This window comes from Neobacillus drentensis NBRC 102427 (assembly GCF_001591445.1).
Lineage (GTDB): Bacteria > Bacillota > Bacilli > Bacillales > Cytobacillaceae > Neobacillus > Neobacillus drentensis.
The window spans coordinates 1-57671 of the sequence record NZ_BCUX01000017.1; the positions used below are offsets into that span (position 1 = coordinate 1).

At 36.0% G+C, this 57671-nt stretch carries 64 protein-coding genes, 2 tRNA genes, 2 other RNA genes and 5 pseudogenes; 16 read left to right on the top strand and 57 right to left on the bottom strand.

Going from position 1 to position 57671, the window contains the following annotated elements; all coding sequences use genetic code 11:
• Positions 1-19 precede the first annotated feature (19 nt).
• The 13 genes from BDR01S_RS26235 to BDR01S_RS09905 all read right to left on the bottom strand — a co-directional run bounded on the left by BDR01S_RS26235 (position 20) and on the right by BDR01S_RS09905 (position 10718).
• Positions 20-502 (bottom strand): hypothetical protein, encoded by a 483-nt coding sequence (locus BDR01S_RS26235; RefSeq protein WP_235846535.1) that lies wholly within the window; start codon positions 500-502, stop codon positions 20-22.
• 171 nt (positions 503-673) lie between these two features.
• The gene (locus tag BDR01S_RS26045) at positions 674-913 is read right to left on the bottom strand and encodes a VOC family protein (protein WP_218007867.1); all 240 of its coding nucleotides are present in this window, start codon (positions 911-913) and stop codon (positions 674-676) included.
• A gap of 18 nt (positions 914-931) precedes the next feature.
• The gene (locus BDR01S_RS26490; RefSeq protein WP_268874671.1) at positions 932-1057 is read right to left on the bottom strand and encodes a VOC family protein; all 126 of its coding nucleotides are present in this window, start codon (positions 1055-1057) and stop codon (positions 932-934) included.
• 355 nt (positions 1058-1412) lie between these two features.
• A complete protein-coding gene (locus tag BDR01S_RS09855) occupies positions 1413-2369 on the bottom strand; it encodes a hypothetical protein (protein ID WP_082797376.1) in 957 nt (318 codons plus the stop codon).
• A 30-nt stretch (positions 2370-2399) separates the two neighbouring features.
• Complete coding sequence (locus BDR01S_RS09860) at positions 2400-2636, bottom strand: hypothetical protein (protein WP_066253961.1); 237 nt, start codon at positions 2634-2636, stop codon at positions 2400-2402.
• Positions 2637-2835: 199 nt separating this feature from the next.
• Entirely contained in the window at positions 2836-3384 is a 549-nt protein-coding gene (locus BDR01S_RS09865) for a hypothetical protein (protein ID WP_066253958.1), read from the bottom strand.
• A 431-nt stretch (positions 3385-3815) separates the two neighbouring features.
• Entirely contained in the window at positions 3816-6416 is a 2601-nt protein-coding gene (gene ppsA / locus BDR01S_RS09870) for a phosphoenolpyruvate synthase (RefSeq protein WP_066253956.1), read from the bottom strand.
• A 338-nt stretch (positions 6417-6754) separates the two neighbouring features.
• Entirely contained in the window at positions 6755-7723 is a 969-nt protein-coding gene (locus BDR01S_RS09875; protein WP_066253954.1) for a ring-cleaving dioxygenase, read from the bottom strand.
• A 95-nt stretch (positions 7724-7818) separates the two neighbouring features.
• Positions 7819-8217 carry a DoxX family protein gene (locus tag BDR01S_RS09880; protein WP_066253951.1) on the bottom strand — a complete coding sequence of 133 codons (399 nt, stop codon included), beginning with the start codon at positions 8215-8217 and terminating at the stop codon, positions 7819-7821.
• A gap of 60 nt (positions 8218-8277) precedes the next feature.
• Positions 8278-8700: a MarR family winged helix-turn-helix transcriptional regulator gene (locus tag BDR01S_RS09885; protein WP_066253948.1), complete on the bottom strand. Its 423-nt coding sequence runs from the start codon at positions 8698-8700 to the stop codon at positions 8278-8280.
• 200 nt (positions 8701-8900) lie between these two features.
• A complete protein-coding gene (locus BDR01S_RS26240) occupies positions 8901-9365 on the bottom strand; it encodes a CBO0543 family protein (protein ID WP_066253946.1) in 465 nt (154 codons plus the stop codon).
• Positions 9366-9803: 438 nt separating this feature from the next.
• On the bottom strand, positions 9804-10241 hold the full coding sequence (locus BDR01S_RS09900; RefSeq protein ID WP_066253941.1) for a VOC family protein: 438 nt from the start codon (positions 10239-10241) through the stop codon (positions 9804-9806).
• A 60-nt stretch (positions 10242-10301) separates the two neighbouring features.
• Positions 10302-10718 carry a VOC family protein gene (locus BDR01S_RS09905; protein ID WP_066253939.1) on the bottom strand — a complete coding sequence of 139 codons (417 nt, stop codon included), beginning with the start codon at positions 10716-10718 and terminating at the stop codon, positions 10302-10304.
• A 361-nt stretch (positions 10719-11079) separates the two neighbouring features.
• On the opposite strand from BDR01S_RS09905, the gene BDR01S_RS09910 reads away from it, so the two are divergent.
• Positions 11080-11682 (top strand): hypothetical protein, encoded by a 603-nt coding sequence (locus BDR01S_RS09910; protein WP_066253933.1) that lies wholly within the window; start codon positions 11080-11082, stop codon positions 11680-11682.
• A gap of 38 nt (positions 11683-11720) precedes the next feature.
• Here BDR01S_RS09910 and BDR01S_RS09915 read toward each other — a convergent pair.
• From BDR01S_RS09915 to BDR01S_RS09930, 4 genes and pseudogenes are all read right to left on the bottom strand, one after another.
• Positions 11721-12275 (bottom strand): annotated as a pseudogene (locus BDR01S_RS09915) (NAD(P)-dependent alcohol dehydrogenase); the annotation flags it as partial.
• A 178-nt stretch (positions 12276-12453) separates the two neighbouring features.
• The gene (locus BDR01S_RS09920) at positions 12454-12768 is read right to left on the bottom strand and encodes a DMT family transporter (protein WP_066253931.1); all 315 of its coding nucleotides are present in this window, start codon (positions 12766-12768) and stop codon (positions 12454-12456) included.
• Positions 12769-13110: a DMT family transporter gene (locus BDR01S_RS09925; RefSeq protein WP_066253928.1), complete on the bottom strand. Its 342-nt coding sequence runs from the start codon at positions 13108-13110 to the stop codon at positions 12769-12771.
• A gap of 21 nt (positions 13111-13131) precedes the next feature.
• A complete protein-coding gene (locus BDR01S_RS09930; protein ID WP_066253926.1) occupies positions 13132-13713 on the bottom strand; it encodes a TetR/AcrR family transcriptional regulator in 582 nt (193 codons plus the stop codon).
• Positions 13714-14149: 436 nt separating this feature from the next.
• On the opposite strand from BDR01S_RS09930, the gene BDR01S_RS09935 reads away from it, so the two are divergent.
• The gene (locus BDR01S_RS09935; protein ID WP_082797383.1) at positions 14150-15502 is read left to right on the top strand and encodes an arsenic transporter; all 1353 of its coding nucleotides are present in this window, start codon (positions 14150-14152) and stop codon (positions 15500-15502) included.
• Between the two features lie 23 nt (positions 15503-15525).
• On the top strand, positions 15526-16200 hold the full coding sequence (locus BDR01S_RS09940) for a YwrJ family protein (protein WP_174523443.1): 675 nt from the start codon (positions 15526-15528) through the stop codon (positions 16198-16200).
• A 352-nt stretch (positions 16201-16552) separates the two neighbouring features.
• Here BDR01S_RS09940 and BDR01S_RS09945 read toward each other — a convergent pair whose 3' ends face one another.
• Positions 16553-17371, bottom strand: a complete 819-nt coding sequence (locus BDR01S_RS09945) for a YxiH-YxzG fusion protein (protein WP_235846536.1) — start codon at positions 17369-17371, stop codon at positions 16553-16555.
• Positions 17372-18357: 986 nt separating this feature from the next.
• Positions 18358-18846: a hypothetical protein gene (locus BDR01S_RS09950; RefSeq protein WP_066253921.1), complete on the bottom strand. Its 489-nt coding sequence runs from the start codon at positions 18844-18846 to the stop codon at positions 18358-18360.
• Between the two features lie 412 nt (positions 18847-19258).
• On the opposite strand from BDR01S_RS09950, the gene BDR01S_RS25300 reads away from it, so the two are divergent.
• Positions 19259-19435 (top strand): hypothetical protein, encoded by a 177-nt coding sequence (locus BDR01S_RS25300; RefSeq protein ID WP_169801429.1) that lies wholly within the window; start codon positions 19259-19261, stop codon positions 19433-19435.
• 175 nt (positions 19436-19610) lie between these two features.
• Here BDR01S_RS25300 and BDR01S_RS24850 read toward each other — a convergent pair.
• A pseudogene (locus BDR01S_RS24850) lies at positions 19611-19753 on the bottom strand (YnfA family protein); the annotation flags it as partial.
• Between the two features lie 277 nt (positions 19754-20030).
• Between BDR01S_RS24850 and BDR01S_RS09955 the strand changes: the two are divergent.
• Positions 20031-20213, top strand: coding sequence for a hypothetical protein (locus BDR01S_RS09955; RefSeq protein WP_066253919.1), 183 nt, complete (start codon positions 20031-20033; stop codon positions 20211-20213).
• Positions 20214-20525: 312 nt separating this feature from the next.
• Here the strand turns inward: BDR01S_RS09955 and BDR01S_RS09960 are convergent, their stop codons facing one another.
• Together BDR01S_RS09960 and BDR01S_RS25305 are read right to left on the bottom strand one after the other, a co-directional pair.
• Positions 20526-20921, bottom strand: coding sequence for a DUF5661 family protein (locus BDR01S_RS09960; RefSeq protein WP_235846537.1), 396 nt, complete (start codon positions 20919-20921; stop codon positions 20526-20528).
• 362 nt (positions 20922-21283) lie between these two features.
• Complete coding sequence (locus tag BDR01S_RS25305) at positions 21284-21442, bottom strand: hypothetical protein (protein WP_157406136.1); 159 nt, start codon at positions 21440-21442, stop codon at positions 21284-21286.
• Positions 21443-21602: 160 nt separating this feature from the next.
• Between BDR01S_RS25305 and BDR01S_RS24855 the strand changes: the two are divergent.
• Positions 21603-21770 (top strand): annotated as a pseudogene (locus BDR01S_RS24855) (NAD(P)H-dependent oxidoreductase); the annotation flags it as partial.
• A gap of 108 nt (positions 21771-21878) precedes the next feature.
• A pseudogene (locus BDR01S_RS25720) lies at positions 21879-21992 on the top strand (SDR family NAD(P)-dependent oxidoreductase); the annotation flags it as partial.
• Between the two features lie 115 nt (positions 21993-22107).
• Here BDR01S_RS25720 and BDR01S_RS09965 read toward each other — a convergent pair.
• Positions 22108-23625, bottom strand: a complete 1518-nt coding sequence (locus tag BDR01S_RS09965) for a hypothetical protein (RefSeq protein WP_157406137.1) — start codon at positions 23623-23625, stop codon at positions 22108-22110.
• A gap of 529 nt (positions 23626-24154) precedes the next feature.
• On the opposite strand from BDR01S_RS09965, the gene BDR01S_RS09970 reads away from it, so the two are divergent.
• A complete protein-coding gene (locus tag BDR01S_RS09970) occupies positions 24155-24931 on the top strand; it encodes an NAD(P)H-dependent flavin oxidoreductase (RefSeq protein WP_235846538.1) in 777 nt (258 codons plus the stop codon).
• A gap of 167 nt (positions 24932-25098) precedes the next feature.
• Here BDR01S_RS09970 and BDR01S_RS09975 read toward each other — a convergent pair whose 3' ends face one another.
• Positions 25099-25596, bottom strand: coding sequence for a GNAT family N-acetyltransferase (locus tag BDR01S_RS09975; protein ID WP_066253913.1), 498 nt, complete (start codon positions 25594-25596; stop codon positions 25099-25101).
• Between the two features lie 167 nt (positions 25597-25763).
• On the bottom strand, positions 25764-26990 hold the full coding sequence (locus tag BDR01S_RS09980) for a phospholipase D-like domain-containing protein (RefSeq protein WP_066253910.1): 1227 nt from the start codon (positions 26988-26990) through the stop codon (positions 25764-25766).
• Positions 26991-27033: 43 nt separating this feature from the next.
• Between BDR01S_RS09980 and BDR01S_RS26650 the strand changes: the two genes are divergently transcribed.
• Together BDR01S_RS26650 and BDR01S_RS25310 are read left to right on the top strand one after the other, a co-directional pair.
• Positions 27034-27156, top strand: coding sequence for a YjcZ family sporulation protein (locus BDR01S_RS26650; protein ID WP_082797378.1), 123 nt, complete (start codon positions 27034-27036; stop codon positions 27154-27156).
• 23 nt (positions 27157-27179) lie between these two features.
• On the top strand, positions 27180-27305 hold the full coding sequence (locus tag BDR01S_RS25310; RefSeq protein ID WP_157406138.1) for a YjcZ family sporulation protein: 126 nt from the start codon (positions 27180-27182) through the stop codon (positions 27303-27305).
• 25 nt (positions 27306-27330) lie between these two features.
• Here BDR01S_RS25310 and BDR01S_RS25315 read toward each other — a convergent pair whose 3' ends face one another.
• From BDR01S_RS25315 to BDR01S_RS10000, 5 genes are all read right to left on the bottom strand, one after another.
• On the bottom strand, positions 27331-27486 hold the full coding sequence (locus BDR01S_RS25315) for a hypothetical protein (protein ID WP_157406139.1): 156 nt from the start codon (positions 27484-27486) through the stop codon (positions 27331-27333).
• Between the two features lie 232 nt (positions 27487-27718).
• The gene (locus tag BDR01S_RS09985; protein ID WP_066253907.1) at positions 27719-27946 is read right to left on the bottom strand and encodes a hypothetical protein; all 228 of its coding nucleotides are present in this window, start codon (positions 27944-27946) and stop codon (positions 27719-27721) included.
• Between the two features lie 236 nt (positions 27947-28182).
• Positions 28183-28677: a DUF6241 domain-containing protein gene (locus tag BDR01S_RS09990; RefSeq protein ID WP_157412969.1), complete on the bottom strand. Its 495-nt coding sequence runs from the start codon at positions 28675-28677 to the stop codon at positions 28183-28185.
• Positions 28678-29046: 369 nt separating this feature from the next.
• A complete protein-coding gene (locus BDR01S_RS09995) occupies positions 29047-29373 on the bottom strand; it encodes a YnfA family protein (protein WP_066253902.1) in 327 nt (108 codons plus the stop codon).
• A 436-nt stretch (positions 29374-29809) separates the two neighbouring features.
• The gene (locus BDR01S_RS10000) at positions 29810-30394 is read right to left on the bottom strand and encodes a nucleotidyltransferase family protein (RefSeq protein WP_066363137.1); all 585 of its coding nucleotides are present in this window, start codon (positions 30392-30394) and stop codon (positions 29810-29812) included.
• A gap of 378 nt (positions 30395-30772) precedes the next feature.
• Between BDR01S_RS10000 and BDR01S_RS10005 the strand changes: the two genes are divergently transcribed.
• A complete protein-coding gene (locus BDR01S_RS10005) occupies positions 30773-31327 on the top strand; it encodes a helix-turn-helix domain-containing protein (protein WP_066253899.1) in 555 nt (184 codons plus the stop codon).
• Between the two features lie 85 nt (positions 31328-31412).
• Here the strand turns inward: BDR01S_RS10005 and BDR01S_RS10010 are convergent, their stop codons facing one another.
• The 6 genes and pseudogenes from BDR01S_RS10010 to BDR01S_RS10030 form a co-directional block, all read right to left on the bottom strand.
• Complete coding sequence (locus BDR01S_RS10010; RefSeq protein ID WP_066253896.1) at positions 31413-31610, bottom strand: hypothetical protein; 198 nt, start codon at positions 31608-31610, stop codon at positions 31413-31415.
• Between the two features lie 121 nt (positions 31611-31731).
• Positions 31732-32091, bottom strand: coding sequence for a hypothetical protein (locus tag BDR01S_RS10015; RefSeq protein WP_066253894.1), 360 nt, complete (start codon positions 32089-32091; stop codon positions 31732-31734).
• A 427-nt stretch (positions 32092-32518) separates the two neighbouring features.
• A pseudogene (locus tag BDR01S_RS26245) lies at positions 32519-32891 on the bottom strand (hypothetical protein); the annotation flags it as partial.
• Positions 32892-32915: 24 nt separating this feature from the next.
• Positions 32916-33929 (bottom strand): DUF3231 family protein, encoded by a 1014-nt coding sequence (locus BDR01S_RS10025; RefSeq protein WP_066253890.1) that lies wholly within the window; start codon positions 33927-33929, stop codon positions 32916-32918.
• Positions 33930-34613: 684 nt separating this feature from the next.
• Complete coding sequence (locus BDR01S_RS25730; RefSeq protein WP_095251033.1) at positions 34614-34763, bottom strand: hypothetical protein; 150 nt, start codon at positions 34761-34763, stop codon at positions 34614-34616.
• A gap of 426 nt (positions 34764-35189) precedes the next feature.
• Complete coding sequence (locus tag BDR01S_RS10030; RefSeq protein WP_066253887.1) at positions 35190-35528, bottom strand: winged helix-turn-helix transcriptional regulator; 339 nt, start codon at positions 35526-35528, stop codon at positions 35190-35192.
• Positions 35529-35633: 105 nt separating this feature from the next.
• On the opposite strand from BDR01S_RS10030, the gene BDR01S_RS10035 reads away from it, so the two are divergent.
• Both BDR01S_RS10035 and BDR01S_RS10040 read left to right on the top strand, forming a co-directional pair.
• The gene (locus tag BDR01S_RS10035; RefSeq protein WP_066253884.1) at positions 35634-36491 is read left to right on the top strand and encodes a pirin family protein; all 858 of its coding nucleotides are present in this window, start codon (positions 35634-35636) and stop codon (positions 36489-36491) included.
• An 80-nt stretch (positions 36492-36571) separates the two neighbouring features.
• Entirely contained in the window at positions 36572-36967 is a 396-nt protein-coding gene (locus tag BDR01S_RS10040; RefSeq protein ID WP_066253880.1) for a DoxX family protein, read from the top strand.
• A gap of 275 nt (positions 36968-37242) precedes the next feature.
• Here BDR01S_RS10040 and BDR01S_RS10045 read toward each other — a convergent pair whose 3' ends face one another.
• The 4 genes from BDR01S_RS10045 to BDR01S_RS10060 form a co-directional block, all read right to left on the bottom strand.
• Entirely contained in the window at positions 37243-37761 is a 519-nt protein-coding gene (locus BDR01S_RS10045; RefSeq protein ID WP_066253877.1) for a YfiT family bacillithiol transferase, read from the bottom strand.
• 273 nt (positions 37762-38034) lie between these two features.
• Positions 38035-40218, bottom strand: coding sequence for a transglycosylase domain-containing protein (locus BDR01S_RS10050; protein WP_066253875.1), 2184 nt, complete (start codon positions 40216-40218; stop codon positions 38035-38037).
• 220 nt (positions 40219-40438) lie between these two features.
• Positions 40439-41203, bottom strand: a complete 765-nt coding sequence (locus tag BDR01S_RS10055) for a sulfite exporter TauE/SafE family protein (RefSeq protein ID WP_066253872.1) — start codon at positions 41201-41203, stop codon at positions 40439-40441.
• Between the two features lie 193 nt (positions 41204-41396).
• Complete coding sequence (locus BDR01S_RS10060; protein ID WP_066253869.1) at positions 41397-41969, bottom strand: hypothetical protein; 573 nt, start codon at positions 41967-41969, stop codon at positions 41397-41399.
• Positions 41970-42454: 485 nt separating this feature from the next.
• On the opposite strand from BDR01S_RS10060, the gene BDR01S_RS10065 reads away from it, so the two are divergent.
• Positions 42455-43051, top strand: a complete 597-nt coding sequence (locus BDR01S_RS10065) for a cell wall hydrolase (RefSeq protein ID WP_066253866.1) — start codon at positions 42455-42457, stop codon at positions 43049-43051.
• A gap of 289 nt (positions 43052-43340) precedes the next feature.
• Here the strand turns inward: BDR01S_RS10065 and ffs are convergent.
• The 4 genes from ffs to BDR01S_RS10085 form a co-directional block, all read right to left on the bottom strand.
• An RNA gene (gene ffs / locus BDR01S_RS10070) (signal recognition particle sRNA small type) lies at positions 43341-43426 on the bottom strand.
• Positions 43426-43498 (bottom strand) — tRNA-Asn (locus BDR01S_RS10075). Before BDR01S_RS10075 ends, ffs begins: the two co-directional genes overlap by 1 nt.
• 49 nt (positions 43499-43547) lie before the next feature.
• Positions 43548-43909, bottom strand: a transfer-messenger RNA (tmRNA) gene (gene ssrA, locus BDR01S_RS10080).
• 9 nt (positions 43910-43918) lie between these two features.
• Positions 43919-44009 (bottom strand) — tRNA-Ser (locus tag BDR01S_RS10085).
• Between the two features lie 214 nt (positions 44010-44223).
• Between BDR01S_RS10085 and BDR01S_RS10090 the strand changes: the two genes are divergently transcribed.
• The gene (locus tag BDR01S_RS10090; protein ID WP_066253864.1) at positions 44224-44640 is read left to right on the top strand and encodes a DUF1284 domain-containing protein; all 417 of its coding nucleotides are present in this window, start codon (positions 44224-44226) and stop codon (positions 44638-44640) included.
• Positions 44641-44669: 29 nt separating this feature from the next.
• Here BDR01S_RS10090 and BDR01S_RS10095 read toward each other — a convergent pair whose 3' ends face one another.
• From BDR01S_RS10095 to BDR01S_RS10105, 3 genes are all read right to left on the bottom strand, one after another.
• Complete coding sequence (locus BDR01S_RS10095; RefSeq protein ID WP_082797379.1) at positions 44670-45575, bottom strand: protein-ADP-ribose hydrolase; 906 nt, start codon at positions 45573-45575, stop codon at positions 44670-44672.
• A gap of 13 nt (positions 45576-45588) precedes the next feature.
• Positions 45589-46434 carry a Sir2 family NAD-dependent protein deacetylase gene (locus BDR01S_RS10100; protein WP_066253861.1) on the bottom strand — a complete coding sequence of 282 codons (846 nt, stop codon included), beginning with the start codon at positions 46432-46434 and terminating at the stop codon, positions 45589-45591.
• Positions 46435-46560: 126 nt separating this feature from the next.
• Positions 46561-47199: an NAD(P)-dependent oxidoreductase gene (locus tag BDR01S_RS10105; RefSeq protein WP_066253859.1), complete on the bottom strand. Its 639-nt coding sequence runs from the start codon at positions 47197-47199 to the stop codon at positions 46561-46563.
• Positions 47200-47442: 243 nt separating this feature from the next.
• On the opposite strand from BDR01S_RS10105, the gene BDR01S_RS10110 reads away from it, so the two are divergent.
• Positions 47443-48195 carry a YqcI/YcgG family protein gene (locus BDR01S_RS10110; protein WP_066253856.1) on the top strand — a complete coding sequence of 251 codons (753 nt, stop codon included), beginning with the start codon at positions 47443-47445 and terminating at the stop codon, positions 48193-48195.
• Between the two features lie 33 nt (positions 48196-48228).
• Here the strand turns inward: BDR01S_RS10110 and BDR01S_RS10115 are convergent, their stop codons facing one another.
• The 10 genes from BDR01S_RS10115 to BDR01S_RS10165 form a co-directional block, all read right to left on the bottom strand.
• On the bottom strand, positions 48229-48801 hold the full coding sequence (locus BDR01S_RS10115; protein WP_066259952.1) for a cysteine hydrolase family protein: 573 nt from the start codon (positions 48799-48801) through the stop codon (positions 48229-48231).
• Positions 48802-48882: 81 nt separating this feature from the next.
• Entirely contained in the window at positions 48883-49527 is a 645-nt protein-coding gene (locus tag BDR01S_RS10120) for a TerC family protein (RefSeq protein WP_235846539.1), read from the bottom strand.
• A gap of 211 nt (positions 49528-49738) precedes the next feature.
• Positions 49739-50467, bottom strand: coding sequence for a 7-carboxy-7-deazaguanine synthase QueE (queE, locus tag BDR01S_RS10125; protein WP_066253850.1), 729 nt, complete (start codon positions 50465-50467; stop codon positions 49739-49741).
• A complete protein-coding gene (queD, locus tag BDR01S_RS10130; protein ID WP_066253848.1) occupies positions 50464-50940 on the bottom strand; it encodes a 6-carboxytetrahydropterin synthase QueD in 477 nt (158 codons plus the stop codon). The genes queE and queD overlap by 4 nt, the downstream gene beginning before the upstream one ends.
• A 2-nt stretch (positions 50941-50942) precedes the next feature.
• Complete coding sequence (queC, locus tag BDR01S_RS10135; RefSeq protein WP_066253845.1) at positions 50943-51599, bottom strand: 7-cyano-7-deazaguanine synthase QueC; 657 nt, start codon at positions 51597-51599, stop codon at positions 50943-50945.
• A 225-nt stretch (positions 51600-51824) separates the two neighbouring features.
• Entirely contained in the window at positions 51825-52289 is a 465-nt protein-coding gene (locus BDR01S_RS10145; RefSeq protein WP_066253840.1) for an SRPBCC family protein, read from the bottom strand.
• Between the two features lie 184 nt (positions 52290-52473).
• Entirely contained in the window at positions 52474-53634 is a 1161-nt protein-coding gene (locus BDR01S_RS10150) for a Ger(x)C family spore germination protein (protein WP_066253837.1), read from the bottom strand.
• Positions 53631-55091, bottom strand: coding sequence for a spore germination protein (locus tag BDR01S_RS10155; protein WP_066253834.1), 1461 nt, complete (start codon positions 55089-55091; stop codon positions 53631-53633). Before BDR01S_RS10155 ends, BDR01S_RS10150 begins: the two co-directional genes overlap by 4 nt.
• Positions 55057-56184, bottom strand: a complete 1128-nt coding sequence (locus BDR01S_RS10160; RefSeq protein WP_066259949.1) for a GerAB/ArcD/ProY family transporter — start codon at positions 56182-56184, stop codon at positions 55057-55059. The genes BDR01S_RS10155 and BDR01S_RS10160 overlap by 35 nt, the downstream gene beginning before the upstream one ends.
• A 278-nt stretch (positions 56185-56462) precedes the next feature.
• The gene (locus BDR01S_RS10165) at positions 56463-57662 is read right to left on the bottom strand and encodes a phosphoglycerate dehydrogenase (protein ID WP_066253832.1); all 1200 of its coding nucleotides are present in this window, start codon (positions 57660-57662) and stop codon (positions 56463-56465) included.
• Positions 57663-57671 lie beyond the last annotated feature (9 nt).

Sequence of the window (57671 nt, forward strand, 5' to 3'; positions counted from 1 at the left end):
TAGCTTAAAAACGAATTTACTACTTCAATTTTTGTAAATTACATTTTTCTTCCCAGAACTTCATTAAGTTTTTGTGAAATTCCTTCGGCTTTTCGATTAGAAACCAATCTATTGAATGTGCAGGTGTTTGCATCTTTTTCTTACGACGGATTCTAATCTTTTCGTGATTTGTATAGTGAGGATAAATCACTGTGGATTTTCCAATCCTTCCCTTAACCATTTTAATCTCTTCAATTTCATTCCAATAAATCTTATTCCCTTCTAAGTCAATTACAACCCCTTCATCATCCCAATAAAATCCTTTACCTTCATTTCTTTTTCTCAAAAGATAAATAGCATAACCTATAAAAACAAATGAGAAAAATAGCCCAAAAATAAATGAAAATATATGTGAAATGATTCCTCTTATATCAGTAAAACATAAAAATAAAAAAATAAGTCCCGTACCCATTAGAGTTGATATAAAAAAACGAGAAAGTTTATACAATCTTACTTGTTCCAAGGATAACAGCACCTTTTTACTAAGATTAATACTATTTTAGCCGTTTTTCTTGTTAAACTAAACTGCCCGTTAGTGGAACAAGCAAAAAAGCCACCGTAGCAGCTGGTGATCTTAAACTATCGCACCCGTTACTTTAAGAATAATATTTCACAATCGCGACAATGTAGTTGCCTACTCTTCGTATGGACAACCAATCTCCCAATGGAAACCGAATGGGTCAGCCAAGCGTCCCACCCGCCAACCGTGTGCATCTTGCACAGGATAAACTTCTGATGCACCAGCAGTTAGAGCCTGCTGGAACACCAAATCTGGGCTTTGCACTGTCAAGATCATCCGAACTGAGTTGCAGTTTTCCGCTCCAATATCGTCGCTTACCCAGAATTCTGCCCCGCCTACTACAATCCTTGACACTATAGCACCGCTTGGATCTTACATATGATAGACTTCCTTTGCCTGAAAAGCACTTTTGTAAAATTCGACTGCCCTTTTCCCATTACGTACCGACAACCAAGGAGTTATCGTACTTACGAACGTAGAACCATCTGTTTCCGTCACACTAATCGACCTCCTTTTTTCACTATTATGAATAGATAAACGCCTCGTCTGTTAATTTTCATTGAGGCGTTTTTTTAACTTAATTAAAATTACTTTCTGTGCTAAAGTACCCCCCCTCAATAAAAAACAGAACCGCCGGCAAGCGATCCCGTATTCACTCTTGCCCACGTCAGTTCAGCAAAGCGGAGGCTTACCACTAATAAAGGGATAATATTATTTCTTAATAATTGCTTTCATCGGATAAAATTCGGTTGGCATTATTCCTGCAATAACTGCGGGGTCTTCTGCGATGAGTTTTGGAACTTGTTCCACATTCTCGACTATGAAAGCCCTTGCTGTGCCTTAGAGTAAGGGTTCAAGTTTCTTTAATATCACGCTTGTCTTTTAGACATTTGATAGGATCAATTCTGATGGATTCCCAGTTTCCTTCAGAATCCTTTTTATATTGAGAAATTAATACATCTGTATCATTTGTTAATTGATAAAAGATAAACCGATAATCGGCTCCATCCGTACCAATATAATCAATCGTTTTGACGTAACCATCTTGTTTAGTAGGCAGCTGTTTTTTTATTAATTTGCACCATTCTCCATACATAATACCAACGACTGCTTCCGCATCATGCTGCCAGAGATGATAGGGTGCACATAGGAAGTCCTCTCCGTACAATTTCATCTGGTCAATTTTATACAGGTTTTGAACTTTTTTTAATTGGACATAGCCGTAATAATATGCAAAATAGGTGACACCTTTTGATGAACCCTCGATGCTCTCTAGCTCAATGAAATAAGGAACAATGCCTTTTTCATCAGGAAGTCTGTTCATCTTAATTAAATTTAGATGTCCAATTCCAGCAAACGATTGAAGATATTCATTATAGGAAACCCTTTTGTGATAGTCTTTTGTAAAAAAGTTATAAGCAATTGGATACGGCAGCTTTGCCATCCCCACAGTTCCGCACCCACCCAACTGATTTTGAGTGAGGTTTGCTGCCTCTCTTAAAATACTAAAGTAGTTTAAAACAGTTTCATCAGGAGTCCGAGTTAATGTTGTAGGGAGTTTAATTTCTTTGTAGTTTTTTTCATAATAGGGATCAAAAAATTGGATGTTCTTGACAAGGGTATTTTTAATAGGGAGGCTGGAAGGACGAAAGTATTTTTCGGCATCTTTGTCACTTATTAACGAAGCTTGGTTTCGTTCAACTGGTTGCCCAAATATTTGCGGTTCGTACTGAGATCCCATAACGAGAGTCAATTTTTTTCTAGGATAATGATTGAACGTCTGATTTATCCATTTTGTAAAGTGGTTCAATTATATTCCCCCTTCAAGAATTGGTATAAATCAACCAAATTTTTGTCGGTACTTGTATAAATAAATCTTTTCGACAATAAAACTTATCACCAAACCGATTATTAAGGGGACTAACGACCCTGCTGAAACAAAGAAAACACTTGCATTATTTGTGTACTCGTATTGAAACATTAACCAAGGAATAGTAAACACATAACCGAGCAAGTAAAGTAAGGCTGTTGTCAGTGCGAACGACACAAAAGTAACAATGAACCCCTTTAATTTCATTAAAAAGCACCTCCTAATTAAATGTTAACAAATTTTTCCTGTTATTAGTATCATTTATTTTTTTTGAGAATTTATTAGTAACAATCTTTTAGATTAGAGCCGAACAAAAAAGACACAGCAATATGAATTACTGTGCCTTTAGGTGTTTAAGTAATATTATTCCCAAACTTCATACCTTATTGGTCCTATAATAGGTTGGTTATAAAAATGAATGAATTAAAAATAGAATGGCAAAAGCAACACCAGACCGCAAATGCCACTTCCGGTCAAGCCTCTTATATCGAAATAGACCTGATATGGGAACTGGAAGCAGGACTATCAAGGAAAGTAATCCACTTATATTATTAAAATCAAATTTGAATCCGTGCATAAAGACAGCTACCGTATGCACGATAATAAAACCGATGGCGATAATCGCTGCTGGTGTATGCCATCTTCGTGCAAAGCGAAGCAAAGTTGACAACCATTTTTTCAACTTGTCTTGACCTTTCAATGTACGAAGCTTAATAATGCGAAGCAGCACATAATAAGCAAGTACAAAGAATATGGCAATTCTTGCATTGGAGCCAAAATCTTTAAATGTATGTTCGAACTGCTTGCTGTGTAGAGTGGTTATAGAAAGTTGTAATAGTCCCCTAAGTTCCCAAAGCATAAACGAAGCAGCGATAATAATCGCCACAATTACCCATATACGTTCCTTTTTAGGAATCCAGCCTTGTTTTTGAGCCTTGATTTCCCGTGTATTCATTGATCTGTCCTCCTATAAATAACAGTGTATATTGTTCGAAAAAACTTATTAAAGATGACAAATAAATGCCTTCCTTTTTTACAAAAACAAACTACTTAAAGTTAAAATAACCTTTAATTTCTTTTAAATACACTCTATCACAATAAATGAATGCATTTTCCATATTAATGAATTCTTAATGATAAATTAATAGAAACCGACAGTCGTCTCGTCTAAACTATTAACATTTATTAAAAATGATTGATCCACGCTTCACTTTTACTGTATTAACTGCAATTATAGTAGAATTTAGATCGAGAATAGTAGCAAGAAATGCAAAAAAACTCGCTACCAAAACGGCAGCAAGTTTTTTAGTCGAGAGATAACTACCTATCCTTCAACTAACATTACTTTTCTTAACCTGTGAACGAATAAAAAAACTTAAACATCAATTACAATATTTCGATATACCCTTCTGTTCCATGCACGCGAATTCGTTGCCCGTCTTTTATCAGTTTGGTAGCATTTTCTACCCCAACAACTGCTGGTAAGCCATATTCACGTGCGATAACTGCTCCATGGGTCATCAATCCACCAACTTCGGTGACGAGACCTTTTATCGATACAAACAATGGCGTCCAACTAGGATCAGTAAAAGCGGAGACTAAGATATCTCCATCTTCTAAATCAGCATCTGCCATATTTATGATGACACGAGCGCGTCCCTCGATCACTCCTGAAGAAACAGGTAGACCTACAATTGCTTTAGCTGGGAGATTTTCTCGTTTGTACTTACCTGCAACGATTTCACCATCAGACGTGATAACACGCGGCGGAGTTAGTTTTTCATAAAATCTGTACTCGCCTTTTCGTTTGCTGATGATCTGGTAATCAAGTTTTTTTGTGCGTACCACTTCGCGAAGTTCATCAAATGTGAGATAGTAAATATCTTCTTTTTCACGAATAACGCCCGCTTGTACGAGTTGTTCGGCTTCTTTTAGTAATGCCTTCTTATAAACAAAATAGCGATTAATCATGCCGTATTTTGGATATTCACGATACCCGATAAAATTCCGGATTTGGTCAATCATTCGTTTTGTTTCTTTGGCTTTTTGTTCACCATCCGGTATTTGCTTCAATCGGTCTATTAACTCTTGTTCCTTTTCCAAAGCTTCTTTGAGCCCTTGTTCGAATTTGCGCTTGCCGGCATTGGGTTCAAGGTTTTTGATGTTACCAAGAATAATGGGAACAAGTATAAATGGTTTTTCACTCCAACGAGTTCTCGTCATATCGATTTCTCCGGCACATCGCATTCCGTATTTGTTGAGAAAAGCATTGAAAGCCTCTCTGGTTTCTTGTCCACCCTCAAAATTAACCATTTCATCCAAAAAGTTATCATCTTTTACATGTTGTAAATAATCAATTACTTCTGGATATGGACGAATCACATCTGCGACATCCAATAGTGCTAATCCCATTTCCGAAGTTATATTGTTTGGTACAGATTGAGTAAGTGTGTCTGCTGCGTTTTTTTCACCTAACCACTCGTTCATTTTTTCATTGACCCATGACGTAGCATCCATAGCAGCCATAAATACGGCTGTACTTTTTGGGTCAAATAAAATCTTCTTTAACTCTTGGATATCTTCTTGGATAAAATCAAATAATTCTATTCCTGACTTCGTTTGGATGTTTTGTTTTAACTCTTCTATGGATGATTGACTACGCTTAATTAATTCAGAAACGATTGAAGAATTGTTTTCGATTTGTGCCAGCATATCTATATTGCCTCTGTTGGGACTCGGCACTTTAGAATCATTTGGTAAAGATTTTATAAAATCTCCACGCTCAATGATGTTCATAATTGCGTCTTTCATCAGCGGGTCGTGTTGTCCCATAACATTTAATAAAATGTTTCTACTGACAGGGGAAGCCAGTTGAAGTGTGACATCAACAAACAATCTCCCACCAGCTTTACGCATGGGTGCACGAGTCGTTAACAGGAAAAAAGACAATCCCAATGGTTTTATGGGGTCGGTCATCATTTGTTGATGACCAACAGATATATAGACGTGATTTTCTTGATCATTCGCTTCAGGGATGGGGAAAAGAGTAGTGATTGGCCGACTCTGGACAATATAAAATATTTCATCAACCAAACACCATTCAATATCTTGGGGACAGCCGAAATGTGCTTCAATCTTTCTGCCGATACGCTCAAGCTGTACAATCTGCTCATCCGTAAGAGCTTGTCTATTCTGCTTCTCAGACTCAATCTCCTGTTCTTTCGTACCGCCATCTCCCAAGGCATAAATAGCTAGTTTCTTGGTGGATATCTTCTTATCAATCACTTTGCCGTTGCACACTTTATAGTTATCAGCATTTACCAAACCAGAGACCATGGCCTCACCAAGTCCAAAGCTGGCATCAATGGATAACACTTTCCGATTAGAAGTGACGGGATCGGCGGTAAACAAAATTCCCGCCGCCTCCGGAAAGACCATCTTCTGAACAACAACAGACAGGTAGACTTTACGGTGGTCGAAGTTGTTTTTAATGCGGTAGGTTACTGCCCTCTCGGTAAATAGCGATGCCCAACATTTGCTGATATGCTGTAAGATTGCTTCTTTTCCGATGATATTTAAATAGGTATCTTGTTGGCCAGCAAACGAGGCTTGGGGTAAATCTTCAGCAGTCGCACTAGAACGCACAGCGTAAGCATGTTCATCGCCAAACTGGGAGAGATAGTGAGCAACTGCGCACGCAACATCTGCAGGAATTTCAACTTCTATAATGAGCTGTCGTATCTTCCTACTGATATCACCAATTTGATCTCGATTCTCTACTTTTAGCTTTGTTAGTTGATCTAACAACGCTTGAAACGTTTCGTTTTGTTCGATGGCTTTTTGATATCCCACTGTTGTAACACAAAATCCTTCTGGTACTTGTATTCCTTGAATTTTTGATAATTCCCCTAAATTTAACCCTTTTCCGCCAACGAGCAAAAGCTCTGTTTTTTCCATTTCCTGAAAACCGAGAACCAATGAACTCACTCTACATCTCTCCTAACACTAAATTAATAGAGGATAACGACCAAATATATCTTAATGTTCTATTGCATTTTAGCAGTAGTATATGTGAATAAACAGTCTATATTAACCGTTTTTTACATGCTATAATTAAATTAGGAAGAGTTCAGTAAAGTAAAAAGCTAAACCTTGTCATAAATGCGATTGAATATAAATTATCACCTGCTTGAACTACATAACCAAGATCAATAATAAAAGGAGATGCCGCAGCACCCCCTTGGTTAATTTTAGCCCAGTTTGTTTAAGAATGGCTCTGAGAAAACTTTTATTACCCATTCCGCAACTGCTATCTCGCATGAAACTTAATTTAAAATCAATGGCCGTAATTTTTCTTCAATCTCGTTTCGTTTTGGTTCCAAAAATGGTGGAAGTGCTAGTTTTTCCCCCATTGTTTCCTTTGGTTCATCTGTCGCAAATCCTGGTGTATCCGTTGATAATTCAAATAAGATACCATTGGGTTCCCTGAAATATAATGCCTTGAAGTAATAGCGTTCCACTTTCCCTGAATTCGGTAATCTGTGTTCCTTCAAACGCTTTGCCCATTGATCATATTCTTCCTCATTCGGAACACGGAAGGCAACATGGTGAACACCTCCACGACCTAAGCGGACTTTTGGCAAATCAGGTCTTGTTTCAATATGAACTTCCGCACCGCTGCCGCCTTCTCCAGTTGCATAGATCAATAGATCTGGATGATCCCCTTCAAGGGAAGGATAAGAACCGACAAATCGAAAACCCATGACTTCTGTTAAAACACCGATCGTTGGTTCCGCAATTGCGACTGTGAGGGTTACAGGTCCTAACCCAATAATGGCATGTTCCAGAGGAATATCAACCTTTTTCCATGGGGTTCCGGCTCTCACCCCTTTTTCACCGTTATCGGCTACCAGTTTTAAGCGAGTCCCCTCGAAATCTATAAATGCCAATGTATCACGATTTGCTCTTTTTTGAATTTCATCATGTTGAACCCCAAATTGGTTAAATCGATCTTTCCAAAATAACAATGAATCCGAATTTTTAACTCTTAATGATACAGTAGAAATATCTGAAGTTCCCCTGTGCGTTTGCCCAAGATGAGGAATGTCAAAGAACGTAACTTCAGTTCCAGGGGTTCCTTCCGCATCAGCATAGAAAAGATGATATGATTCTGTATTATCTTGGTTAACAGTTTTCTTAACCAATCTCATTCCTAAAATCTTTGTATAAAATTCATAATTTTTTTCGGCTTTTCCTGTTAATATTGATACATGATGTAGTCCTAAGAGTTCCATCTCAATTCACTCCCGTCACAATATTAGCTTAATTCTTTTGTTTGAAATTAAAGTTCCCTTTTAAGAGGAAAAGGTCTCTTAAAAGATCTTATTTATTAGAATAAAAATGAATCTAAAGCATATTGACCGGGACCGATCAAAGCTATACCAATAGCAACTGCAATTATAGTTAAATTGTATTCATAACCATTTGCTGTTGACCATAATCCATTTGGAGCATGCACTTTTACAATAGCCATTAACATAGTTCCTGCAATCATAATTCCTGCAAGCGGGGTTAATAGTCCTAAAGCAAACAAAAGTCCCCCAATTAGTTCTGCTAACCCAGCGAATAGAGCCATGGTCACTCCAGGTTTCATACCAATCGATTCAAACCAACCACCAGTTCCTTTTAATCCGTAGCCACCGAACCAACCAAACAATTTTTGAGCACCGTGACCCACAAATAGTAAACCAATTACCAAACGTATGATTAATAACCCAATATTTATCATCTTAAAATCCCCCTATTTTTTATCTCGAATTCGAGATATCATTTAAAAAAAAATGTACACTTAAACTTTGTCCCTAACTTTTTTCATGAGACTCACCAATGTCCCTGCCTCATCAGAAGTTAATGTATCAAACATATTATCAACAAACTCATGATATTTCGGCATGATTTCGTTCATCAATTTATTTCCATCATCAGTTAATATAACGTGTATCATACGGCGGTCATCTGGACAGGCATTTCGGCTTAATAAACCTCTTTGTTCTAGTTTATCTATTACATAGGTCATTGAACCACTTGAGACCAATATGCAAGTTCCAATTTGTTGAATGGTTTGTTTCCCTTTTTGATAAAGTACTTCTAAAACAGAAAATTCCGTAATGCCAAGCTTATTTTTTGCTATTTCAACCTTTATTTGATCATGAATAGCTTTCGATGTTTGCATTAATATTAGAAAGGGCAAGTTCGAGCATTTCCTCTCCATTTTTCACACCCCCTTTTAAAATCTTGAATTTAAATATCTTGAATATGAGATAATCATAATACATATAAATTCTTTTGTCAATTCCCATTTATTTTATTATTATTCAACAATCCTACCCGGTAACCATCCATGAATCGCAAAAATCGACTCTTCACCACAAAGAATTAAAATGGTCCTTCACCTTTTGCAATGGAGATTCCTTAAATATATCTATCCTTCCTGTTTATCAATTGCATAAGGAAACGGATAAACATCATTAGAAGAAAGGTGCTTATAAATGTGTATATCCATGTCCATGTATGGTATTTAATTAATTCAGTATATCTTTCAAAAAAAAACTCAATTATCGTTAAAACTGTGGTGTACAAAATACATTGTAGAACAATGTTGAGGTATCTTGAACGATAAGTGGTTTGATAAAAGTAAATACAAACAACTGGAAATAGAAGATATTCATAAAGAACGCTGGAGCTAAAATAGTTACTTAAAAATCTCGCTGGATATTCGAGCATTTTCTTTTCTACAACAAGAACACCAAAAAACGTTGAAAACCCAGAGGACAATGAAAAAATTAAAATCCAATTTTTGATGGGTGGTTTTCTTAAACTAGAAAACAATAGGGTGATCCCGATTATGAGCAGTGACCACAATATTATTCTATCCATAGATAAAATAGCCCCCTATCTTTTATTATCTTTTTTATTGACATTATTTCATTCTATTTATGTTCTAACCAGCGAATTAATTTTAAATTTCCTACTAACAATGCGTATAAAAAAGGATAAGAAATAGCAGATAACCACATAGAATACATCCCAATCTTAAACACAAAATTAAGTTCTTTTCTAGGATATACATCTAGGAATTTTTTTATAAAAAGTTGCAATGGAACATTGGTGCTTGTTTCACTAACCTGCCCCTTTAGTTGAAGAACAAAAAGATGAGATCGCCGCAGCATTCCCATCTTTAACAAAAGCCTCCGTTAGCGTAACAAGGCAATGCAAATTAATTTGCATTCTCTGTTAATTTAACTTTCTGCCGACTCTTTGTATCTCCTCTGTTCTTCCCTCAAATTCTAAATCATTTAAAGTCCCATTCAATATTTATCTGATTTTCTCCGCCAACTCTAAAATAATTCCCTCCGGACCACGAACGTAGCATAACTTATAACTTTCTTCATATTGCTGTATCTCACTAAAGATTTCCGTTCCCTTCTTTTTCAATTTTGCAACAATAGCTTCAATATCTTCAACAGCAAAGCAAATATGTCGGATCCCCAGCGTATTTGCAAAAGTTTGCTGAATATCTTTTTCATCTGACGGCGTATAAAATTTGACCAACTCTATCCATGCCTGACCATCTGGCATCCCCAATCCTACGCATGCCGTTTTAACATCATTAAGCCCAACTATTCTGTCCAACTGTTCTCCTTCCATTTCCCATTCCGCTTGCACTTCAAGTCCTAAATCAAGAAAAAACTCTTTAGCCTCTGAAAGATCATTTACGTTTATACTCACATGATCTATTCTATTGATCTTCATATCTCATACCCCCTATGTTCCTGTTATTTTCAATACCTGTATTCGTGTAAGGCTTAAAGTTTATTCTTGGTTCATTGCACTTTCATCCATAAATGCAACTTCCCATAAATGACCGTCTAAATCCTGAAACCCCCATATATACATAAATCCATGATCTTGAATCTCACTAAAAGATTTACCACCAGATGACAATGCCTTATTTACTATCTCATCCACTTGATCCCGACTTTCAGCTGAAAAGCAGAGAATTGCTTCGGCAGAAGTAGTAGTATCCACAATTTCCTTCTTACTAAATCCTTTGAAACGTTCTTCAATCATTATCATAGCAAAGATATTGTCACTGATGATCATACAAGATGCGGTCTCATCGGAGAATTGTGGGTTGAACTCAAAACCAAGCTCCTTGAAAAAATTGGTGGACTTTTTCACGTCTTTTACAGATAAATTGATAAAGATATTTTTGGATGTGAATGCCATTTTTATTACCTCCTATGAAAATTACTGGCAAGAAAGCCATGTCATTTAAGTTTTTCTTTGAATGTCTCTAAATATTCCACTCTTATAATGAGTCAACCTTCTTAACTTATGTGGCCCGATTGTTGGACACAAGTTAAACAACACTCTTTAACTATACGCACCCGTTACTTTAAGTACAACATTTCAAAATCTTTCTTGTGCAAAAAGAAAAAAGGCGACCTCCTTCTTGAAGTTCCGCACCCGGTGGTTGAACAAGAAATTGAGAGTTTTAATATAAAATTCATATTTATTCCTAAGAAAGAACGAGTGTGGTTTATAATTGATATTGTCTCAATAATATAAAATTATGGGAGCGGTGGAAATGAGTAAAAAAATTATTATAGCTTTGCTCTGCTTAGGTTTAATTGTGGTACTTTATTTTTCAGCTTTCCGTTCTGGTTCAAGACCTGATTCTAATACTATTCCTACTACATCCTTGGAAGAATCAATCTGTGCAAAAGTAGAAGCACAGAATGAGGATTGCAAAAAAGTGATTTTAATTGATACCGTTTCAAATGTGGCTTTTGTCGAGACTGAATTCGGAATCCTTCCTGTTCTTATCAGCAAAGACCATACCAAAATGGTAAAAATGATTCCAGGATTGGATTTCCAAGAATTCAGAGAGGAAAAGGAGGAGAATGGACCAATAACCTGGAGAGTTGAAAATAATGTCCAAAAGGATTTCTCCATTATATACGGATTTGCCAGAGACAAGGCTAAGACCATCATTATAAATAGTGAAGGCAATATTCAGCCAAATAAATTTTATGTTCGGGACGACTTGGCTGGTATGAGCGGAGGTTCAGGTACGGCTGCGTTGTGGGTTTGGTATATTACTTCTAAAGATGAAATGATTAAACCAGCGGATATAACAGTTTATGGATCAGATGGTCATCTTATTTACGGAGGAAGCAAAGAGGAATAGCTGCTTTTGACCAGCTACTCCTTATGTGATTTTTGGATTTACATTGTGCTAATGTCAATTACGAATCGATATTTGACATCTGAAGCCAATACGCGTTCGTAAGCTTCGTCAATTTTGTCGGCTGAAATGACTTCAATTTTAGGAGCAATGCTGTGTTCTGCACAGAAGTTCAACATCTCCTGTGTCTCACGGATGCCTCCAATCATTGAACCTGCAAATGAACGGCGATGACCGATAAGTGAGAATACGTTAAGTGACAATGGCTCCGCTGGTGCACCGACGTTGACCAGTGTACCATCTAACTTCAGCAACGAAAGATAGGCACTAATATCGATCTTTGCACTTACCGTGTTAATAATTAAGTCAAAGGATCGGCCCAGTTTCTCAAATGTTTCCGGGTCACTTGTAGCATAGTAGTTGTCTGCGCCAAATTGCAAACCATCATCCTTTTTCTTCAAAGTTTGTGACAGAACAGTTACCTCTGCACCCATGGCGTGTGCAATTTTGACAGCCATATGACCAAGACCGCCCATGCCAACAACCGCTACTTTCTTACCTGGACCGGCTCCCCAATGATTTAGTGGCGAATAGCTCCTACTTCTGTTACAATTCCCGCAATCTCGTGTCCAGGTACAAGTGGATAGTTTACGGGACCCCAGTCTCTTATGAACTTAGGCTACACACCGTATTAATTCGAAGTCAAAATTGAACTAAAACACCGTTAGTTAAGAAGAAATAAGCCTCCTGTTTTGGCAGCCTCTATAAACTAATTTATGATGTCAATTTTAAGCCAATTACTGCTGTTAAGATTATTCCTATAAATGAAATTCGTTTCCAATCTTTAGATTCTCCATAAAACAACATTCCAATGATTGTTCCCCCTATTGTCCCAATCCCTGTCCATACTGCATAGGAAAGCCCCATAGGGAGGTTTTCCATAGCTAAAGATAAAGAACCCAAACTTAATATAAAGCCAATAAATAATAGAATATAGGATTGTAAATTTCTATATTTATTTATGAGGTTCATAGCAATTACACCAACCACCTCAAAAGCTCCTGCTAAGAGAAGAAATATCCACCCCATTTATACTACACCTTCTTTCTCACCTGAATCTGTGGTGACAAGTTTTAGACCTAATACTCCGATTAGGAGCAAAAGGATGAAAACTATTTTTGTCCAACTGAAAGGTTCTCCAAACACGACCATATCAACCAAAACAGTTCCTGCTGTTCCTATCCCAGTAAAGACAGCATAGGCGGTAGCAACGGGTACTTTTTTTGTAGCTTTAAGTAATAAAACAAAGGATAAAGAGATAATCAAAATAGTGCCAGCCCAAGAAATCAAGTTAGTTGAATGTTTCAAACCCATCGCCCACACTATTTCAATAAGACCTGCAATAATAACAAATGCCCAATTTCGATTCATTAAAATTCCCTCCAAATACAGTTAATCATTCGAGAGTCCACGCCAAAACAGATACCAAGAGGCATCTAACCTTTTCTGCAAGCGTTCAGAACCTCCGTATAACATTTCTACGAATACCCCATCTAATACGCCCAAGAATGCAGCAGTAGCTCGCTCGGCTCCAATTATAGAGCTAATTTCCCCTTCTGACATAGATTTTCCTATAACTGGAACAAAAAGCTCTTCCAACTTATCTAAGTATTCATATACGTATTTCATCGCCTGTTCATATAGGTGAGTTGGTGGAAAAAAAGAGATACGAAGCCAAAACTTAGTAGAATTATTCTTCGCGTATCTCTCTTTGTACTGCAATAAAAAATCAAATAAAAAATCTTCAATAGGTCTCGTTTTATTACTGTCTATAAAGTTCATAACGAAACTTAACTCATCAGCAAATACGTCCTTACATACCTCAAGAAAAAGCTTATCTTTATCTTTGAAATGAGTATAGATGGATTGTTTTTTTATCCCTACATCATCGGCAATCTGTGACATCGATGTCCCATCGTAGCCATTTTCTGAGAAATGATTACGTGCACTTTCCTTAATTTGATTTGAAGTCATACTATCACCCTTCCGAACGTTCGTCAGTATATATTATCACTGGATTAAATCCTAGTCAATTATTACCTTTCCGTAATGAAATTCAATAATTCTTATTAAAAATTGCCTGCCCCATTAGCTTAAGTACATTTTTTCACAAATTATATTTCAACTTAAATTTAATTATAAGGGTTAATTCTTGTAATTAGCTAAGTTCTTCTATCTTGACATATGTAATTACTTGAATCGTTGTTTTTTAGACTCTAGTTGATTTTTTGGAAAAACGGGTACATACCCAAAGCCTGTCCTATTCGGGATACATATAAATACAGTACAACAATACAAGAGGGATAGATGGAAGGGAGGGACAAGAGTGGACTAACTATTGAGGGGGTTAGGTCGTCTCATGGAAACATCATGAAAAACTAACTAGAAAGAAGGAGAAAAAATGCAACCAATGGTTTGGATAACCATTTTATCTTTTTTGGTTACCCTCGGATTAATTCTTTGGAGACCTAGAGGCATTAATGAAGCTATACCTGCCACGATAGGTGCGATTATTGTCATACTCAGTGGAAGTGTTTCTCTAACAGACCTGGGTATAATTGCAGAAACGATAAGCGGTGCTGCGATAACTATTATGGCAACGATTGTAATGGCGATTGTCTTAGAGAGTTTTGGATTCTTTAACTGGGTGGCAGAGAAGCTGGCGGAAAAAGCAAATGGTTCTGGCATCAGATTATTCTGGTATGTCAATCTTTTATGTTTTCTCATGACACTCTTTTTCAATAACGATGGAAGTATCTTAATTACAACCCCAATTCTAGTCATGTTATTAAACAACATGGGCTTAAAAAACCATCAAAAAATTCCGTATTTGCTCTCTGGAGCTTTAATTGCAACTGCTTCGAGTGCTCCAATTGGTGTAAGTAACATTGTCAATCTGATCGCTCTAAAAATCGTCCATATGAGTTTGTATCTGCATACGGCGATGATGTTTGTTCCTGCCACGCTTGGTTTACTTTTGCTGACTTGGCTTTTGTTCCTTCGCTTCAGAAAAGTCTTACCGAAAACAGTTCCTACTAAGATTACTGGACGGTCACTACCTTCTTACCATCCACTTAAGCCAAGTCCTTTGAAACATGGTACAGAGAAGGAACGTTCAAGGTTTATGCGAAATGTCCTGCTGTTTGTATTTTCAGTCCGTGTTAGTCTATTTGTCGCTTCGTTTCTTTCCATTCCCGTCTCTCTTATGGCTGTCATTGGCTCGCTGGTCCTTTTAGGATGGAGATGGGCTTATTTAAAAATATCTCCAACAGATATGCTGAAAAAAACGCCGTGGTATATTATCGTGTTCGCTTTTAGTATGTATGTGATTATCTACGGTCTGAATAATATCGGTCTAACAGACTGGTTGATCCAATTCATGCGTCCGATGGTTTCCGGAAGCCTGCTCAATGCGAGTGTGATGATGGGGGCATTGCTATCCGTCCTGTCCAATATATTTAACAATCACCCTGCTCTTATGGTTGGAACCCTAACGTTAATGAATATGAAGCTCAGTTTACTAGAATTGAAAATAGCCTATTTAGCTAACGTCATTGGCAGCGACATGGGATCGTTACTGCTTCCAATGGGAACGCTTGCTACCTTGATGTGGATGCATATCGTAAGGAAAGGAAAAGTAATGATCAGTTGGTGGCAGTATATAAAAATCACAATTGTGGTTATACCACCTGCTACACTGTTTACTCTAGTTGTCTTGTATTATTGGGTTTATTGGCTCTTTGGTGGAGTACTCCAAAGATAATTTGAGAAAAAAGGAGAATTAAGATGCTTATAGATTTTATAGATTCAAGAGGAATTCCAATTGAGGTTGAAATTTCAGGAGGCGTTATTCACAAGGGAATCCTAACAGATGCCGGGTTGGACATCATTGTTTTATACGATGGGAGGACCGATTCATACCTGTATATTCCATTTGTTCATGTTCAAAGAATAAAAGAAACCATTTTAGATGAAGAATATACCTCTTATACCACTCCTTCAGAACAACCAATTGAAACGGATGTAATATCGTTTCGTAAATCATTGACGATTGCTAAAGGATTGTTTGTCAAGGTTAACGTCACAGGGAATAAATACATTCATGGGTATATAACCAACATTATGAACGACTATTTTGTCTTTCACTCCCCTGTGTACAAAACAATGTTTATTTCGATGAATCATGTTAAATGGCTAATTCCGTATCCCCCTAATACAATACCGTATTCTTTGAACAAGGAAAATCTACCCCTTGGGCCTATATCCGCTCCTTTAGCTAGATCCTTTGATGAACAGTTGAAAAGATTAGAAAATCAACTAGTTATTATAGATGGCGGAGAAAATACGGAAAAAATAGGCTTACTTCAAAAGATTCGTAATAACAAAATGATTCTTATAACAGCTGAAGGGGAAACGGTTTGTCGCAATTTAGAGCATATCAAAACAATACAATTACCGTAAATACCTTTAGTAAAGATAAGGAACTTAATAAACTCATCTTTAACAAAAAATAAGTAAGTAGGTGATGTCCGCATGAAAATACAAAACAAACAAAAAGAGTAATCCAACCAGAGTTTGCCGACGAGGCTGGATTACTCAATCACTTCTTAAGTTGTTTGTTAGACCGTGTCGTTCAATGCACGGTCTTCTTTAAGGTGTATCATATATTATATTATATGTTGTATGGTTTAATTTTGTTTTAAGGAAGAAAAAATATTGTAATTCTATCCTGCTCCGTTAGGACAACAAGAAAAAAGACCGCCACAGCGATCATTTCTTTAACTCTTGCACCCTTTACTTTAAGTACAATACTTCACAATTTCCTTTTATATATTCCATCTTTACCATATACATAAAGAAACGTCCCACGCATAAACACAGGTCCATTGATGCGTTTGCCGTGTTCATCTGTTAATTGCAGTTTTTCCTTTGGAGTAATCGTTCGATTTTTTATTCGAAAACGCATCATTGTATACATATCTACTTGACCAATTAATCCTGCTTGGTCAAACATAAATTGCTGTATCGTATCATCACCTTCAACACGATAACGAAAAGACTCATTCATCTCCGTCAGTTGAACAAGATAAAAATCATCATAGTAGAAGAAATATACTTCCTTTGAGCTCAGGACATTTAATGCATAACAATCAATAATTCCATAATTGCTTGCACCCCATAACTTATTACCATTCATTGTATAGGCAATAACACCAGAACTCCCCATAGGCTGTTCCCATCCAAAATTCCCAAATATACCTTCGTCAAAATAACTTACCCAAATTGTATCTGTTTCGTCAATTTGCATATCACTAATACCATCACCAAGTGTAAATGCTTCGATTAATTGTCCGTTAGGATTATATCTTCTAGCGTTTCGTTCAATGTATTTACCATCTTTTAAACAGCGACCTTGAACAACAAGTAAAGTGCCATCTGAAAATAAGTCTACTTCGGTAGGCATAAGAGGAATATTTTTTAATTCAACTGTATCAATACTTTCACTTTTTATAATCCGAATTGTCCAGTTATGTTTTGGTACAGGACGTTGAAAAAAATCCAGTTCCTGTATATTACTTTCAATTAATAGTAATGTTCCATCTCTTGTTATTTGACCATCTACGAAATTCAAGTTTGAGGAATAGTTAATGCACTTTTGTAATATTAATTTTTCTATTTCTATCACCCTAATCTAAAGTGTAAAAACTTTTATAATTACTTTATGATTTTACAATAGTAATACAAAATCCTTATTAAAGTATTTCGAAACGGTTGTATCACTAATTGCATCAGGAAGATGAATTTTAACTATACCAATATCTATAGTCAAATTTTCAATATCAACCATATAAAACCTCCCAACACACTTAGTATATTGGATTCATTAACAAAGATACGAAAACAACGGGGTAATGTTGCTCTATTATCCTGACATTAGTGATCAACAAAAAAAGAACTGCTACGGCAACTCCATCTTCAACTCAAGCATCTGTTTGTCGAAGATAATCCTACATTTCTCAGATAGGACTTATATTGAATATTCACGGCCTCAGTATCTTTCTCATTGGAGACCATTCCAAATATCCTGCAATTACCGCACTTTTTGCATTCAAATATATATCTTACTTCCTTATTATATCTAAAGGCGTTTTCTTCGCATTGAATTTCTGTATTTAGAGTGCTTTTATACCATTGATTATCGGAACATACATCACAAATTTACTTTCAAAATAAAAAAGAGTTACTCTTGTAGCCTTACGAGTCCGGTTTTGACACGCAAAATAAGAAATAAAGCTAAAAAACAATCGAATGAACACCCTATTAACACCCTTTTTAGCATTGTGTTCATTATATTCGAAAGGGCTTTGTGGAATAATGACCATTGAGTGTTTACTTAACAATGAAAAACAATTTTATATTGATGGAGGAGATTCTAAATGTCGCATAACATCTCAAGCAATAATACAGAAAAAATTCACTTTATGTTAAAATCCACTCCGCCGAGAAGAACGTTTCACCAGGATATGACAGAAGAAGAGCGGAGCATTATGCAACAACATATCTCATATTGGATGGACAATCAGAATAAAGGAATTGCCTTGGTATTCGGACCTGTTCTTAATCCTTCGGCCCCACACATATTAACTCACCGTAAATTTCAAATATTACTAAAAATTCCTGTATTTCTTTTATCACATTTGGCATATCTCCATATCCATCCACAGCCATTTCATAATCAGCCTCTAATCCATTTATTTTTGAAAATACATGATCTTCAATATTAAGCTGCCAAGCTAATCTATACATCAAAGTAACCACTTCATTAATTTCGATTTCTTTTTTCTCAAATGATTTGTAGATCAAGCCTAAAATAACCTTCGATGCAGTTACTTTATAATTTCCTTTTGTTAATTCACTCAAAAGGCTGATAACGTCTATGATTTTTTTATTACTCGATAATGATACTTCGTACAATATATAAGGAATCTTAGAAGAGTTCAATTCTAAGATTGTTGAATCAACCCAATCTATTACATTACGTATTTTAAAATACCCTATTCCCAATCCAACTTCATATACAGCTACCTTCTCTAACAAGCTCAGCATTTTTTACTCCACCGTTTACGCAAGATTTGTTTTTATATTAGCATTTATTTCACTTCAACTTCTATTGATGTAAAGCACCGGTTAATTGAACAATATATTACCAATGTATGAGTTTATTTATCAGACCTTCTTTTTAAGAATAAGATACTTACCGAGAAAACAACCACGTATAATCCCCAACCAATTATACTATCCGCCTGAATGTGAATACCTTGGGACCTTATTATAGATAAAATACAAACAGAAAGAATTACAGCTATAAATAAAGAAAACACCATATTTTTTAAGGTCTTACATCAGTTTTAGTTCTATATCAAATCCAAAAATATATAGAAAAAAGAAAAGATAAGTAAACCTTATTTAACAAATAGGTGCAATATTTAAAAAAGCATTTTTAAAAACTGAAAAGGCGATGTGGTTTGAAATGGGGATTAAAGGTGCGGTGCTTCTTTCTGTTATATTAGTATCAGTGATGTTTATTATTATTGATACAACTGTACCAGAAGGTAATCTTCGTTCTATTTTAAGTGGATTATCCGTAGGTATTACTGTATTAGTTGTAAATTTTATTGCTAAAAAGAGACGGTAAAATTAGATTTTGTTGTGCAACTAACAGGTGCTTTATTTCATGATGGACTTCTGATGCGAACCCATCTTTTCATTTTTGAAAAAACAACTACAAATATAAGCCCGTTCTTCAACTAACGAGTGCAAGTTATGGCAGCTACCTTTCAACTCTTGCACCTGTTAATTTAATAAGAAATTTATTGACGTGGTGCAAACAAGATGACCGAAGCACCAATTAAACATATACCTGCACCCACCCAATCATATAAATCAGTAGTTTTTTTATCTATGCCCCATCCTATAAAACAGATAGCACTATAAACACTCCACCATACGCGGCCCCGTTACTTTAGGTACAACATTTCACCATGTTTTCATTGGAAAAGAAAAAGGCGACCTTCTTCTTGAAGTATCACACCCGTTCGCTGAATAAGGAAAATTTCCGTTGTCCGCACTCCTTACTATACACAACTATCCATGCTCTGTCCCTACCGCCTTGATTCTTACTCTCACGACTTTCCTTGTATATCCAGAATTTTTGGACTGTATATGTGTCTAATGGCTTAAGGTCGATATCTTGGGCAAAATACAGTTTATATACATTAGAGGGGGATTGTATGAGGCTAAGAAATGGAGATTTTTATACAAATGTTTTTACCAGTAAGTTATATAGGTTAAATGAAGATGACGATAGTAGCTGGTACTTGAGTTTGCGTGATAAAGAAGGTTATCATGAAACAGAAAAGACATCAGGGCGTGATATGATTAGACTGGTAGAAGGTAGTTATATAAAAAGCTAATAAAAAAAGCTACCCCATTCCTGTCATTGTACCCGTAATCAGATTCTTTTAGTGGAAATGCGGCATTGCCATTGCCCCCTATAGAAAATATTATGGGAATCCTTCCTGGGGAACACAGGGGGCTCATATCCTTCTTTTTAATAAAGTTTTAGGGAGCTATTTGATTCATTTAGATCAGATAGCTTTTAACTTTTACTTTTCTAACTTCTTACATATTGCACAAAGTGCCTAATTAGATTAAAGTTGCTGGGCAGCCATTATCGGATTAGCCGATCAGATTCGGAATGCACCTCTGGCAAATGACATCAGGAATTATTTGTTCCAATATGCTTTTGCTTCCTCCTCAAGAACTTTTAACCTTTTATAATAATCAGGAAACTCGTTAAGATGAGCCAATGCAATTTTCCCAGTAATTAGAGGGTCATCCCCAGTAACATTAGTTTGGCTGGATTGTTTTCCGTGTTCAAGTTCAGTATTTACACCCATCCAAAACTCATCTAAATTAAATTTACTTTTAGTAAAGTCAATACCTAAAAGTAAAGCTATTGCTGCAGCTTCCTCTTTAGAAAAGCTAGTTCTGACCCTATATAAACTATTCGATGCAATATTATTAGTTCTAAACATAGTTGGATATTTGTTAAGTGAATTTCTATTTGATAAATGAGTAAAATCCCTACCATAGTTAGAACAGTTAATGAAGTGATTCATATACGGAAAATTATTATAGTAGTACACATAATTCACTCCTAAAACAGTAGTTACCAATAACATATGTTAATTACTGGTTTATGAGCATGTAATCCTAAAAACTAAACAAACAATGAATTCACAAAAAATACGACTTGGCTTTTTAAACTAACCTTTAGTTGAAGAAGATTAATTAAGTAATCGGTTCAAAATTTTTGATTTGTATTTGTAAATGATAGGAAAAATACTCCATTAACATACTTAAGAAGTGATTTTTTGAATACGCTTTTCACTTATTATTATTTTAAAAGTAACTAATTAAAAAGAAATTCATATTATAAAATAAAGTTCTTTGAAAGAGGTGTGACAATTGACTCAACATATTACAACAGGACCGCATCCTGGACAACCTGGTGCTTGTATTGCCCAATATAACCATACGCCTTTAAGCCATACTCCCCTTCCCCACTCTTCACATAATCCATCTTCTCATCATCCATTTTCTTATCACAATCATATAATGCCCTATATTCAACAGCCATTTACTCCTTATAATCATCATTATGGAAATCCTTCCTGGGGAACACAAGGGGCTTCATTTCCTACTTTTTATTAAAGTTTAGCGAGCTATTTGATTTATTAACATCAGATAGCTCTTAACTTTTACTTATCTAACTTCTTACATATTCCACCGAGTGCCTAATTCGATACAAGGGAGCCATTCCTCTATTCAACAGCCACGGTAGTCGAACAAGAAATTACCCAACGTTCGAGATTAATGTAGAAAATGAACAGCAGCTCCTATTGGAGCACGATCGTATCGTTTTTCAATTTCCATTCTACTGGTACAGTTCACCCGCTTTGTTAAAATAATGATAGGATTTGGTTTTTACTTACATCTGAATCTGTTTTAAGTGCCATCCATGGAAAAACGTTTGAAAAGATAGAAAAAAATAATATGGAATTGCTTGGAGAAATACACCCGGCTTTACCACTACCGACCTGAATGGCAATGTTCCAGGAGGCAAAACACCTGTGGAAGGTGCACAAATCATTGTTAACTACGCCTTAAACGAAACAAACGTGAGTTAAAAAAATGATAGTAAAAAGACCAAAGTACACGTTTGGTCTTATTGCACCTATAATTTAAACATATTGTGCTGTGTCCCAGTCCATAAATATATCTCTAACAAATTGGCGTTTCTTTTTATTCTGTGAGCCAATTATAGATTTCTAATGTTGTTTTTTCTAGATTACTTTGTCCATTTAAATAATATAGTGGCGTCTTTGTTTGACTCAATTCTTTCATTATTTTTTTATAAAATGAATGAGCAAAAAAGGATGTATTAATAAAGATTGCATCTACTCGCTTAATCTTTGAAATATCTCGATTTTTCTCATCAACTTCAATAAATTCAACTTTAGGTAAATGCTCCCTTAATTTTAATTGCCAACTTGGGGACCCTCCAAAAATGATGATTCTTTTAGACTTAATCAATTCGAACATAGTTTCCAAAGGTGGCGTTTTTTCTAAATCTTTCTTTTCTTCACGATAAACAAAGTCTCTAAGTACATGAACTTCATTGGTGTAATCATCCATTCTTTTCATTTGCTGCTCTAGTTGACGTATTTTTGCTTGTGCTAAACAAAGTTCAGTTGTTAATCCATTGATTTCTCTCTGCTGATTTTTAAAAGTAGATTCCCATTCCCATTTCTTTCGTGATAACTTAGCTTCTTGTTCTTTTATTTGCTTTTCCATCGATTTCATTTCAAAGTAATAATCATAGTTTGAATGATCTAAATATAGTTTCTTTGTATCTCGATAAAGGGAGCTAACACATTTAAGATACAGGCAGGTAATAAAAAATAGATCTTGTTCCTCTTTAGAAATGTAATTATATTTTTGGGCATATAGAATTTCCAAAAAAACCATATCTAGATCTTTTTTCGTCAAAGGTATTTGTTCAGCTGCATCTAACTCATGAATTTTAAGTGTTTTCAGCCATCCACCTAAAGCTCCGATATATTTTGCAGGAGAAACTTGAAATACCCTTTGCTCTGCTTGTTCCGAGGGGCAATTGGGATCAAGGGCATAGATTCTTTTTAGGTTATCGCTAATTAGATACTCCAGCAATGTCCCTAACGAATTAAACCGCGGATTTTTTGGTATGTTGTATTTCTTATATAGCAAAGTAATCTCTTCCTTGTGTTTTTCAATCATATCCCTGGAAAAAATAACTTTTTGTAATTTAATCTCATTGATCGTTGTACATAATACATCTTGAAACGATTTCCACGCAACATTTCTCGTATTGAATGGTCTATCTTCTCTAACACACAGATACCACAAGACAACATTTTGATAAACCAGTTCGACCTCTTTTACCATTTCACTCTTTTTCTTTCTTGAAAAAGTTCGCATAAAATGTTCGAAATCAATAGATGAATGCTGCTGTAGATATTGATATACAAATTTGTAGCCTTTTTTGATTAGTTGATTGATATGAGAATGATTATTATTTTGTTCGGACCAAGCAACAATCCCTGCCACTTGCCTAATTCTTTCCTCACTTTGAGTGGAGTACAAAGAAAATAATGGATTCCCTATTAATCCACTTCTTTTATACGCCTCATAATATTCCCATTCATTTTTACGGTAAAAAGTTTCAATGTACGGATGTAAATAGGAATTTCCACCTAATGCAATGATTAAAAATTGGTTCAACATGATTGATTCTTGCGGAAGAGTCTCTATTTGATACGCCATTGTCATTTCACCTCAATTAAGGAGATTATCCTTTATTAAATATTAGTAGTGTAGTTAAGCTAATTTCATCATGTTGAATGTGTTTAGTAAATAATACCACAACATTGTTCACAAAAACTTAACAAAACTTAACGAAACTAAACAAAACTTAACGACTTGTGATATAACTCATATGTATTGGCAAGAAGAGATGGGTTTTCATAATCTACTTTCCAAAACCGAGTGAATTAATATTTAAATTTCTTCTTGATATATTCCTAATTTTAACGGCTTTAATTTCAGCGATATTTGAAACTCCTGAAGTTTTTCAATATCTTTAAAGTAGTCATTTATGTCACCATCTTAGTGTTTGAATATTCAATCTACAAAAAAAGAGATATGGTAGAGTTAAATTGAATTACGAGGTGTGAAATTATGTTAAATAATAAAATGAAGCGAGAATCAAATAAAATTATCAAATCAGATCTTAGACCCTATTCGTCAGCAATTGCATTTACACCAAAAAGATGGCTTTGAAATACCTAATTTTAGAGAGGTTTTTGAAATATTTACTGAACAAATTAAGGTTGTAATGGAAGAGAATGTCCCTATTTGTTCCTTTACTTTTGGCATTCCTTCTAAAGAAGTGATTGCTGAATTAAAACAAGCTAACATTATTCAGATGGGAACCGCTACAACCGTTAGAGAAGCAGTTGAAAATGAACTAGCAGGAATGGATATTGTTGTTGTTCAAGGTAGTGAAGCTGGCGGACATCGGGGGAACTTTATCGATGGGAATCAAGAGAGTTTAGTTGGTTTAATGTCACTAATCCCGCAAGTTGTTGACAATGTTAGCATTCCTGTTATTTCTGCAGGAGGAATTATGGATGGACGAGGTCTGATGGCTTCTATTTGCTTAGGTGCAAAAGGTGTACAAATGGGGACTGCTTTTTTGACTTGTCTTGAAAGTGGAGCACATAAAGTACATAAAGAAGCAATTCTTAATGCTAACGAAGATCACACTGTTTTAACTCGTTCATTTTCTGGTAAATGGGCACGGGGGATTAAAAATAAATTTATTTTAGAAATGCAGAAGAACGAAAAGTTACTACCAGATTTCCCTGTTCAAAATACATTAACCCAAGACATTAGAAAGTCTTCTGCAACACAAAATAATCAGGAGTTTATGTCACTTTGGTCAGGTCAAAGTCCAAGATTAGCCAAAAATCAAACCGTTGAATCATTAATAAAAAGTATTATTGGAGAAGCTCAAAAATTAAATTAAGGAATATAACGATTTTAATAACTTAAAGACTTTTTAGGATCCTCCATTTATTACAGGAATGCTACCCGTTTATATGAGAGAAAGAGATGACTCTTCCACAAATTATGTCTATTCTCTTGCTCCTGGTTACTAGTAGGTTTCACAATTATCCGTTTAGGGTAAAAGAATTAATTCATACCGTTTCTTAATTTGACCATGTTATACCAGCTGACTCCGCCATGTTTTGATTCAGATAGGCCATGGTTAACAAAACCAAGCATTTCATAAAATGAAACTAATTCCTGTTTACATGTTAAAGTGATTCCATCTCTTTCATTTTCTAAAACAAGCTCTTCCATTTTCCGAATTAAAATCTTTGCAATTCCTTGATTTCTAGCCTGTTGGGACACTGCTAATCCTAAAACACTCTGATATCCTCCCCTTTTAGGATTCTTTTTGATTTCCTTAAAGAGATCATCAGTTATGTAAAGTTGATTAATTATTGGTCCATTAATATAACCAAGTATTTCCCCTTCCTTTTCTGCCACAATAAAGGTATCAGCTATCAACTGAATCCTCTCCACAAATGCTTCTTTTGTTGCAGCTTCTTCTATTGAAAAGCCTTCATTCTCAATAATTAACAGCTGTTCTATATCTGTCGTTTGAACATTTCTTAAAGAAATCATCTTGTCTATCACTCCTTTTCTAACTGGAATTGACCTAAAAACAATAATAGTAATAATTTTAGTACAATAAGAAAGCCACCATTATGGCAGCTTATCTTTACATAGCCTAAATAAAAAAAGAGAATAAACTGCAGTCTCCTACTACTTAAAATAAAAATACTTAGTTTTTACAAATAATACTCAATCATTTTTGCAAACTTTTCTTTCAGTTTTTCTTTTATAGATAAGTGATTGACGTCAGTGGATGTTACTCGCTTTGAATTTCGGATGTCTTCATTGATGACTGGCATTATTTTAGAAATAAAGACAGGGTCATGGATATAGCAGTTCATTTCTTCATTTAAATGAAACGAGCGCGAATCAAAATTTACGGTCCCTACCATCAATACGTTTTTATCAATTAAGAATACTTTACCGTGTATCACTCCCTTTTTATAACCGTATACTTCTATTCCCTGTTTTAATGCTTTTCGAATATATGGATACGATGCCTCTTTAACTAACAGTGCATCCGAATGAGGTGAGAACAGAATTTCAACACGAACTCCTCTTTTTCTTGCATCCACTAATGAGTTCCAAATAGTTCTGTCATTTAGTATAAAATAAGGTGTTACTATAATTATGGACTCTTTTGCTTGATGAAACAGCATTGCATAATCTTGCCCAAGTTTTTCTCCGCTATAATATGCAGTAAATCGATGCGAGGTTGCTCCCTTTTCCTTTGTCGCGCTGTGTAGAGGAATCTGTTGCTCTGTGTTTTTCTTCCAGTCTAACACAAATTGATGTTCTAGATCTTGAACTCCTTCTCCTCGTATTTGAAGGTGATAATCTCTCCAGTGACCGAGTTTTACTTTTTCTCCTAAATACTTCTTGCCAATGTTAAATCCGCCAATGTATCCAATCCTTCCATCAATAATTGAAATACGGCGATGATTCCGACGATCCAAAGAAGCAAAAAGATAAGGAAAAGCAGGCTTATTATAATACGTAAAATGCACTCCTGCTTTAACCAATAATTCTCTTTCCCTTTTCTTTAGTAAAATTCCACCCAGCCTGTCCACTGCATAATATACTTCTATACCTTCCTGGCTTTTTTGTCTCAATAAATCTAGAAATTGATGACTTACTTTATCATCTGCAATAGAGAAAAAGTTGATATGCACGTAATGTTTTGCTTTCCTTATATCTGAGAATAATTGATTGTTTAACTGCTTCCCGTCCGTATACATAGTAATATGACTTTGACGAATCGGGTAGTGAATGGGCTGCTGGTCAAATACCATCCTTTTTTCGGCTGCTGTTCTGTCAATTTTACCCCAAACAAGCAAAACATAACATGCGCCGATAAATACAATTAGGAGTACTTGAAGGATTTTCAGTATCTTTTTCAGCATATGCTATCTCCTTTATATATTATCGTTTTCATCCTGATAGTTTTTGCTATCGGGACAAAACTATCCCCTTAGCCCTCCATGGAGCGGATGTTTCGTAAAAATTGTTGTACTGTTTATTCCACTTATTATCGTATGTTCTGCCTTTGTTGGTCGAAGATATTATTAATTTATAAAAAAGGGGGATTTTACATGCTTGGTTACTGCGGATATGGTTACGGCGACCGTTCAACATTCGTTCTAATTGTCGTATTGTTCATGTTCCTAGGTCCGTTAGAGCTAGAGGAATTCCATTTGCGGCTTTTCTTGATTCACTAAAAGTTGTATTCGACTCATCTTAAGGTCAAAAATTATTGAGTCCGAAAGGATTTTCTGGTGGATATTCCTCTAACTTATCAGCTGTTCTTTCATCTGGTGAAGTCGCCCCAGATTTTTTGTCAAAATAAATGGCTATTCCAACCAATATAATGATAGGTGTAAATATATAAATCCAAATCATCATAACCCCTCCAAACTAACCAACGAATTACTAATATGATATTACTAATTTATCTTTTTTTTACAATATTTTTTAACAAAACTGCCCCGTTACCTATAGAAGAAAAGAGCATTACCCGATGTTCCAGTAATGCACCAGATAGTTTAAGTACAATTCTTCACAATCTTTCTTTCAAAATATAATCCATTTGTTCGTATGCCTTTTGCCTACCACTCTGAAACACTTTAGATGTCTAAAGTGTTTTTTCAAAACCGTTATCGAGATTTTGCTTCGATATTCCATTTTCAACTTTTTTTATTTCTAAATCTAACTTTTTTTGTTCTAATTCCATTTCTTTGATTTTTAGTTCATGTTCCAATTCCATTGTTTTTCTTTTTAATTCATATTTCTTTTTGTTTTCATGACCATAATAAAGGAGACTAAGCCCTATAATAATTGTAATGTAGAACCACCAATCCAAGAAATTTCACCTCGTTTTTAATTTAGTCTCTGTTATTTCAAATAGCTACAAAGTTTGGCTAACATAGCCAATCCTATAATGGTTAATAACAATACCTGTATCTTAAACTTTAACATTAAATGAAGTGAATTTGGACTATATTTCCAATAATCTTATTAAACTAAACTATCCGTTAGTTGAAGAACACTTGCTCCAATAACCGTATAAACAGGAGTGATAAAATAAAAGTTGGTATCTTATCGAAAGTTTTGTTCAATAAATTCTTGTTCTTCTTCGGGTGTCAATAACTGTGTCGCAACTCCGATTGTCCCGGTTTGAAGTGAAAGAATTTCGTTGTGTGCTTCGACCGCATTTTCGAAATTCCCTTCGTTCCATTCATCCAAGAATCGTAAATAAACGTCTTCGTGAACATAATCCGTTTCGTCTATTGTTTTAAGCAATTCGTCAATTCTTCCGCGCGTCATTTCGGTCGACCCTACCTTCATATCTGCAGCAACTTTTTGGTGAGTCATACGGTGAACAATCCATTGGAATTCGGCTTCGGTAGGAACGTAAATTCCTTCAGTGATTTTTGTTTCAAGTTCGGCTTCGTTTTCAATATCCGTGTCAAGCGAAGCTTCGGTTCCCACTTTTTCTTTCCAGTCACTAGTCATAGCTTGATATATTAGCACACCGACGACAATGACCCCCAATACACCAACAATCGAAATACCAATCAAAAGTCTGTTCAAAAATTTTCCCATTTACCCAACTGCCCCTTTTATACTTATCACTATTTTATTTCTTATGGATACGAACACAACAACCCGAACGTTAAAGACTGTCACTTAAAATACCAGTTCCTGTCCCTTCTTCTTTATGTATTATTTGTTTTGTCTTAATTCCTAAAGTAAAGACAAGAACACAACATAGTACAACGGCTGTCCCACATAACTTATTCAACGCTGCAATAAGCGGTTTTATCAGCAATTTTTTGGAGTAAATCAGCGGAAATCAAGGTTCTATAGAGAGAGATGTATTTTTTCAATCATATCCAACATATCTTCACTGTAGCGTTTAGGTCCTACAAAGGAAACGGGTGAAGCAATGGTATAAGAAATTTATTGACGTGGGGCAAACAAGATGACCGAAGCACCAATTAAACATATTCCTGCACCCACCCAATCATATAAATCAGGTGTTTTTTTATCTATGGCCCATCCCCATAAAACAGAGAGCACGATAAACACTCCACCATAGGCCGCATAAACTCTACCGAATGATGGAAAGGTTTGAAATGTAGCTATTATACCGTATAAAGCTAATGCTATCCCTCCACTTATTCCCCAATAAACTGGCTTACTTTCTCTTAACCATAACCAAATTAAATAACCTCCGCCAATTTCAGCTAATCCTGCAAGAATAAACAAAATAATTGCATTAAAAATTCAGACCACTTCCTAACATTAATCAATATTCAAAGTATAACGTACTCTTATTCAATTTTCCTGCTTCGTTGGAACAAGAAAAAGGAGCCGCATCTACAACTCCTTGTTTCGCGAAAGTACCTCGTTAAATTAAGAATAAACTTAGAATCGGAGGTAACAACATTAATATTATTGAAATGGAAATAAGGACATTTGATACTTTTACTGAAAGTTTTTCACGTCTTATATTTTACCACACATTTCCAAAATTTTATTCAACTGAACTTTAATCGATGTATTGCAAGGAAAAGGTAATCAGGTTGACCTAAATAAACGGACCTCGGCCTCCAGTTTTAAAGCACAAATCCTCCCTACTGGAATTGTGCTTTTTCTTTGCTATTTGTACGGTTCACCGAATTAGAGAGAATACTTAAAACTATAAAATTTAGAATATATATCATCCTTTATAATAATCAATGGCTTTTTGGTAATCCTCAAGTGTATCAACATCCATTAAGACTCCCGGATCATCTACATTCATGTATTTTTTTTCGAAACCTCCTAGGACCGCACGCAAATTACTTTCTGGATTGGTTTCGAGGATTTTCTGTTTCACTTCGCTCGATAATTTGATTGGGTGACCGCCTTTATAGTTGAAGCTGGGAATTACAACGTTCCCCTCTTGTTTTTCTAATAGATGAATCGTCTCTTTTTTAACAAGCGGACAATCTCCGGGTGTAATAAAAAAGGTTGGTTCAGTTAATTCGCTGCACCCCTTTTGTATGGAACTAAACATTCCTTGATTAAAGTTTTCATTATAAACAAATTGGATCTGAAAGGAATGGGCATTTTTACTGCCGAGTTTTGCTATTTCCGCTTGGATGATTTCTGATTGAAACCCGGCTACGACGATGACTCTCCTGCATATTCCTTCAAATTTAGATACCGTATGCTCTATCATTGTCATTTTCCCCAGGGGCAAAGTCATTTTATATGTATTCGCTCGGCTGGAATAGCCAGCAGCTAGGATGATTGCTTCCATTTTTATCACCTTCTACCTATCGTTGAGTTTTAATCCTAGTCCCAAAAGATCATTCGTTTAATGTTAGGTAATCAAGTTTTTTGGGGATAACAGACTCTAGGTACTTAGAATATATGAGATGAATGGTATGAATATTTGTACTTTATATCCTATCCCTATCTTTCTAATAATATGGATACGGCACTTTATAAAAGGAACAAAGCCATATTACCATATTAAATTTACTTCTATCTCTTGTTAACAACATTTGAAACATGGAGCCAAAATATCTACCCCTTTGATTGTGTGTTATAATGTCCAAAAAAGACAATATAACGATTTATGTTTTATTGTAAATTTCAGACGTTATATTGTAAACAAAAATTTAGGAGTGCTCTTATGGAAGAAATAAATCTAATCATTGCAAAAAATTTAAAAGCTTTTAGGGAAAGGAAAAAGTTAAGCCTCGAAAAAGTCGCAGAGATTACCGGGGTAAGTAAAACAATGATTGGTCAAATCGAAAGAGGTGAATCAAGTCCAACAATTACAACCATATGGAAAATTGCAAATGGATTAAAGATTTCTTTTACCTCTTTAATCAATAATCCGCAACCAGATACTAAAGTGATCTTAAAAAATGATGTTCAAACACTTTTTGAGGATAATGGAAAATACAGACTTTATCCGTTTTTCCCCTTCGAAGAGGATAGACGATTTGAAGTTTATTCTGTTGAAATAGAAGTAGGTGGATTTCTTAGTTCGGAGTCGCACCGTGAAGGAACTGAGGAGTTCTTAACTGTTTTCGAAGGTGAATTAACTGTACAGGTAAATAACATTGAGTATACAGTAAAAAATGGCGATTCTATCAGATTTATGGCGGACAGACCTCATACCTATTATAATTCTGGTGGCACATTATCTCGATTAAGTATGGTTATCTACTATCCAAATTAAAACCCCGCTCAATAAACGGGGTTTTTACCTTTGCATTCTTACTCTTGGAACAAGGTCTAAACTTAAAACATTAAACAGACACCAATCAAGATATCAATACATAAACAAAAATGAGTAGTAAGCCTGTCATATCTAATGCAAAATCCGCTACTACCCCAACAATTAAAAGAATTTTAATCCAAATATTTTCATTCTTAATATCTTTGTATGCTTTTATCATTAACCAACCCAAAATGCTGATTCCTGTTAAGACCATTAAAAAGCCAATAATCTTCAATATCATATATTTTTCCTTCACTTAAAAATGCTGACCAGTTCTATTGGTCCTGATGTGATTGACTAATAGTGGAACTATGCAATCCAGAGAGTTAGCTGAGGAAATAAGTTACTCATTGATATAATTGTTAATCCCAGCCAAACCCCAGTTTGCCTTCATTTATTTTACTTTTGTTCCATTCTAAAATACCTTCTCCTTCTTCAATACCTTGTTCTTCCATTTCCTTTTTATAAAACTCGATAATTTTATTACGTATTTCATTTTCTTGGGGTAAATCTACGATTAAAGAAGTAGCATATGATCCACCTTCATCTTCTATTCTTTCTGGTTCATCTAGAATACCGATAACATTTACCTTTGTTGCACCAAGTTCATAGAGTTTGTCAACAAATTTAATTGCATTTTCAGTTTCTCCAAACCTATTAGTAGCTAAAGCTGATGGATTGTTGCTGTTTTTAAGCCATTCTAATGCTTCAAATGATTTCATTAAAGACACTCCTTAAGCAATTGTTTTTACGGTTGTATTGTATAAATCCTATTATAATTTAAATCAAGTCTTACTAAATTACTCTGCTTACGTTAGTGCAATAAGCAAAAAAATCCACCAAAATGGCAGCTGAATCTTAAGCTCTTGCACCCGTTTGTTTAAGTACAATCCTTCACAATCCGAATGCAAACGATAGCCCTTATTTACAGTAGTGAAAATAATTCAAAATTTCCTTTTATCTTTTGTTTTAAAAAGATATTGAAGCCATTTTAGAATTTTTAAGGAAGTGTTTAACATCACTTACTAATTCTTAATTAGAACCGAGTAGTTTTAACTAATTCAATAAAATTATCCATTAATATAAAAAACCGCTTATCAGCGATTTTGACTAAATGTGAAAAGTTCTAAAAAGCTCTTTTCCCATTCAAACAGGTCCGATTAGTACTCCAAGTAGTCGAAAATTAGAGGAATAAATACATCCTACCGTAACAAAGTACGCTGATAGTACAAAGGGTAGAAAAGAATATCTTTCTTTTCCTCCACCTGCATCTTTAAACGCATCCCATATCGCAAAGAAATACAAACAAGGGTAAAACATTAACCACTGATAATCAGCTTGTATAATCGCTTTTTCAATCTCTCCGTGAAAACTTAAAATAATAAATTCGTTAAAATTAGTTGGACATTCACCAAAAATTTTAAAAAAATGAGTATAGTACTTATATATATTTCTCATTCAGAAATTGTCCGAAACCCCGAAGGGCAATGGTCCAAAATAACACTTCCTTTTCATTCGCCACATCATTCTAACCCTTTGCCAATTCTTATCGATCTTCTACCAATGGTGGTTGCTCAAGCCAGCGATTCTTTATCATGATATGAATCCAATCGTTACTAATCTTTAAATCAGCCATTATTGCCATCATGTACTTTGATGATAAATCACGTCTTGATGCGAATGCTAGCCCTGTTCCATAATAAATCATTGCCGTCGACGTTAAAAATCCAATTTGGAACATCAATAGCTTTTCAGAAAACGGTGATACCGTAGAATCCGTAATTTCAGCATCATAAATAGGTGGACTTGGAACATTTTCTGAAAGTAAAACCTCATTAAACATTTTAATATTCTCCTCTGCCATTTTTATTGCTTTCAGTAAGAAATTTTTAACTTTATCAGACTTTGCAACTTGATGGGCGGCGACTACAAAGGCTTTAGCAAATGTACTTTTTTTCGAATTAAAGTAAATATTAGTAAGTTCAACACAACTTAAAGCTCTTTTTTCTCCAAACCAACCTGTTAAATAATTGTTATCATCTACATATTCTGAGCTATCGGGTGGATTCACCACAGGAGGACGATGATACACACCTTTTTCTAGCATAATATCCTTTGTTCTGTTACATAATTCAACCGCACTAGCATTACATTCAGTAAAATAATTACGAACATCCAGTCGTGTACATGTAGTTATTGCTCCACTATACCCATGACAACCATGTAAAGACATGATGTTTAGATATTTTAAACACAAAATATCAGAAAAAAGTCGGGGGGCATTTGGTGTATAGTCATTATCCTTAAATCCAATAGGAATTGGATAACCTTCACTCCTAAAAAATTCTTTTATCTTTTCTATATGCTTCGTACTTAGGGACATTGCATATTCAAACGCACTTCTTATATCATTATCCTTCAGATGTTCCATCATATGTTTGTGAATACACATACTTGCTGTTTCGTTTATATACTGCGTCCAAAGTGCGGCAATCTCAGCGGAAGTTAATTTAGCATTAGATGAGTTATCCAATTTAAACACCTCAATGTTTTTATTCATAAGGTGTCCTTTTCACTACTTAGAAATTCAGATTATAGAGGAATATTTCATTATTAGCTTAATTAAAGTGGGAATTCAAATTACACAATCGTTAGACAATATACTCATAAGATTAAAAAATTTATTAAGAGTTCCTTCTGTACAAAAGTTGTATTTCTATAAGTATCTCTAATTTCACATTGTTTTCGGTGGGCATAAAATGCTCACCTTTTTTATTTAATTAAACTTGCCGTAATGTTTTTCAATTTCTTTGTTATAAACTAAACTGTGTAATTTTATTGAACTATTCTGCTTCAATAGTTGAAAAAGGGACAGTTCTGTACTGTTATCGCATGCGATAGTTGCATAAGTATTTGAAAAAATAGCCTGTATATATTTGAACGATGAATAACTTACCTATTATTTTGTGTTTGTTTGCACCATATACAGAAAATTGGGAAAAACGTAATCAAAATCGTAACTAAGTTTATAAATTCATCAAAAAATACGTTAGAAACATTGATATATCAACAATTTAATAGATTGCAGTTTTTTAAAATTTAGGTATTTTTTTTCAATTATTTTAAATTATTCTAGATTAGTTCTTACGATGAATACAATGTTTCTTAACTATCGCAATTGAAAAAAGAACTTCGAATAAGAAAAACATAGGGAGATTTTAGTCTTCCTATGTTTTTCTTCATATTATTTATCTGTTTGTTTTTGCTTCTTTTTCAAATACTCCGCACGCATTTTTTCAAGTTGCTGCTTTTTATCAAATTTGGCAGGCGTCTGTTTTTCATGAAACTTCGTCACAGCTACCTGACCTTTGTAATCCAATTGATATTTTCCCACTTTGTACACCTACTTTTCTTGTCTTTAAAGAGAATCTATTCAACAAATATAATATACCTTATTTTACTGAAGTAAACCTTATTACTTTATTAGTGTACTGGTAACTTTGCATATATCAGTAAAAACATTAAAAACTTAGTAAAATAAGTCATCGCCAAATGGTATTCATTTCATTGCTATAATCAAAATAAAATGCCTTGACAAATCTACATCCCCGGTATTTTTCTCCAAAAAATCACCCCTTGTTATTAACTTTTCTACTTATATCTATCCAAATATTACCTTATTAAACTAACCTGCTCCGTTAGTTCAACAAGAAAAAAAAGATCGCCCCAGCGACCCTCATTTTTAACTCTTGCACTCGTTAGTTAAAGGATAAAGTTCAGAAAATGTATTTATGTTTTCATAATCATAAGGAAGGAAATGTTAATCCATTGTATTTTTCAATTTTCTCTTTTTATGTTCCATACTCCACTCGTGCATTGAATCTAAAATCGGCTTCAATGTCATTCCATACTCAGTTATAGAATATTCCACTTTAGGTGGGACTTCACGATATACCTCTCGACTTATGAGCCCCTCCTCCTCTAGTTCTCGTAATTGATTGGTTAGCATTTTGGGGGTAATGCCTACAAGTGCTTTTTTTAATTCTCCATATCTCATTGTGCCTTCCGACATTAGATACAATAAGATGATAGGCTTCCATTTCCCAACCAAGATGGAAAGAGCATCGTGTACTTTACAAAATTCAGGTTTTATTTTCATCTTTACCTCCAATAGTATCCTTTTAGATACTATATATCTTCAAAGTGCATACTTATATAATTGATTTTAATGGTTTATTATGATTATGAAAAGGAGGCAATTAAAATGAATACCGAAAATATTAAACGTCGTGAAATAAAAAAAGTATGGACAGTAACCGAACAAAAAATAAGCAATATTCATACCGCCAGTCCTATCCTTGCACCTGGCAACTGGGTAGATTATGATCCGTTCTTATTATTAATGGAAGATAAATTTCAAAAAGGAGCATTTAGTGAGCATCCTCATCGTGGTATAGAGACCTTAACATATATCATTGACGGAAGGCTTAATCATTATGACAATGCTACGGGGGCAGGTGGAATCCTAGAAAAAGGTGACCTTCAATTGATGACTGCTGGTAGAGGAGTGATCCATAATGAATCACCACTTAACGGTGAAACAGTTCATCTTCTTCAGCTTTGGGTTAATCTACCTCGTAAATATAAAATGGTAAAACCCCGTTATCAAAATATGCACGCAAAAGATATGCCTGTTCATCAAGAGAACGGTGCCTTAATTCGAGTATATTCAGGTACGTCTGGAGATATTGTATCGAACACCCTGAATTACGCACCTGTCACGTTTGTAGAAATGGTGTTGCAAGAAGGAGCATCCATTAGTCAAGACCTTCCTGGTACCTATAATGGCTATATTTATGTATTAGAAGGAAGTGGATCATTTGGTGAAAATAAACTTGAGGCGAGAAAAGGGCAAGCAATGTGGCTAGGTTCCGCAAATGATGGGGAAATGAGCAGTATTCACATTTCTGCAAACGAAAAATTACGTCTTGTTCTTTTTGCAGGTGAACCTCTCAGAGAACCTGTTGTAGCATATGGACCTTTCGTAATGAATTCAGAAGAAGAAATTCGACAGGCTTATCGGGATTATCAGGAGGGTAAATTCGAATCTCCAGTAGATTAAGGATTTATAGAAATAGTCGAATGAATTTGATTAACTCATCAACGAACAAACTAAATAAAGATAATTAAAGGAGTAATAAGATGATAGGGTTTGGTTTATTGTTAATTCGCTTAGTAATTGGATTGTCATTTGTAGCTCACGGAGCCCAAAAGTTATTTGGTTTTGGTGGCGGCGGTTTAAAAGTAACTGGTGCGCATTTTGAAAAATTAGGAATAAGACCAGGGGTAACAATGGCGTTACTCGCTGGGCTATCGGAATTAATAGGTGGAGCTATGTTTGCGTTAGGGTTACTTACCCCACTTGCAGGCATTGTGATTGCAGGAACAATGGTAGTAGGGATTTTAAAAGTTCACGGACCAAATGGTTACTGGATTACAAAGGGTGGATATGAATATTGTCTTGCTGTATTAGTGGTCGCAATAGGTTTAGCGCTTACGGGGGCAGGACAATATTCACTCGATGCTATTTTATTTTAAATTAAATCCATTTTTAACGGCATATGTTTTGGTTTCAAGGAATCAGACGCTCAGAAGCTAATTCTGAGCTTTTGTTGTGATACCATCATAAAGCATTTCTATACTGGTTAAAGGGTCTTTGTATGGGACAGGCAGCGACATTCTTTATTCAGCTAACCTGGCCCGATAGTCGAATAAGAAAAAGAAGACCAGCTATTCAGAAATAATGTTTCTTCTTTTTAAAAAACTTATAGAAATGCAACCGTTACTTTAAGTGTAATCGTTCAAAAAATCCTTTACCAACCCTTACCATTACACAAGGAAGTAATATGTGCAAGATGATGTCTACCATGCCAAGCATAAATTCCTATATTTTTACCTACTGAAACTTCACCTGAATCTGGATGGATGAATGTCTTTTCCATATCAGGAGGAGTTAGATTACGTAAAAGATTGGTCCAGCGTTTGTGTAATGTTTCGAGAAGTATAAGTGAAGTATCAATTGGCAAGTTATAATCAGATAGTTCCGCCCATTTCGTTTCGTCATATGGCTTAATTACAGGATTTTCTTCCGTAAGAGCCAATTTAAAACGAACGTAGGCATTCATATGACTATCTGCAAGATGATGTATTACTTGTCGAACAGTCCACCCACCAGAACGATAAGCTGTATCAAGCTGTTCATTATCTAAGTCTTTTACAACATCTCGTAATGATCTTGGTAATTCTTCAATCTCATTTATCCAAACACTTGTAACACTGCTAGTAATTTCATCATTAAATTGAAAAGTGCCAATTGGGTATTTCCTATCCATCTACTATTCCCCCTAAAAATTCCTTGGTTTTTGTAGCTAACTAAATCAATCGTTTAAAAAATGTAATTCTACATCAATTTCTCTAATTCCTTTACACCTTAAATATTATTCACCCATCCTGCCCTTTAGCTCAACAAGAAAGCAATGCCCCTGTTCTAGGGCATCAGACCTCACTTGAATGAAAAAGAGAGGCATTCTTATTAAAAGAATGACCTCTCCCGGGAATTTATTTATCGTATTTTCTACTTTTTTCAATGAGGTACTTCCAGTTTCTCAATGATCCTTCTTTTTCCCTTTTCCTTTTCCTTTTCCTTTTCCTTTTGCCTTTCCTTTGTTCTTTCCCTTCTCTTTCTGAAAATGCTTTTTCTCCTTACCTTTGTTTTTCTCTATTTTTGGAGATTTTTTTTCGTTGTTATATTTAGGAATAATCGGCACTTCCGCAGATCCAACGCCTTTTATATAAAGTTCATTTCTCACTCTGTAGACACTATTAGGCTGCTTGAAACTTGAGGAGTCAGTTCCAAAGGTTTGCATCATCGATTTAAACATGTATTGAGCAATTTTCGTTGTATCACCAACCATGTAATTCCCTTGACCGTTTTGCTCATAACCAGTCCAGACCGCCATCGAGTATTGTGGTGTATAGCCAGCGAACCAGCTATCATTTGTTGCATTGGATGGGTATCCAAATTGAGCGATGGTTTTTTGATCAAAATTGGTTGTGCCTGTTTTCCCGGCCACATCTAGTCCTGGTACGTTTGCATTTTTTCCAGTCCCGGCATCGACGACGGTGCGTAACATATCGGTTACCATATAGGCCGTGTAATCCTTCATCACACGTTTCGGTTTCTCCGCAAAACCTACAACTTTACCATTAGCTAACACCACTTTCTGGACGAAATGTGGTTTGTTGAAGACCCCGCCATTTCCAAAAGCGCTGTAAGCTCCAGCCATTTGTAAAGGATTAACGGTATTGCTTCCGATCGCGTATGATTCATACACCTGATGGTTATGGAAAGTAATCCCGATATTTTCGGCAAAGGTTTTTGCCTTCTCCATTCCCACCGCTCTCATTGTGAGAAGAGCAGGAACATTGTAAGAGTATTGCAAGGCATTTCGTATCGTCATCATGCCATGATTTTGACGGTCCCAGTTGGAAATCGATTGACCAGTTGAATATGTGGTCTTCTGATCATTAATTAAATGGGCTGTCGACCATTTTAACTGTTCAATTGCAGGACCATAATCAAAAATCGGCTTAAAGGAGCTGCCCGGTTGACGTTTCATATCGATGGCAAAGTTGTTCCCCATGAAATCGGCTTTAAAATCGTTCCGCCCACTTCCTATCGCCCTTACTTCTCCTGTTTTTGTATCCAAGAAAACGAAAGCCCCCTGAAACCCAGAATCAGGATAGGCAATGATTTCATTGGTTCCCAGCATTTTGTCCGCATAATCCTGTGCTTTCGGGTCCAAGGTTGTATAGATAGATAATCCATCTTTGCTGATGTCTACACCCTTGAGTTTTCCCTTAACCTCTTTCACAGCTGCATCCAAAAATGCTTCATATGGCATACTTTGTTGATTCTTTTTCGGCACAATTCCCTCTGTAACTGGAACCTTTGCTGCTTCCTTCATTTGTTTTTCTGAAATATACCCGTGTCTATTCATCAAAGTTAAGACAATATTTCTGCGTTTGGTCGCCTCTTCTTTGTTTTCTGGTTTGGAGGGGTCATAATTATTCGGACTCTGGGGCAGTCCCGCTAACATGGCTGCCTGGGCAAGTGTCATCTTTTTCAACTCATTTTCTTCAAGTCCATAGTAATTCTTCGCTGCGGCCGCCACCCCGTAAGAGCGGTTGCCGAGGTAGATTTTGTTCAAATACATCATTAATATCTCATGTTTGGAATACTCTTGTTCCAGCTGATACGCTAATTTCCATTCTTGCACTTTTCGTTTAATTGTTTTCTCAGGAGTTAAAAATGAGTTTTTGATCACTTGCTGTGTAATGGTACTGCCGCCCTGTGATCCAAAATCTTCGGTTACGTTTACGAATATCGCTTTTGCCGTCCTTTTTATGTCAATGCCCTCATGTTCATAAAAACGGGAATCTTCCGTTGCAATAAACGCATTTTCCAATACTCTTGGAACTTGTTTATAGGAAATTTTTGTCCGCTTTTCCTTCCCGTATTCATAGAGGAAGCTTCCGTTTTTATCATAAAACTTCGTTGAAAGCGGATCTGCCAGTTTAGAAGAATCTAAATTGGGGACATCCTTAATCATGGAGGCGAACGTGATTGCTCCTGCTCCTGTTGTAACAAGGCCAAGGACCAAACAGACGATGATCACTTTTTTTATGAAAGACCCTTTTTTAGGCGAGCTTTTACTTTTTTGTTGATTCTGTCTTGTTTTTTCCGCTTGTTTTCGTTCCTCGCGAGATTTATATGTTTCTTCTGTCATTCCTCTTCTCTCCCATGCTTGTTTACTCAAAGTTGATTCAAATCAAAAAAAAGGAAGTATGACTCTCCCTGCTTAACTTTATATACATTCGTAAAGTATCTTCCGTTTGTGAGGGAAATGAATAAATTCTCCGTCCCAATGGTACGCAGAAAAAGCCAACATCACTAATGATGCTGACTTTCTCTCTTAAAATAACATTTTAGGTTTATCACCAAAAATCCTAAATTAGCTTGAGTCCACTTACAAAGATCAATACAGCAACAATCGTTCGCAGCGGTCTAGTCGGGACCTTAGCAGAAATGCTGCTGCCGACCAATACGCCTGGAATGGAACCCAAAAGTAAATTACCAACTAGCATATAGTTCACATTCCCATAAGAAATGTGGAGCAATCCTGCCACGGTTACCAAAAGAAACGCATGAGTAATATCCGTTCCAACCATCTCTGATGTCTTCATTTGGTACAGATAAATCATTGCCACAGCGAACAATGAACCTGACCCTAAGGATGTGAGCCCGACGATAAATCCAAAAAGGCAGCCAATAAAAATCGTAAGCAGCTTCTTTTCTTTCAAAGGCTTTAATTGCCAACGATTCGGTCTTAATTTCTTTTCCACAAACGTTCTGATAATAATCGCGAGGGAAACAAATATCAAGATGTATCCAAGGGAATGCCTAATAATTTGTTCTTGATTATGGTAAGAAGCTTCAAAATAATGGAGGGAACCAATCGCAACCACCGCACTCGGAATACTTCCTAACGCTAATAACTTCACCATCTGATAATTGACTGTTTTTTGTCTCCAATGTTGAAAAAGTCCGAAGAATTTCGTAATGGAGTTATAGACAAGGTCTGTACCAACAGCAATGGAAGGATTCACCCCGATGAGAATTAATACAGGGGTTAGCAGTGCTGCACCTCCCACTCCAGTCAAGCCTACCAAAAAACCTACAAATAAGCCCATCAATGTAATCCCTATACTCATATCTGCACGTCCTATCAATTCCAAGTATTTATATAGGATTATATACATTTATTTAAATCTTGTAAATAACTAAATATTTATTAGATTCTGAGAGTTTATTACAGATTATTTTCATCATTGAAAAAAAGAAGGAGTCCACGTTTCCGTGGTCTCCTTCCAATATGCTTTAATATTCATTAAATCGGCTATGTCTTTAGCGAATTTCCCTTTTCAAAGAGCCTTTGATCAGCTTGATCTCTCCATTTTTAGGAATTAATTCGCTGATGTTTTCATATTTTTGTTCCCTTTTTGAATGATTTAATTCCTCGACTACATATTCCTTATAGGAGCAGCAAAAGAGTTTACGGGCAACTTTTCCTTTTTCACCAATAAAATTAAACCAACCTTGCCCAACATAAAAAGGATTCGTTAGTATTCTATCAATTACATACGATATACGCTCATTTTCTTCCCCTGGATTAAATTTTGTTTTAGCAGAAAGAGCCACGATAAAATAGTTTTTAAACCGATCAAATTCTAGTAATTGAAGATGATACTTCTCACGCTGCTTTTGATTGAAATCCCTAAAGACTGTTTTGATACTTTTTTCAACATCGATTTCAAATTTACTTGCATCTTTCCAGGTCGTTAAACGGGAGTCAAAGATGGACAAAGTGAGGATATAATAGGCAGCATAATTTTTTGGATCATATACTTCATCCACATGCTTATCATCTTCCGGTACAACAATGTAGTTTTTATAGTCAGCAAAGAAATTTTCAATCATAACGTATACCTTCTTTCATAATTGATAGAATGGATGATTAAAATAGCTTGACCAATTTCTAACTGCAGCTATTTGCAAGATGAAAAAACAGCCTGAGGTGTTCTACTCATTACTTTATAATAGAGCAGTTTTCTCGTAATCCGACAAATAACTTCTATGATCCACTGAATTTGTATATAATATATTCCATTTTATATTTCAAAAATCCTGCTTATTCTTCCAAAAATCCGCATCTTTCACCGTAATTAATCAAAAAGTCCCATTTATGGATACCATTTGTCGTAACAGGTCTTTTGGCCGAGTAGGTGATCATTACGATGAGAGAAAAAGCTTACAGTTTTTTCCGTTTCTACTTTTTGAAAAAACGTCTCTATACTCTATGTAACCAAACTGTAAAACTAATCAACTTAACTGTAATACTAATCTATTTTTTCCATTCATAGTAATAGATTTAAACAAGGTAACGAACTAGGAGGACTAGAATCATGAAAAAACTAATTTCCGTTTTTCTATTACTGGCTTCATTTTTATTCGCTTCCCCCGCTTTTGCCTATCCGATTAAACAAGGGTACCCACTTTCGGAGAGTTTAAAGGAATATAAACAAGATTTAGAAGCTATCCATTCGCATCATGATGGACTTAATCGGGTTTCTGTCCGTGAGAACGATGCTACTACAAAACCTTCTAATACTACTAGTAAATCCAAAAATGTAAAAATAAGGATCACAGACACTGAAATTGATCTGCTTTCTCGGTTAGTTCGAGCTGAGGCTGAGACGGAACCTTTTGAAGGAAAGATTGCGGTGGCATGTGTGGTGCTTAATAGAATTGAAAGTAAAAAATTCCCTAAAACGTTAAGAGAGGTGATTTATGCCCGAGGGCAATTTCAACCTGTTCAAAACGGGGAAATCAATAAGCCAGCCGATAAGGAATCTATTAAGGCTGTGAGAGCCGCATTAACTGAACAACGCAACCTGGCACCGGGAGCTTTATTTTTCTATAATCCTGACATTGCTACCAGTCGTTGGCTCGATACAAGAACAACAACAATGGTCATTGGGCAGCATGTCTTTAAAAAATAAGACGAGTTTAAGAAATTCACTAATAGACAAATCTTACTAAAGGAGTAAGAAAATTGTCCATTAGAAGCTCCCTATTGAACAATAATCGCTAAAGGATCATGAGTTTTGTCCATTAGAAGCTCCCTATTGAACAATAATCACTAATGGAGCATGAGTTTTGTCCATTAGAAACAGCAAAAACAGCAAAGTTACGAAAACAGCCTAATAAAAACAAGGTGACTAACAAGAATAAAGTCACATCCGATTATTGGATGTGACTTTATGGTATGTTTGGCGTATTGTTTCGTCCTATGTAATAGCCCACACAATTTCACTTGTTAGGGCTGCTGCGTTCCCGCCCTGACCCGTTTCCTAGTGTCCTTGTTGGACTATAACTCCGCAGGTAGGACTCGAACCTACGACCGATCCGGTTAACAGCCGATCGCTCTACCACTTAGCTACTGCGGAAAAAATTCTCACTTGATGATGAATCTATTTCAAGATGTTTTTTTGGTTTTAGTGGAAATGACGGGAGTTGAACCCGTGTGCAAAGATATTGGCACTTATACTTCTACGAGTGTAGTCAGTAGAATTGATTTCACTTACTTCTTTAGCCTACTGACAGGCGTTGAAGCAGCTAGTCTGGTTTGTCTCTTCCTTCATCCTCAGACGGTGGAATTCGGCGTAGTCCACTTCATTTGAGTCCCTTACCCTACCACATGGACGATGGAGGGAGGAACCGCTATCGTCTGTTATTAAGCAGCGAAAGCGAAGTTGTTGTTTTGTTTGCCAGTTATAGGCTTTATCGTTTTTACGAGGACGAATCCCTCGACTCGCCATATAAGCTCAAACTATCCCTGTCGATACCAAGACATCCCCATAATATAATGGCAGAGAAGAAGGGATTTGAACCCTCGCGCCGGTTACCCGACCTACACCCTTAGCAGGGGCGCCTCTTCAGCCTCTTGAGTACTTCTCTGTAATAAAAGCTTACGCGTAAGTTTCCGTTAAGAACTTACAAGAGAAATATATCATGTCTGCTAAATGGAAGATAGCTGTAAAATTTGGTAGTTCAAAAGCCCTAGAAAACCTTGGGGATTTTTATGGTATGATAATCCATATAGATGTTAACCAAATTATTATTATAGTTTACTTTTAAAATCAAAAGGAGTAAACAAACTGGGGGGAGCATTATGTATAAATTGCGAGGTCATCATCTTTTTTGCCTTCTAGGCTATCGGGGAATGGGCTATTCCCAAGAATACGTCGAAAATATGACGCTTTTGCATCAAACCTTGAGAAACAACCCAAAAACGTTGATTCTACTTGTCAAGGGACCAGATCAGTTGTGTGAAAAGTTCCCTAATTCAGGTGAATACCATTGCCAAGACAACCATATCTATGAAAGAGATGCCGTTATTTTAGACAAAATGAATCTTAAAATCGGACAAATTCTTAAATGGGAGGATATTGAATCCCGTATCCGAAAACATGTCATCCCTTCCGATATTCAAGTTATTTGTGAAACTTGTTCTTGGCGTTCTTACGGGGTTTGTGAGGAAGGTATTCGCGAGATTCATAATGGGAAGGGCTTAAGAAAAGTTCAATAAGCCCCATCTATTAAACAATTTTTTGTCATTTAGTAAATAGATGTAAAAACATTTATATATTCATTTCGGTCACTATCACTGAAAACATTAAATATTATTTTTTCGAAATGGTTTGGATGACTTGCTAGCCAGTCATTAACGGTAGTGACTGCAATATAGGCTGCTTCTGTTTTTGGAAATCCAAATACACCAGTTGATATTGCACAAAAAGCAATGGATTTAATATTCTTCATTTCATTTGCCACTTCTAGGCAAGATATATAACAAGAAGCTAGTTCATTTCTTTGTTGGTTTGTTAATGTCGTTCCTTTTGGAACAATAGGTCCAACTGTATGCAAAACATAATGGGAAGGCAGATTATATGCTCTTGTTATTTTTGCTTTTCCAGTATCCTCTAATTCATTTTGTGCAGACATAATGATTTCACAATCATTCCTTAGCTGTGGACCAGCAGCTGAATGAATGGCATTATCAATACAAGCATGTAAAGGCTGAAAACAACCTAACATTTGATTATTTGCTGCGTTTACGATGGCATCAGCGTTTAATTGGGTTATATCACCTTGCCACAAGATCAATTTATCTAAATGAGAAAAAGGACTATCGGGATACATGGTTGCTAGTGAATCGAGTTTCGCTACTTTAACTATACTTTTTTCCTTAAACTCGATTTGTAATAAAGTATCCAACTTTTCAAGAAATCGCTCATCTAACGGTTTTGGCGCCCTAATGTTTAATAATGCCCTTAACAAATTACGTTTAGCGTGATGATCATTAGGGATTTCTACATCATTTGGAGCATCAGGCTCTTGCAATAACATGATGATTAATTCGTCAACGATTCGATTCGTATCGGTTTGCAAAACTGTATGTGGCACAAATTTTTCATTTAATTTAATTAAAGACGAATAGTCACTTAATAATAATTGAGGCATTCTAATCACTCCCTCATTTCATAATGCTAGTTACAACATCGTACATGTTTTCTGTAAATGCAATCGTTTTTTCTCTGTTTTCCTTAGCGCCCTCAGGATGTTCCATGTTAAAACGAATTAATGTTGCATTTTCATTGTTGAAAGTCATTTGTTCAAATGGGTAACGAATGATTCCAGGAGTATTAAATCCTACACCCAACTCTAAATAAATCATTTTCTTTCCTGTGGATTCATGTAAGAAATGATTGTAAGATTCATTCAATTCATCCCACTCCTCATCTTGAACAAAGTGTTGATTGATCCTTAAATGCGGGTCCATATTTCCTCCACAAATAGGGCATTTCGGAACAAGTTCTGATGGGATTTTACAATCCTCTGTTTTATCAACCATTTCCTTAACTAGCGTTTCATTGTTATACACCGTGTTATGGCAGCCTTTTGCACATTGCAAGTAACCATAATTCCCCTGGACTTCAAATACTTTGTCCGTTACAAAACCAGACTTCTCAAATTGGCTATCAACATTGGTTGTGATCACAAAATAATTTTTATCCTTTACCATTTGAAAAATATCCTTATAAAGTTGAGTCCCACTAGGTTCATACCGATTGACAAGGATATGTTTTGCCCAGTAAGCCCATCTCGCCTCTTGTGTCGGGAATGGATAAAAACCAGAAGTGTACATGTCGGTTAAACCGTACCTTTTAATAAATGGGGCAAAATTCTCTGTGAATCGTTTTCCTCCATACTCTATACCAGCAGCAGCTGACAATCCCGCTCCGCCGCCTATTAATATATCTTCAGCATTTTGGATCACCCATTTTGCTTTTTCTATACGTTTCTCATAAGTTTCATTCATAATTACACCTCTTTAGATTCTATATATTAAAAATTCACTAGATATTAAATCGATCCTATACCTAGATAGCAAAATGCCATTAGCGTTAACACTAATGGCATTATAAATTTTTTTCTTTTACGATACTTATTCTGCTTCACCGACAACTGTGAAACGTTCATTTATATGTTGTGGATTTTCAATTTCATCCAATACAGCAATAGCATAGTCTGCATAGCTGATATAACTTTCACCCTTTGAATTAACAAGTAGGTTATCTTTTCCTGCTTGATAATGTCCCGTTCTCTTTCCTTCAGCATCAAATACAGCAGATGGACTAATAAATGTCCATGTGATGCCAGTTGTTTCCTGCAATTCCTTCAAGTTTCTTCCTTGGCCTTTTGCTGTCGGTTTCACGAAATCTGGAAAATCAGGTGTATCGATTACCTGAACGGTTTTGCTTTCGTCTACATAAAGGCTTCCAGCTCCACCTACAATTATCGCTCTTGTATTTGTTCCTTTTAGTGCCTCAATTAAAGCATGACCAGCATCAACGTGTGCTTGCTCTTCACCAAGTGGTGCACCGAAGGCATTAACCACTACATCAAACTTTTTCACATCATCAGATGTAATGTCAAATATTGTTTTCTCAATAACCGCAACGTTTTTATCTTCAAGTTTTGAAGCATCTCTTACGATAGCCGTTACTTCATGTCCACGACTAACTGCTTCTTTCAAAATAAGACTTCCTGCTTTACCACTTGCTCCAATAATCGCAATTTTCATTTTGAAAAACCTCCTATGAATATAAGCTGTAACTTTTTTGATTACCTGTAATCATAATAATTACAATTAGAACATTTGTCAACTCTTATTAATAATATTTCTAATTCATTCCTATTTAATTCATTAATATTAAGCATGAATTATCGTAATGTCCGTCTCCCCTGGCCTATGCCCATTTGAATATGGACATCTCCCCTCTCTTATACGGCTGAATATACTGCAGTAACAAGGGAGGTGTGTAGAGTGAAAAATCTTTATAGGGATGATCCCCTAGGCAGAAATCATCTAAAAGATTGGGAAAAAATTGCACTGGAGAAATTCTCAGTTAAAATGAGTGATAAAGAAAAACCATTTCCCTGTATTCCTGCGACCATCGGGTTCTCCCAAAATCAGCTGCGGTATAGCTTTATCGGAGATCCTAGAGAACAATCTACGATTTATGAACTTGCTGAATCATTAAGTAGTTATTCGCAGGTTTCAAAGGAGAGCGGCCAATACACATCACTGATTGTTTTTTATGAAACCCCTGAAGATGTGAAGGCGTTGTATACTGTGGAAGATTATGAACAATTATTTTGGAAGCATCTCAGTGGGCTACGTACAATAGATTCATTGGATTGGCCTGAGGATATGCCGACGGACCCCCATAATCCTGTCTGGGAGTTTTGTTATAATGGAGAGAAATATTTTATGTATTGCGCTACACCTGCCCATAAAAATCGAAAGAGCAGGCATTTTGATGTGATGATGCTCGCGATCACGCCAAGATGGGTGCTTCAGGAATTTAACAGATCTCCAAAATTTGCAATGGGTATTAAAAAGGCAGTAAGAAACCGGTTGAAAAACTACGATTCAGCTCCCATTCACCTAGATTTAAACAGCTATGGATCGGATGATAATTTTGAATGGAGACAATATTTTCTGCGCGACGATGATACGTCGTTGTCCAAATGCCCCTATCACAGAGTGCTGAAATTTTTCAAGTTAGATGAATGAAATGAGCGCAGGAACTCACCTGCGTTATTAATTTTAAGAGGTATGTAATTGGTTTAACACTTCCATGGTTGTCATTATCGTGGCAAATTCATTGTGAAGCATCGCTAATTCATGTTCGTGTATTTCTTCGGCAGTATGGTGAACTCCTTTGTGATCAGTGATTTCAAAGGCAGCGATAGCATCCGATACCAAATAGGTTTGATAGCCTAAATTTCCGCTCATCCGGGTCGTAGTTGAAACACAGTGCTGTGTGGACAACCCAGTAATGAGAACAGATTTAATCTTCTTTTCCTTTAAATACATTTCTAGTCCTGTCCCAATAAAGGCACTATTTACGTTTTTAGGAAAAACGACTTCATCCCCACGAGGCTTGATGATTTCTTTAAACTCAGTACCAAACTTATTTTTATAGTGAAGAGGCGAGCCTGGTTGAACGGATAGGTGTTGGGAGAAAAGTACATTTCCCTTTCTCTTCCGCCATTCTGCTAAAAGACGAGCCATATTTTTTTCCGCCTGTGGGTTATTCCGTTTCCCCCAATAGGGATCATCAAACCCTTTTTGCACATCTAAGATCAATAAGGCAGGCAGTTTTCTTAACTTATTCATCATCACTTTGAAACACCCTTCTGACTCATTTATCTTTATTTTGCCCAATATCGAAATACTTAATGAAAATTTAAATTCACTCTATATAAGTTTTTTCTTAGAAATTAAATATCCGAAGCCAATCACAAGAACTGTGATAGTTGAAGGCACCAACAAATGTAAATCATTTGAGAGGACCGGATCAAATTTTGGTTCTCCGATAATCATTTCACCTGCAGTCCAAGCTAGAATTCCTGCACCTGCATAAGAGATAGCCGGATACCTTTCCATAGCTTTTAATATGATCTGACTCCCAAAAACAACGATAGGAATACTAACAATAACCCCGATCATAATACCGGCTAAATTTCCTTCAACGGCACCGGCAATGGCTAGTACATTATCAAGGGACATGACTGCATCAGCAATAATGATCGTTTTCACCGCGGAAACTAGACTTGAACCCCCTTCCCTAAGATGTCCTTCTTCCTCACCAATTAATAGTTTTATCGCAATATACACGAGAAGTAGTCCGCCAATAAAAGTGACGAAAGGTATGTTTAATAGATAAATGATGGCCAATGCAAAGATTAACCGTAATAGAATGGCTCCAAATGTTCCCCAAAAGATCGCTTTCTTTTGTTGCTTCTTGGGGACATTCCTTGATGCCATAGCTATGACCACGGCATTATCGCCACTTAAGACAATATTGATTAAAATAATTTTCAAGAGAACAGCTAATGACAAATCAAAAGTCTCCAAAATAATCACCTCTGGACAAAGTTAATCATGCCATTATATGAAGTTGATGTTAAAAGAAGTCCTGACTTCGTCAAATAAAGCGGACACAAATAAACTACTCCCAACAAAGATTAGGAGTAGTTCATTAACCTATCGAATTAGGAATTTTGCTACCTTCTGCAAATAAAACTAGGAACCCTTATTCCCCGAGAGTCACCTACACGCCGCGCTTATTTCCCCAAAGCAGCGCATGTAACTGCGGCAAAACTTTCACATCATTCAATTGCTGATCCGCAACCACACAATTGACTAACCACTCATATTTCAAAAGTAGTTTCTGAATCAATTCATTATTATTGAAATTGGTGATATCATCGTTCCCAACCTGGAGATAAAAAGGGATATCTGCATAGCGGTTATGGACCATCTTCGCATACCCAAGATCGGCCTCATCGAAGATGACTACTTTTAGACTGACTTGATGTTTAAACTCATTGTCGTTTAAATTTTGAAAAATAGAATCTAAGATTTCAAAATTAGTAACCATATGGGAACTTGGCGGTTTTGGTGAAATGGTCAATTCATCAATGTTTAAGAACCAGTCCTGCCACCTGCTGCCCTGTGTTTCGATACCAATTTTCATTTCTTTTTTCTTTAATAAATCAATAAATTCATCTAAATTTTTCAGCAGTGCCGGATTTCCCCCTGAGATGGTTACAAAAGAAAAATTATCGCCGCCGACTCGCTTTAATTCACCCCAAATTTCTTCTGCTGTCATTAACTGAATATCATCTTTGGCACTGCCATCCCATGTAAAGGCCGAATCACACCAGCTGCACGAATAATCACAGCCTGCGGTTCGAACAAACATTGTTTTCTGCCCAATGACCATGCCTTCTCCCTGAATGGTTGGGCCAAATATTTCTAATACAGGAATCTTACTCATTCCTCCATCCACTCCCTTCTTGCTTCTGCGTAGCTGGTTGGGGTTTCAAAAAGACGGACAAATTCCACTCTTGCTCCATCATACTGATGCTTACGTTCTTCTGTTGCTAATGCATCCTTCATTTTCTCGTAAATCCAAACCACCATGTTTTCCGCTGTGGTATTCATGAAAGGAAGGGTTTCATTCAAGTATTGGTGATCAAGGAATATTTCGATATCGTTTTTCCATATTTCTTTTATATCGCTAAAGTCAATCATTAAGCCGCGTTCATCGACAAAGCCGCTTAATCCAAAAATAACTCGGTACGTATGGCCGTGCAAATTCTTGCATTTCCCTTCATAGCAATGCAAGTGGTGTGAAGCATCGAACGTAAATTCTTTGCTCACGAGTACACGTTTGGTATGATATTTTAATTGGTGCGGATGAATATCTTCATTTATTTTCTGAAGTTTATCAACGATTCGAAAACCCATCGCTAAAACCTCCCATTTAGGAAGTCATCGAGCCCTCGTTTTCTTAATAAACAAGCTGGGCATTCGCCGCATCCGTCTGCAATCACACCATTGTAGCAGGTTAACGTTTTTTCACGAACAAAATTCAATGCGCCTAATTCATCCGCCATAGCCCAAGTTTGGGCTTTGTTGATCCACATTAATGGTGTATGAATAACAAAATTATCATCCATGGATAAATTCAAGGAGACATTTAGGGATTTGATAAAAATATCACGGCAATCCGGGTAGCCGCTAAAATCGGTTTCACAAACACCGGTCACTAAATGCTTGGCACCGGTCTGACGTGCTAACACACCTGCAAAGGTTAGGAATAACAAGTTCCGACCTGGCACAAATGTCGACGGGAGTTCCCCTTCACCGCCGTCCGTGACCGCAATATCTGAACGTGTTAAGGCATTCGGTGCAAGTTGATTTAATAAGGACATATCTAAAATATGGTGTTTCACACCAAGTTCATTGGCTATATTTTTGGCACATTCAATTTCTAAACTATGCCGTTGATTGTAATCAAACGTAACAGCTTCTACTTCTTTAAATTGTTTTAACGCCCAAAATAAACAAGTGGTGCTGTCTTGTCCACCACTAAATACGACAATTGCCTTTTCATTTTTTAACATTTAAATCTAATACATCCTTTCAAATAGAAAAAACAGTACCCCAAGATAGAAGTACTGCTTCATCTTAGTTTTTTTAATGAGGGGGGCTAGAACCTCTATCGCACGATGCAAATTATATAATTTTTGAATGACTAAATGATTATAAACCATATCTTCAATTTTTTCACCTATTTGGCGAGATTTTAATTTTAAAATAAAAAAAGACAAGTGACTAGCGTTCCTTAGTCACCTGCCCCTTCGATGCATATAAAGTTTTCTTTTTATTTCCTTCTCTACTATTTGAAAAAATGACTCCAAACCTTTATTTGCTCCGCCCTCTAATACACGCTGTCCTGCCAAAGCAAGTGCCCCTGTAACCTGTGCTTCCGCCTGACAATTTAGTTTGGTCGTCCCTTGGAGGTCTTTAATAAACAGGTCTGCTATTCCGACGATTTCTCCGATATTCCCTGTCCCTTTTGCTTGTAACTGAATTAAGGAGGATGACTTCATTTCATTAAGTCGAATCTCAAGGGAAAATAGATCTTGGATGGGACCCATATTTACCGCTAATTGTGCTTGGTAAACATCCTTAGAGGTTTCAATAAATGACTTACACCCGGGAAGAGAACTCCTCAATACATTTTCATCCTTTATATACTTCCAAACAACGTTCCTTGGCAATGCGAATGTATAATCGTACACAATTTTCACTGCTTCCCCTCCAATTGACCACAAAAATTTATAATCAATTATATGTATTCAATAGGTTTGTGGAAGGTTAAAAAGAAAAAATAAAGACCTTAACATCTATAAGTGCTCGGCATCTTTAATAGTCACAAAATAAAAACTCGCCAATTGGCGAGCTTTCCATAGCTGTTTGTAATTAAGTGTGGAGTTAGGAGCCTTCATCGTTTCTCTGTTCATACTTATAGCTATTATAATGAAATATTTGCACCTTAACCTTTAGATTCGACAAGGAGTCTTTATCTAAATAAAAGCCGTTAGATTTTTTTAATTCCCTATATTGCTTCGGGTGTTTTCGATACCACTTTTCACCAACATTTAGTATATCTGTTTTATTTTTCACTCCATTTTTATAAATGGAAGTAAGTTTTCTTTTTATATCTTCTTCAACTAATTTCGTTAATTTCTGTTCGGGAATATCTTTAATTTTTTCGATCAAATCTGCTGGTACAGTTAATTCTATATCAAACTTTGGGGTAGTAGTTCCCTTCTTGTATTTTACCTTCATTTTTGGAGTGGCTAGCTTCACTGCTGCTACAAGCTTTCCCTCTTCATCTACTCTTTGATTTAAAGAAACCTTTTTTTCTAATAACCAATTAGTATAAACAGCGTCCTTGAATGGAAGGACTTTAATAAATTTTTGCTGTTGAAAAATCGCATATCCATCGATAAATACAATGGGGTACTTTCCGTCAGCCTTCCAGGTTTGAGAGTCAATTTTTACATTAGGTAGTTTAGCCACCCCCATAGGCTCATAATAGGCTCTTAAAAAATCCATTAATGCCATTGGCTTGATCTCATCTTGATACACTTCGTTCTTTTCCTTTCTAAAAAGAACCGTGTATATTGATGGATAATTAAATAATGCCTTTATATTAAATATTTCGCTTATATTTTCATCCGTTGTCATGACTCGTAAAGTATGCCTGAGTGAACGATTTCTCCCTATTTCTACCACTACTTCCTTAAAATGATTCCTGACTATTCTTTGACTTAAAACAAATGTTTCTACGTGGCCAAAAAATAAAGGAGGCTCCGACTTTTTATAAAGGTTACCAACAGCTAAATTTAGTGTTTCTCCAGTTGCTGATGCAATAAAAATCGGGATGGGTTCAATAGGTTTACCTCCTTCTACCTTTGCTACATTAGCGAAATTTAAGGATTGAAGGTACGCGATATACTCCTTCTTTTCTTCATCATAGTCCATCCCAATTGCCACAACATAGGTTACATCTTGAATATTTTTTAAACCTGAACAACCGGAAAGAATCAGACAACCGGCTAAAAAAGAAATCATCCATTTCCTTTTCATGATTGATTTCCACCCCTTGTTGGATCATCCGGACTGGTTAAGGTTGTCCTTGACTTATAAAATTGCCTTGGAGCCCGAAGGAATGACTTAATCATTCCTTTTAGATCGATTGGCGAAAGAGAACCTAGGTATGGAGACCCAAAGGAAGAAAGGGTTGAAAAGTAAAAAATAGTTAGTATAAAGCCAATAATGACTCCGAATAATCCAAATAAGGTAGCCATTAAGATAATCGTGAATCTTAAGATGGTACAAGCCGTACTTAAAGTTTGATTCACCAACGTAAAAGACGAGATGTAGGTAATGGCTGCTACGACCAGCATGGTCGGTGATGTTAACCCCGCCCGAATCGCAGCATCCCCTACGATTAAGCCACCTAAAACAGCGACGGTTTGCCCAATTGCTCTGGGCAAGCGTACCCCAGCTTCATTAAATAGTTCAAACAAAAAGAGAACAATAAACATTTCAAGTGGTGAAGATATGGGCAGCCCAAAACGCGAGATTGTAATAGTCGCAACGAGTAAATAGGGAACCTGTTCAATATTATAGGCAGAAAATGCTATCCATGCACCAGGTAAAAAAGCAGATATGATCAAACCTATCACCCTAATAATTCTTTCTATTGATACATAAGCATAACTTATGTAATTGTCCTCAGGTGATTTAATCTGCAGTAATATATTGACCGGTGCATAAGAGACTGTAGGATTTCCATCAACTATGAGAGCAAACCGGCCTTGATTCAGCGCCTGAACAATAAAGTCAGGTCTGCCCGTATAGTCCGTACTCGGGAAGATGGAATACGGTCTATCACGAACATATGCTTCAAGTTCATGAATACTCGTCAAGATATCCAGTTCTACTTTATCTAACCTTTTATGGATTTCATCCAAAACTCGCTGATCAATTAAATCATCTATATACAGGAGTGCTACTTTTGTTCTACTTCTTTTACCAATCGTATATTTCTCTAAACATAAAGACGAGGTGTTAAGTCTTCGCCTTATTAAGGAGATATTTGTCTTTATATCCTCCACAAAACCATCCTTAGGACCCCTTATTGAGCTCTCAATCGCTGATTCTTCAGGTTGCCGCTTAGGTAAGGATCCTGCCTGAATAATTAAAAACGAATCACTGAATAAAAATAAGACATTTCCATCAAAAAGTAAATTTGATAAATCGTCTAAGGATTTCGAACTTACATCTTCTGCTTGAAATAAGGATTTGAGTTTTTTTTTGACAGAATCTTCTTTATCATCACTGAGTTTAGGTAAAATATATTGATCTAAATAATGTAAATCAATCAGAGTTTCAAAATAGATCATTTCAAACGCGTCCATGATTGTATGATGCTCAATCAGTCGTAGGTCTTGACTTTTCTTAAATTGATTTTTTAGTTGTTCAGATTTCTCCTTTAGCTTTCCATCACGAAGTGGATTCAAAAGTATTTTTCTTACCATGTTGTTTATCCCTCTTCTTTAATACTAGAATAATGGCGGCTGATAGCAAAATTTGAAAAAGGAAAAATGCCATACAAGCCGGCAGAAAGTATTGATAAATAGCCCTATAGAAAAAATAGGTTTCTACTTTTATTGTCATCAAACCGAACAAAAAGAGATACATGACTCCAACAATCTTAGGGTTCAGTCGGTAATGTTTCTTTTTTTGGGTAAAAAATGTGCCTAAAAGATACATGAATAATCCAATTCGAATCAATGCTCCACTAAGCCATTGATATAAAGCGAAAAAATCCAGATGTGATATGTATTCCCCAATGCTAAATACACGCCACTGCTCATAAGCAGGATATCGGAAGTATCCTGCTTCAGTTGGTCCAAACTCCATGATTGATGCAGAAAGAGGCCCTAAGATTAAGCCTGTTAGGACAGTCAATAAAATAAACAACTGTTTAAATTTAATAGGCTCCTGAGAAAATGGCTGCAACAAGATAACCATGTAAATCTCAAGAAGTCCTGATAGAACATACATTCCCCCTCTAATAAGAGGAGAATAGCCGTCTGCAAACACAGGAAATAACAAACTCGGATCCTTTAAGCTCGTGTTTGTTATTGCAATTAAGATGCCAAATAACACAACAAGCGGTAGTAAAACCCCGCTGGATATAGCCATGCTTTTGACCCCGGCTAGTGTGATTAAAAAACAAACAAAAATCAAGATACAATTAATCAAAAATACAGAAGCATCCGCGAGAAAATAGGCTTTTAACCAGATCATTAAATCTCTAAAAGTTACATAGGAGCTCGTGAATAAAAACAGCATGACTGGAATCGAAAATACAGTTGAAAAAGCCCTGCCAAGACGTTGTCTAATCATAGAAAAGAAACCCTCATTTGGACTGTTTTTTACAATAAAATACACCAGCCATAGAAAGAAGAAAGAAATCGGATATACCACGATGACACTTAACCAGCTGTCTCTTCCGGCTGCCGTAAGCAAATTAGGGATAAGCATGACATGATTTAGTAACCCTGTTGAAAGGATAATCAACATAAATAATTGTCTTGGGAGCAGGATTTTAATTAAGTTTTGCATTAAGATCACCGATTTTTCTCATTTTAGGTATTATTATCACCATTAATGAAAAATATATGTTTTCAAGTTTAATCGCCTCATGATATAAGGAATCACACAACGATTTGATTTTTGATCCTGTCCAAGTTTACAAGTTCCCTTAAAATAAACTTATCGGAAATAAAAAAGCTCAAGGCACCATTATGAATGGGACCTTGAGCTTTTTCTATTCTTTTTAACATGAAGGTCATCTATGAGGACTTCTGTGCTTTCCTCTTTCTCATGTAATTAAAGTATGTTTATATAATACGTGCAGTTACGATTCCACCGATTTGATCGATCTTTTCTTGCAAACCAGGAAGGATATCGCCATTTACTTTATTGTCAATGTCAATCATCGTATATGCATATTCGCCACGGCTTCTATTAATCATGTCTGCGATATTTAGATTATAGCTTGAAATAGCAAGTGTAAGCTGCCCAACCATGTTTGGAACATTTTTGTGAAATACCGCCACACGTTTCTTGCCTGTATATGGAAGAGAAGCGTTTGGAAAATTGACTGAGTTTTTGATATTTCCTGTTTCCAAAAATTCCTTCACCTGGCGAGCGGCCATAATGGCACAGTTCTCTTCTGATTCTTTAGTAGAGGCACCAAGATGCGGGATTGGAACAGAATTTTTCATTTTCAATACCTTTTCATTTGGGAAGTCTGTAATATACTTACCAACCTGCCCACTTTCAAGAGCTTCAGCCATATCCGTTTCATTGACAAGCTCACCACGAGAGAAATTTAAAATATGAACGCCAGGCTTCATGATGCTGAAGGTTGCTTCATTAAACATTCCTCTTGTATCAGCCGTTAACGGAACGTGAACAGTAATATAATCAGAATTAGCAAACAGCTGTTCAATTGTCATTGCTCGTTGAACATTGCGAGACAAGTTCCAAGCGGTATCAACAGAAATGAACGGGTCAAATCCAATCACATCCATATCTAAACCGAGTGCATCATTGGCTACAAGCGCACCGATTGCACCCAATCCGATGACACCCAATGTTTTCCCTTTAATTTCTTTTCCAACGAATTGTTTCTTACCTGCTTCAACCAGCTTCGGAACTTGGTCACCTTCGCCTTCTAATGCTTTAGTCCATGTAATACCGGCAAAAAGGTTTCGGGATGAAGCCATCAAGCAAGTTAGAACCATTTCTTTTACAGCATTAGCGTTCGCCCCAGGGGTATTGAAAACCACAATTCCTTGCTCTGTGCATTTTTCAACAGGAATATTATTAACCCCCGCTCCTGCACGGGCTATGGCCTTTACGTTGTTACCCAATTCGATGGAATGCATATTAAAACTGCGGACAACAATCGCATCTGGATTTTCACTTTCATTATCAATGATGAAGTGATCCTTATTGAATACCTTTAACCCGCTCTCGGCAATATTATTTAACGTTTTAATTGTCTTCATTTTGTCAATTGTTGTTGTGCTCATCTTGTATTC

What these genes read in the sequence shown, in the direction of transcription:
- BDR01S_RS09860 (WP_066253961.1), bottom strand. Translation starts at nt 2,636, where the DNA reads ATGAAATTAAAGGGGTTCATTGTTACTTTTGTGTCGTTCGCACTGACA.
- BDR01S_RS09865 (WP_066253958.1), bottom strand. Translation starts at nt 3,384, where the DNA reads ATGAATACACGGGAAATCAAGGCTCAAAAACAAGGCTGGATTCCTAAA.
- BDR01S_RS09875 (WP_066253954.1), bottom strand. Translation starts at nt 7,723, where the DNA reads ATGGAACTCTTAGGACTACATCATGTATCAATATTAACAGGAAAAGCC.
- BDR01S_RS09880 (WP_066253951.1), bottom strand. Translation starts at nt 8,217, where the DNA reads ATGATAAATATTGGGTTATTAATCATACGTTTGGTAATTGGTTTACTA.
- BDR01S_RS09885 (WP_066253948.1), bottom strand. Translation starts at nt 8,700, where the DNA reads ATGGAGAGGAAATGCTCGAACTTGCCCTTTCTAATATTAATGCAAACA.
- BDR01S_RS26240 (WP_066253946.1), bottom strand. Translation starts at nt 9,365, where the DNA reads ATGGATAGAATAATATTGTGGTCACTGCTCATAATCGGGATCACCCTA.
- BDR01S_RS09900 (WP_066253941.1), bottom strand. Translation starts at nt 10,241, where the DNA reads ATGAAGATCAATAGAATAGATCATGTGAGTATAAACGTAAATGATCTT.
- BDR01S_RS09905 (WP_066253939.1), bottom strand. Translation starts at nt 10,718, where the DNA reads ATGGCATTCACATCCAAAAATATCTTTATCAATTTATCTGTAAAAGAC.
- BDR01S_RS09910 (WP_066253933.1), top strand. Translation starts at nt 11,080, where the DNA reads ATGAGTAAAAAAATTATTATAGCTTTGCTCTGCTTAGGTTTAATTGTG.
- BDR01S_RS09920 (WP_066253931.1), bottom strand. Translation starts at nt 12,768, where the DNA reads ATGGGGTGGATATTTCTTCTCTTAGCAGGAGCTTTTGAGGTGGTTGGT.
- BDR01S_RS09925 (WP_066253928.1), bottom strand. Translation starts at nt 13,110, where the DNA reads ATGAATCGAAATTGGGCATTTGTTATTATTGCAGGTCTTATTGAAATA.
- BDR01S_RS09930 (WP_066253926.1), bottom strand. Translation starts at nt 13,713, where the DNA reads ATGACTTCAAATCAAATTAAGGAAAGTGCACGTAATCATTTCTCAGAA.
- BDR01S_RS09935 (WP_082797383.1), top strand. Translation starts at nt 14,150, where the DNA reads ATGGTTTGGATAACCATTTTATCTTTTTTGGTTACCCTCGGATTAATT.
- BDR01S_RS09940 (WP_174523443.1), top strand. Translation starts at nt 15,526, where the DNA reads ATGCTTATAGATTTTATAGATTCAAGAGGAATTCCAATTGAGGTTGAA.
- BDR01S_RS09950 (WP_066253921.1), bottom strand. Translation starts at nt 18,846, where the DNA reads ATGCTGAGCTTGTTAGAGAAGGTAGCTGTATATGAAGTTGGATTGGGA.
- BDR01S_RS25300 (WP_169801429.1), top strand. Translation starts at nt 19,259, where the DNA reads ATGTGGTTTGAAATGGGGATTAAAGGTGCGGTGCTTCTTTCTGTTATA.
- BDR01S_RS09955 (WP_066253919.1), top strand. Translation starts at nt 20,031, where the DNA reads ATGAGGCTAAGAAATGGAGATTTTTATACAAATGTTTTTACCAGTAAG.
- BDR01S_RS09960 (WP_235846537.1), bottom strand. Translation starts at nt 20,921, where the DNA reads ATGAATCACTTCATTAACTGTTCTAACTATGGTAGGGATTTTACTCAT.
- BDR01S_RS25305 (WP_157406136.1), bottom strand. Translation starts at nt 21,442, where the DNA reads ATGGCTGTTGAATATAGGGCATTATATGATTGTGATAAGAAAATGGAT.
- BDR01S_RS09975 (WP_066253913.1), bottom strand. Translation starts at nt 25,596, where the DNA reads ATGATTTCTTTAAGAAATGTTCAAACGACAGATATAGAACAGCTGTTA.
- BDR01S_RS09980 (WP_066253910.1), bottom strand. Translation starts at nt 26,990, where the DNA reads ATGCTGAAAAAGATACTGAAAATCCTTCAAGTACTCCTAATTGTATTT.
- BDR01S_RS25310 (WP_157406138.1), top strand. Translation starts at nt 27,180, where the DNA reads ATGCTTGGTTACTGCGGATATGGTTACGGCGACCGTTCAACATTCGTT.
- BDR01S_RS25315 (WP_157406139.1), bottom strand. Translation starts at nt 27,486, where the DNA reads ATGATTTGGATTTATATATTTACACCTATCATTATATTGGTTGGAATA.
- BDR01S_RS10000 (WP_066363137.1), bottom strand. Translation starts at nt 30,394, where the DNA reads ATGGAAGCAATCATCCTAGCTGCTGGCTATTCCAGCCGAGCGAATACA.
- BDR01S_RS10005 (WP_066253899.1), top strand. Translation starts at nt 30,773, where the DNA reads ATGGAAGAAATAAATCTAATCATTGCAAAAAATTTAAAAGCTTTTAGG.
- BDR01S_RS10010 (WP_066253896.1), bottom strand. Translation starts at nt 31,610, where the DNA reads ATGATATTGAAGATTATTGGCTTTTTAATGGTCTTAACAGGAATCAGC.
- BDR01S_RS10015 (WP_066253894.1), bottom strand. Translation starts at nt 32,091, where the DNA reads ATGAAATCATTTGAAGCATTAGAATGGCTTAAAAACAGCAACAATCCA.
- BDR01S_RS10025 (WP_066253890.1), bottom strand. Translation starts at nt 33,929, where the DNA reads ATGAATAAAAACATTGAGGTGTTTAAATTGGATAACTCATCTAATGCT.
- BDR01S_RS10030 (WP_066253887.1), bottom strand. Translation starts at nt 35,528, where the DNA reads ATGAAAATAAAACCTGAATTTTGTAAAGTACACGATGCTCTTTCCATC.
- BDR01S_RS10035 (WP_066253884.1), top strand. Translation starts at nt 35,634, where the DNA reads ATGAATACCGAAAATATTAAACGTCGTGAAATAAAAAAAGTATGGACA.
- BDR01S_RS10040 (WP_066253880.1), top strand. Translation starts at nt 36,572, where the DNA reads ATGATAGGGTTTGGTTTATTGTTAATTCGCTTAGTAATTGGATTGTCA.
- BDR01S_RS10045 (WP_066253877.1), bottom strand. Translation starts at nt 37,761, where the DNA reads ATGGATAGGAAATACCCAATTGGCACTTTTCAATTTAATGATGAAATT.
- BDR01S_RS10050 (WP_066253875.1), bottom strand. Translation starts at nt 40,218, where the DNA reads ATGACAGAAGAAACATATAAATCTCGCGAGGAACGAAAACAAGCGGAA.
- BDR01S_RS10055 (WP_066253872.1), bottom strand. Translation starts at nt 41,203, where the DNA reads ATGAGTATAGGGATTACATTGATGGGCTTATTTGTAGGTTTTTTGGTA.
- BDR01S_RS10060 (WP_066253869.1), bottom strand. Translation starts at nt 41,969, where the DNA reads ATGATTGAAAATTTCTTTGCTGACTATAAAAACTACATTGTTGTACCG.
- BDR01S_RS10065 (WP_066253866.1), top strand. Translation starts at nt 42,455, where the DNA reads ATGAAAAAACTAATTTCCGTTTTTCTATTACTGGCTTCATTTTTATTC.
- BDR01S_RS10090 (WP_066253864.1), top strand. Translation starts at nt 44,224, where the DNA reads ATGTATAAATTGCGAGGTCATCATCTTTTTTGCCTTCTAGGCTATCGG.
- BDR01S_RS10095 (WP_082797379.1), bottom strand. Translation starts at nt 45,575, where the DNA reads ATGCCTCAATTATTATTAAGTGACTATTCGTCTTTAATTAAATTAAAT.
- BDR01S_RS10100 (WP_066253861.1), bottom strand. Translation starts at nt 46,434, where the DNA reads ATGAATGAAACTTATGAGAAACGTATAGAAAAAGCAAAATGGGTGATC.
- BDR01S_RS10105 (WP_066253859.1), bottom strand. Translation starts at nt 47,199, where the DNA reads ATGAAAATTGCGATTATTGGAGCAAGTGGTAAAGCAGGAAGTCTTATT.
- BDR01S_RS10115 (WP_066259952.1), bottom strand. Translation starts at nt 48,801, where the DNA reads ATGAATAAGTTAAGAAAACTGCCTGCCTTATTGATCTTAGATGTGCAA.
- queE (WP_066253850.1), bottom strand. Translation starts at nt 50,467, where the DNA reads ATGAGTAAGATTCCTGTATTAGAAATATTTGGCCCAACCATTCAGGGA.
- queD (WP_066253848.1), bottom strand. Translation starts at nt 50,940, where the DNA reads ATGGGTTTTCGAATCGTTGATAAACTTCAGAAAATAAATGAAGATATT.
- queC (WP_066253845.1), bottom strand. Translation starts at nt 51,599, where the DNA reads ATGTTAAAAAATGAAAAGGCAATTGTCGTATTTAGTGGTGGACAAGAC.
- BDR01S_RS10150 (WP_066253837.1), bottom strand. Translation starts at nt 53,634, where the DNA reads ATGAAAAGGAAATGGATGATTTCTTTTTTAGCCGGTTGTCTGATTCTT.
- BDR01S_RS10155 (WP_066253834.1), bottom strand. Translation starts at nt 55,091, where the DNA reads ATGGTAAGAAAAATACTTTTGAATCCACTTCGTGATGGAAAGCTAAAG.
- BDR01S_RS10160 (WP_066259949.1), bottom strand. Translation starts at nt 56,184, where the DNA reads ATGCAAAACTTAATTAAAATCCTGCTCCCAAGACAATTATTTATGTTG.
- BDR01S_RS10165 (WP_066253832.1), bottom strand. Translation starts at nt 57,662, where the DNA reads ATGAGCACAACAACAATTGACAAAATGAAGACAATTAAAACGTTAAAT.